Source organism: Streptomyces sp. NPDC006610, assembly GCF_040611575.1.
In the GTDB taxonomy this organism is placed as follows: domain Bacteria; phylum Actinomycetota; class Actinomycetes; order Streptomycetales; family Streptomycetaceae; genus Streptomyces.
In genome coordinates, this window is sequence record NZ_JBEXOP010000018.1 from 3435 (window position 1) to 60453 (window position 57019).

49 protein-coding genes, 8 tRNA genes, 1 other RNA gene and 1 pseudogene (1 of these 59 running past the window's edge) are annotated in these 57019 nt (G+C 71.0%); 20 read left to right on the forward strand and 39 right to left on the reverse strand.

All coding sequences use genetic code 11. The annotated features are described in order from the left end of the window. The 3 genes from ABZY13_RS16650 to ABZY13_RS16660 all read right to left on the reverse strand — a co-directional run. Positions 1 to 1922 (reverse strand): DEAD/DEAH box helicase (locus ABZY13_RS16650; RefSeq protein ID WP_356631237.1); only part of this gene is annotated, 1922 nt, incomplete at its 3' end. 243 nt (positions 1923 to 2165) lie between these two features. Continuing rightward, positions 2166 to 2714: a hypothetical protein gene (locus ABZY13_RS16655; protein ID WP_356631239.1), complete on the reverse strand. Its 549-nt coding sequence runs from the start codon at positions 2712 to 2714 to the stop codon at positions 2166 to 2168. Positions 2715 to 2875: 161 nt separating this feature from the next. After that, entirely contained in the window at positions 2876 to 3226 is a 351-nt protein-coding gene (locus ABZY13_RS16660) for a metallopeptidase family protein (RefSeq protein WP_356631241.1), read from the reverse strand. Between the two features lie 107 nt (positions 3227 to 3333). On the opposite strand from ABZY13_RS16660, the gene ABZY13_RS16665 reads away from it, so the two are divergent. The 4 genes from ABZY13_RS16665 (at position 3334) to ABZY13_RS16680 (ending at position 5299) form a co-directional block, all read left to right on the forward strand. After that, a complete protein-coding gene (locus ABZY13_RS16665) occupies positions 3334 to 4923 on the forward strand; it encodes a metallophosphoesterase (RefSeq protein WP_356631243.1) in 1590 nt (529 codons plus the stop codon). 81 nt (positions 4924 to 5004) lie between these two features. Beyond that, positions 5005 to 5077: transfer RNA gene (locus ABZY13_RS16670), tRNA-Glu, on the forward strand. Positions 5078 to 5127: 50 nt separating this feature from the next. Then, positions 5128 to 5202: transfer RNA gene (locus tag ABZY13_RS16675), tRNA-Asp, on the forward strand. 23 nt (positions 5203 to 5225) lie between these two features. Beyond that, positions 5226 to 5299 (forward strand) — tRNA-Phe (locus ABZY13_RS16680). A 17-nt stretch (positions 5300 to 5316) separates the two neighbouring features. On the opposite strand, the gene ABZY13_RS16685 is transcribed toward ABZY13_RS16680, so the two are convergent. After that, positions 5317 to 6351 (reverse strand): ABC transporter permease, encoded by a 1035-nt coding sequence (locus tag ABZY13_RS16685; protein ID WP_356631245.1) that lies wholly within the window; start codon positions 6349 to 6351, stop codon positions 5317 to 5319. A gap of 76 nt (positions 6352 to 6427) precedes the next feature. On the opposite strand from ABZY13_RS16685, the gene hrpA reads away from it, so the two are divergent. From hrpA to ABZY13_RS16700, 3 genes are all read left to right on the forward strand, one after another. Continuing rightward, positions 6428 to 10372 (forward strand): ATP-dependent RNA helicase HrpA, encoded by a 3945-nt coding sequence (hrpA, locus tag ABZY13_RS16690; RefSeq protein ID WP_356631247.1) that lies wholly within the window; start codon positions 6428 to 6430, stop codon positions 10370 to 10372. A 93-nt stretch (positions 10373 to 10465) separates the two neighbouring features. After that, positions 10466 to 10540 (forward strand) — tRNA-Asp (locus tag ABZY13_RS16695). Between the two features lie 257 nt (positions 10541 to 10797). Continuing rightward, a complete protein-coding gene (locus ABZY13_RS16700; protein WP_356631249.1) occupies positions 10798 to 10983 on the forward strand; it encodes a DUF6274 family protein in 186 nt (61 codons plus the stop codon). A gap of 315 nt (positions 10984 to 11298) precedes the next feature. Here the strand turns inward: ABZY13_RS16700 and bldC are convergent, their stop codons facing one another. Then, complete coding sequence (bldC, locus tag ABZY13_RS16705) at positions 11299 to 11505, reverse strand: developmental transcriptional regulator BldC (protein ID WP_003949541.1); 207 nt, start codon at positions 11503 to 11505, stop codon at positions 11299 to 11301. Between the two features lie 541 nt (positions 11506 to 12046). Then, positions 12047 to 12898, reverse strand: a complete 852-nt coding sequence (locus tag ABZY13_RS16710; protein WP_356631251.1) for a hypothetical protein — start codon at positions 12896 to 12898, stop codon at positions 12047 to 12049. Positions 12899 to 13118: 220 nt separating this feature from the next. Here ABZY13_RS16710 and ABZY13_RS16715 point away from each other — a divergent pair, with 220 nt between their 5' ends. Both ABZY13_RS16715 and ABZY13_RS16720 read left to right on the forward strand, forming a co-directional pair. Continuing rightward, the gene (locus ABZY13_RS16715; RefSeq protein ID WP_356631253.1) at positions 13119 to 14213 is read left to right on the forward strand and encodes a Glu/Leu/Phe/Val dehydrogenase dimerization domain-containing protein; all 1095 of its coding nucleotides are present in this window, start codon (positions 13119 to 13121) and stop codon (positions 14211 to 14213) included. Positions 14214 to 14527: 314 nt separating this feature from the next. Next, a complete protein-coding gene (locus ABZY13_RS16720; RefSeq protein WP_356631255.1) occupies positions 14528 to 14779 on the forward strand; it encodes a DUF3073 domain-containing protein in 252 nt (83 codons plus the stop codon). An 81-nt stretch (positions 14780 to 14860) separates the two neighbouring features. On the opposite strand, the gene purM is transcribed toward ABZY13_RS16720, so the two are convergent. The 8 genes and pseudogenes from purM to purS all read right to left on the reverse strand — a co-directional run bounded on the left by purM (position 14861) and on the right by purS (position 22800). Next, positions 14861 to 15925 (reverse strand): phosphoribosylformylglycinamidine cyclo-ligase, encoded by a 1065-nt coding sequence (purM, locus tag ABZY13_RS16725; protein WP_356631257.1) that lies wholly within the window; start codon positions 15923 to 15925, stop codon positions 14861 to 14863. A 45-nt stretch (positions 15926 to 15970) separates the two neighbouring features. After that, a complete protein-coding gene (gene purF, locus ABZY13_RS16730; protein ID WP_356631259.1) occupies positions 15971 to 17500 on the reverse strand; it encodes an amidophosphoribosyltransferase in 1530 nt (509 codons plus the stop codon). A 72-nt stretch (positions 17501 to 17572) separates the two neighbouring features. Then, positions 17573 to 18391: an META domain-containing protein gene (locus ABZY13_RS16735; protein WP_356631261.1), complete on the reverse strand. Its 819-nt coding sequence runs from the start codon at positions 18389 to 18391 to the stop codon at positions 17573 to 17575. Positions 18392 to 18431: 40 nt separating this feature from the next. Next, on the reverse strand, positions 18432 to 19229 hold the full coding sequence (locus ABZY13_RS16740) for a sterol carrier family protein (RefSeq protein WP_356631263.1): 798 nt from the start codon (positions 19227 to 19229) through the stop codon (positions 18432 to 18434). Positions 19230 to 19346: 117 nt separating this feature from the next. Continuing rightward, a pseudogene (locus tag ABZY13_RS16745) lies at positions 19347 to 19517 on the reverse strand (Uma2 family endonuclease); the annotation flags it as partial. A 63-nt stretch (positions 19518 to 19580) separates the two neighbouring features. Continuing rightward, a complete protein-coding gene (purL, locus tag ABZY13_RS16750) occupies positions 19581 to 21839 on the reverse strand; it encodes a phosphoribosylformylglycinamidine synthase subunit PurL (protein ID WP_356631265.1) in 2259 nt (752 codons plus the stop codon). After that, the gene (purQ, locus tag ABZY13_RS16755; protein ID WP_356631267.1) at positions 21836 to 22540 is read right to left on the reverse strand and encodes a phosphoribosylformylglycinamidine synthase subunit PurQ; all 705 of its coding nucleotides are present in this window, start codon (positions 22538 to 22540) and stop codon (positions 21836 to 21838) included. Before purQ ends, purL begins: the two co-directional genes overlap by 4 nt. Then, a complete protein-coding gene (gene purS, locus ABZY13_RS16760; RefSeq protein WP_020124274.1) occupies positions 22537 to 22800 on the reverse strand; it encodes a phosphoribosylformylglycinamidine synthase subunit PurS in 264 nt (87 codons plus the stop codon). Before purS ends, purQ begins: the two co-directional genes overlap by 4 nt. A 361-nt stretch (positions 22801 to 23161) precedes the next feature. Between purS and ABZY13_RS16765 the strand changes: the two genes are divergently transcribed. The 8 genes from ABZY13_RS16765 (at position 23162) to ABZY13_RS16800 (ending at position 27869) form a co-directional block, all read left to right on the forward strand. Continuing rightward, entirely contained in the window at positions 23162 to 23479 is a 318-nt protein-coding gene (locus ABZY13_RS16765; protein WP_356631269.1) for an Lsr2 family protein, read from the forward strand. A 145-nt stretch (positions 23480 to 23624) separates the two neighbouring features. Continuing rightward, positions 23625 to 23696 (forward strand) — tRNA-Gly (locus tag ABZY13_RS16770). 80 nt (positions 23697 to 23776) lie between these two features. Next, a tRNA-Gly gene (locus tag ABZY13_RS16775) sits at positions 23777 to 23849 on the forward strand. Between the two features lie 145 nt (positions 23850 to 23994). Continuing rightward, positions 23995 to 24960: an ABC transporter ATP-binding protein gene (locus tag ABZY13_RS16780; protein WP_356631271.1), complete on the forward strand. Its 966-nt coding sequence runs from the start codon at positions 23995 to 23997 to the stop codon at positions 24958 to 24960. Further along, positions 24957 to 25766, forward strand: coding sequence for an ABC transporter permease (locus ABZY13_RS16785; protein ID WP_356631273.1), 810 nt, complete (start codon positions 24957 to 24959; stop codon positions 25764 to 25766). Before ABZY13_RS16780 ends, ABZY13_RS16785 begins: the two co-directional genes overlap by 4 nt. Positions 25767 to 25840: 74 nt before the next feature. Beyond that, positions 25841 to 27169: a sensor histidine kinase gene (locus tag ABZY13_RS16790; RefSeq protein ID WP_356631434.1), complete on the forward strand. Its 1329-nt coding sequence runs from the start codon at positions 25841 to 25843 to the stop codon at positions 27167 to 27169. Then, on the forward strand, positions 27166 to 27774 hold the full coding sequence (locus ABZY13_RS16795) for a response regulator transcription factor (RefSeq protein ID WP_356631275.1): 609 nt from the start codon (positions 27166 to 27168) through the stop codon (positions 27772 to 27774). Before ABZY13_RS16790 ends, ABZY13_RS16795 begins: the two co-directional genes overlap by 4 nt. A gap of 22 nt (positions 27775 to 27796) precedes the next feature. After that, positions 27797 to 27869: transfer RNA gene (locus ABZY13_RS16800), tRNA-Gly, on the forward strand. A 57-nt stretch (positions 27870 to 27926) separates the two neighbouring features. On the opposite strand, the gene ABZY13_RS16805 is transcribed toward ABZY13_RS16800, so the two are convergent. From ABZY13_RS16805 to ffs, 6 genes are all read right to left on the reverse strand, one after another. Beyond that, entirely contained in the window at positions 27927 to 28826 is a 900-nt protein-coding gene (locus ABZY13_RS16805) for a phosphoribosylaminoimidazolesuccinocarboxamide synthase (protein WP_356631277.1), read from the reverse strand. 71 nt (positions 28827 to 28897) lie between these two features. Then, positions 28898 to 30412 carry a N,N-dimethylformamidase beta subunit family domain-containing protein gene (locus ABZY13_RS16810; protein ID WP_356631279.1) on the reverse strand — a complete coding sequence of 505 codons (1515 nt, stop codon included), beginning with the start codon at positions 30410 to 30412 and terminating at the stop codon, positions 28898 to 28900. 386 nt (positions 30413 to 30798) lie between these two features. Further along, on the reverse strand, positions 30799 to 32706 hold the full coding sequence (locus ABZY13_RS16815) for a hypothetical protein (protein ID WP_356631436.1): 1908 nt from the start codon (positions 32704 to 32706) through the stop codon (positions 30799 to 30801). A gap of 319 nt (positions 32707 to 33025) precedes the next feature. Then, complete coding sequence (gene purD, locus ABZY13_RS16820; RefSeq protein WP_356631281.1) at positions 33026 to 34279, reverse strand: phosphoribosylamine--glycine ligase; 1254 nt, start codon at positions 34277 to 34279, stop codon at positions 33026 to 33028. 127 nt (positions 34280 to 34406) lie between these two features. Then, complete coding sequence (locus ABZY13_RS16825; RefSeq protein WP_356631283.1) at positions 34407 to 36719, reverse strand: DNA polymerase III subunit gamma and tau; 2313 nt, start codon at positions 36717 to 36719, stop codon at positions 34407 to 34409. Between the two features lie 86 nt (positions 36720 to 36805). Then, an RNA gene (gene ffs / locus ABZY13_RS16830) (signal recognition particle sRNA small type) lies at positions 36806 to 36904 on the reverse strand. Between the two features lie 72 nt (positions 36905 to 36976). Here ffs and ABZY13_RS16835 point away from each other — a divergent pair. Beyond that, a tRNA-Ser gene (locus ABZY13_RS16835) sits at positions 36977 to 37064 on the forward strand. Between the two features lie 62 nt (positions 37065 to 37126). Here the strand turns inward: ABZY13_RS16835 and ABZY13_RS16840 are convergent. From ABZY13_RS16840 to ABZY13_RS16905, 14 genes are all read right to left on the reverse strand, one after another. Continuing rightward, positions 37127 to 38407: a site-specific integrase gene (locus tag ABZY13_RS16840; RefSeq protein WP_356631285.1), complete on the reverse strand. Its 1281-nt coding sequence runs from the start codon at positions 38405 to 38407 to the stop codon at positions 37127 to 37129. A gap of 79 nt (positions 38408 to 38486) precedes the next feature. Next, positions 38487 to 38720: a helix-turn-helix domain-containing protein gene (locus ABZY13_RS16845; RefSeq protein WP_142194463.1), complete on the reverse strand. Its 234-nt coding sequence runs from the start codon at positions 38718 to 38720 to the stop codon at positions 38487 to 38489. A gap of 491 nt (positions 38721 to 39211) precedes the next feature. Further along, a complete protein-coding gene (locus ABZY13_RS16850; RefSeq protein WP_356631287.1) occupies positions 39212 to 40672 on the reverse strand; it encodes an ATP-binding protein in 1461 nt (486 codons plus the stop codon). 2 nt (positions 40673 to 40674) lie between these two features. After that, entirely contained in the window at positions 40675 to 41517 is an 843-nt protein-coding gene (locus ABZY13_RS16855; protein ID WP_356631289.1) for a bifunctional DNA primase/polymerase, read from the reverse strand. Next, the gene (locus ABZY13_RS16860; protein ID WP_356631291.1) at positions 41514 to 42317 is read right to left on the reverse strand and encodes a hypothetical protein; all 804 of its coding nucleotides are present in this window, start codon (positions 42315 to 42317) and stop codon (positions 41514 to 41516) included. Before ABZY13_RS16860 ends, ABZY13_RS16855 begins: the two co-directional genes overlap by 4 nt. A 149-nt stretch (positions 42318 to 42466) precedes the next feature. Further along, positions 42467 to 42778 carry a hypothetical protein gene (locus tag ABZY13_RS16865; protein WP_356631293.1) on the reverse strand — a complete coding sequence of 104 codons (312 nt, stop codon included), beginning with the start codon at positions 42776 to 42778 and terminating at the stop codon, positions 42467 to 42469. Between the two features lie 171 nt (positions 42779 to 42949). Then, positions 42950 to 44995: a plasmid transfer protein TraB gene (gene traB / locus ABZY13_RS16870; RefSeq protein WP_356631295.1), complete on the reverse strand. Its 2046-nt coding sequence runs from the start codon at positions 44993 to 44995 to the stop codon at positions 42950 to 42952. 13 nt (positions 44996 to 45008) lie between these two features. Beyond that, positions 45009 to 45548 (reverse strand): plasmid transfer protein TraA, encoded by a 540-nt coding sequence (traA, locus tag ABZY13_RS16875; RefSeq protein ID WP_356631297.1) that lies wholly within the window; start codon positions 45546 to 45548, stop codon positions 45009 to 45011. Between the two features lie 18 nt (positions 45549 to 45566). Next, a complete protein-coding gene (locus ABZY13_RS16880) occupies positions 45567 to 46067 on the reverse strand; it encodes a hypothetical protein (RefSeq protein WP_356631299.1) in 501 nt (166 codons plus the stop codon). Between the two features lie 27 nt (positions 46068 to 46094). Next, a complete protein-coding gene (locus tag ABZY13_RS16885) occupies positions 46095 to 46433 on the reverse strand; it encodes an RRQRL motif-containing zinc-binding protein (protein WP_356631301.1) in 339 nt (112 codons plus the stop codon). Continuing rightward, a complete protein-coding gene (locus ABZY13_RS16890) occupies positions 46430 to 47044 on the reverse strand; it encodes a GGDEF domain-containing protein (RefSeq protein ID WP_356631303.1) in 615 nt (204 codons plus the stop codon). The genes ABZY13_RS16885 and ABZY13_RS16890 overlap by 4 nt, the downstream gene beginning before the upstream one ends. Further along, on the reverse strand, positions 47041 to 48174 hold the full coding sequence (locus ABZY13_RS16895) for a conjugal transfer protein (protein WP_356631305.1): 1134 nt from the start codon (positions 48172 to 48174) through the stop codon (positions 47041 to 47043). The genes ABZY13_RS16890 and ABZY13_RS16895 overlap by 4 nt, the downstream gene beginning before the upstream one ends. Continuing rightward, positions 48171 to 48617, reverse strand: a complete 447-nt coding sequence (locus tag ABZY13_RS16900; RefSeq protein WP_356631307.1) for a Pycsar system effector family protein — start codon at positions 48615 to 48617, stop codon at positions 48171 to 48173. The genes ABZY13_RS16895 and ABZY13_RS16900 overlap by 4 nt, the downstream gene beginning before the upstream one ends. After that, complete coding sequence (locus ABZY13_RS16905) at positions 48614 to 48883, reverse strand: DUF6284 family protein (protein WP_356631309.1); 270 nt, start codon at positions 48881 to 48883, stop codon at positions 48614 to 48616. The genes ABZY13_RS16900 and ABZY13_RS16905 overlap by 4 nt, the downstream gene beginning before the upstream one ends. Before the next feature lie 600 nt (positions 48884 to 49483). Here ABZY13_RS16905 and ABZY13_RS16910 point away from each other — a divergent pair. Together ABZY13_RS16910 and ABZY13_RS16915 are read left to right on the forward strand one after the other, a co-directional pair. Beyond that, positions 49484 to 50251, forward strand: a complete 768-nt coding sequence (locus ABZY13_RS16910) for a helix-turn-helix transcriptional regulator (protein ID WP_356631311.1) — start codon at positions 49484 to 49486, stop codon at positions 50249 to 50251. Beyond that, the gene (locus tag ABZY13_RS16915; protein ID WP_356631312.1) at positions 50251 to 50724 is read left to right on the forward strand and encodes an NUDIX domain-containing protein; all 474 of its coding nucleotides are present in this window, start codon (positions 50251 to 50253) and stop codon (positions 50722 to 50724) included. Before ABZY13_RS16910 ends, ABZY13_RS16915 begins: the two co-directional genes overlap by 1 nt. On the opposite strand, the gene ABZY13_RS16920 is transcribed toward ABZY13_RS16915, so the two are convergent. The 5 genes from ABZY13_RS16920 to ABZY13_RS16940 form a co-directional block, all read right to left on the reverse strand. Next, entirely contained in the window at positions 50712 to 51281 is a 570-nt protein-coding gene (locus ABZY13_RS16920) for an HD domain-containing protein (protein ID WP_356631314.1), read from the reverse strand. The genes ABZY13_RS16915 and ABZY13_RS16920 overlap by 13 nt on opposite strands. Positions 51282 to 51292: 11 nt before the next feature. Further along, positions 51293 to 51739, reverse strand: coding sequence for a winged helix-turn-helix domain-containing protein (locus ABZY13_RS16925; RefSeq protein WP_356631316.1), 447 nt, complete (start codon positions 51737 to 51739; stop codon positions 51293 to 51295). Positions 51740 to 51983: 244 nt separating this feature from the next. Then, on the reverse strand, positions 51984 to 53777 hold the full coding sequence (locus tag ABZY13_RS16930) for a hypothetical protein (RefSeq protein ID WP_356631318.1): 1794 nt from the start codon (positions 53775 to 53777) through the stop codon (positions 51984 to 51986). Between the two features lie 1207 nt (positions 53778 to 54984). Continuing rightward, positions 54985 to 56442: an FG-GAP-like repeat-containing protein gene (locus ABZY13_RS16935; protein ID WP_356631320.1), complete on the reverse strand. Its 1458-nt coding sequence runs from the start codon at positions 56440 to 56442 to the stop codon at positions 54985 to 54987. Between the two features lie 292 nt (positions 56443 to 56734). Continuing rightward, positions 56735 to 57019, reverse strand: partial view of a DUF5933 domain-containing protein gene (locus ABZY13_RS16940; protein WP_356631438.1) — the end only. It continues 1047 nt past the right edge of the window; 285 of the gene's 1332 nt are visible here — the last part of the coding sequence; its start codon lies beyond the right edge, outside the window; its stop codon occupies positions 56735 to 56737.

A 57019-nucleotide genomic window follows, 5' to 3' on the forward strand; every position in this document is an offset into this window, starting at 1 on the left:
CGACGGAAACCACCACGGTCGCCACCGCGGTCGTCACGACGCTCGAAGGAACGGCCACCACGGTCGCCGTCACGACGGTCGTCACGACGGTCGAAGGAACGGCCGCCACCGCGGTTGTCACGGTCGTCCCGGTTGAACGGACGACGCTCACCGCCACGGTCGTCACGACGGAAACCACCACGGTCGCCACCGCGGTCGTCACGACGCTCGAAGGAACGGCCACCACGGTCGCCGTCACGACGGTCGTCACGACGGTCGAAGCGCTCGGCACGCTCCGGCCGCTCGGCGCGCTCGAAGCGCTCCGTCCGCTCGACGCGCTCCACCCGGTCCACGTCCTGCGCGGCCGGCTGCTCCGGCACCACCACGGCGGCCTCCTCGGCCACCACGGTCGTCTCCGCCGTCACGGCCCCCGCGGCGCCCTCCGCCTCGGTCACCGCGTTCACCGCGGCCTGCGGGTCCTCCCCCCGCTCCCGGGCGAGCCGGGCGACCAGGCGGTCGGCCTCCTCGCGCAGCTCGGCCGCGCGGCGCTGCGCCCGCTCCAGCTGCTTGGCGAGCTGGGCGACCTCGCGCTCGGCCTGCTGGGCGGCGTGGCCCGCCGACTCGGCCTGGACCTCGGTCATCGAACGGGCGCCGGTGATCTCGGCGACCTCGGGGTCGAAGGCGCCGGCGCCCTGGATGATGTGGCGCGTGGCGTCGACGCCCGCGTCCTCCATCAGCCGGAAGATCTGGCGCCGCTGGTGCGGCAGGGCCAGGGAGACGACGGTGCCGGTGCGGCCCGCGCGGGCGGTGCGGCCGGCCCGGTGCAGGTAGTCCTTGTGGTCGCCGGCCGGGTCGACGTTGAGGACCAGGTCGATGCCGTCCACGTGGATGCCGCGTGCGGCGACGTCGGTGGCGACCAGGACGTTGACGTACCCGTCCTTGAAGTCGGCCAGCGTCCGGGTGCGGGCGCCCTGGGTCATGCCGCCGTGCAGCGCCTCGGCCTTGGCGCCGGAGTCGCGCAGCTGCTCGGCGACCCGGTCGGCGCCCAGCTGAGTGCGCACGAAGATGATGGTGCGGCCCTTGCGGGAGGCGATGGCCGCGGTGACCGGCGCCTTGTCCTTGGGCTTCACGATCAGGATGTGGTGGGACATGGTCGTCACCGCGCCCTGCGCCGCGTCGACCTCGTGGGTCGCCGGGTCGGTCAGGTAGCGCTGGACGAGGGTCTGGATCTCGTTCTCCATGGTCGCGGAGAACAGCATCCGCTGGCCGCCCGCCGGGACCTGGTCGAGCAGCTCGGTCACCTCGGGCAGGAAGCCCAGGTCCGACATCTGGTCGGCCTCGTCGAGGACGGTGATCCGCACGTCCTCCAGGGAGCAGGCGCCGCGGTTGATGATGTCGCGCAGGCGGCCCGGCGTCGCGACGAGGACGTCGACGCCGCGCTCCAGGGCGTAGATCTGGTTGCCCATCGAGGTGCCGCCGCAGACGACCTTCATCTTCAGGCCGAGGACGTCGCCGTACGGCTGGAGGGCGTCCGCCACCTGCATGGCGAGTTCGCGCGTCGGGGTCAGGATGACGGCGCGGGGCTTCTTCTTCTCGGTGCGGCCGCCGGCCAGGGTGGCCAGGGTCGGCAGACCGAAGGACAGGGTCTTGCCGGAGCCGGTGCGGCCACGGCCCAGGATGTCCTTCCCGGCCAGCGCGTCCGGGATGGTCGCCGCCTGGATCGGGAAGGGGACCGTCACGCCGTTCTGCGCGAGCTTGCGCACGACGCCCTCGGGGAGCCCCAGCTCCGCGAACGTCGGTTCGGGGGTCTCGGGGGTGGCGTCAGAGGCCTCGACGGCTTCGAGGGTCTCGACGGCTTCCGCGGTGGTGTCGGCGTCGAGGGTGGTGTCGAGGGTGTCGGTGCTCTCGGGCACGACGATCAGATCGGTGCTGGACATGGACATACGTATGCGAAACCTTCCGGAGTCTCGTCGGCACGCGCCCGTCAACTCCGTGTTCGCAATACGACCGCCTCAATGCGGTCAGCCACGGCAAGGGAGAGAACGCGCCACACGGCGCGCTCTGTGGTGGCGCCGGGCAAATGGGATCAAACGATCTACCACCATACGCACCCTCCACCCCGCAAGGCAAACCGGTTCCGGTTGACGTGGGTCACACCCCGTCGGCGCGGGTCCGGCCGCCGCCGGTCAGCCGGGAACGGCCGCCGCCGGCGCGGGAGCCGGTTCCCGGTGCCCGAGCTGCGGTGCGGGATCCGGGTTCGCGGAGGACGAGGGCTCGGCGGCCGTGGGGGCGGGGGAGGCGGGCGGCTCCGGCGACGGGGCGGGCGGCTCGGCCGTCGGGGCGTCGCCGCTCGGCGTCGGCTCTCCCGGCGTGGGGGCGGCGCCTCCCGGTCCGGCGGGGCCGCCGTGTCCGGAGGGCGGCGAGGCGGGGGCGTCGGCGCGCGGGTCCTCGGCCTTGGAGAAGGGCGTGCTGGACTTCCCCGGCTTGGGCTTCTCGCCGTCCTTGCCGCGCTTGTCGCGCGCGTGCTCCGCGTCGCCCACGGCCCCGCCGTGCCCGGCGCCGGCACCGGGGGCGGCCCGGTCCGCGCCGGGGTCCTCGCCGCCCCGCTGTCCGGCGGAGTGGGACGGTTCGGCGCGGCGTCCGTCGTCGCCGACGCTCATGCAACCGGTGGTGGTGGCGGCGACGACGGCGACGACCGTGGCGGCCAGGCGGACGGGAACGGACAAGGGGCGCACGGGCAGCCACCTCCGGTGGAGGGTGAAGGAGTCAACGTGCCCAACTCCCGCCACCCCTGAGAGGACACGCGCCCCGCACGACCGCCCCCGTCACCGCGCCCGGCTCACGCCTGCCCGTGCCCGCGCCGCGTGTGCCCGAGCCGCACCCGACCGTGCCCGGGTCACCCGTACCCGAGCGCGTGCAGCCGCGCGTCGTCGATGCCGAAGTGGTGGGCGATCTCGTGCACCACGGTGATCTCCGTCTCCGCGACGACGTCCTCCCGCGACTCGCACATCCGCAGGGTCGGCCCCCGGTAGATCGTGATCCGGTCGGGCAGCACCCCCGCGTACCACTCGCCCCGGTCGGTCAGCGGGGTCCCCTCGTAGAGCCCGAGCAGCTCGGGATCGTCGGCGGGCGGTTCGTCCTCCACGAACACCGCGACGTTGTCCATCAGTCGGGTCAGCTCCGGCGGGATCCGGTCCAGGGCCTCGGCGACCAGTTCCTCGAACTCCTCGCGCGTCATCTCCAGCACACGGCCCATTGTCGGGTACGACACCCCCGAGGGAGACCCGCGCGCACGCATCCGCCACCCGGCGGGACACCCGCATATCCAGCCACGGACATGGGCATACGGCACCAATGGCACGCGTCCCGGCCGCCTTCACGCACCTGTTCGCCCGTAGGAACCCGTCCCCGACCGACCCCGCGAAGAAGCCCCGCCGTCCCGGCCCGCGACCCGGCGCCGATCCCGCGCCACGGCCCTGGGTGCGCGCCCTCGGGCTCATGGCCGTCGTCCTGCTGGGCGCCTGGCTTGGCCTGCTGATCGTCGGCAACGTCCGGGTCCCGGTCGGCCCGATGGACACGACGATGACGCTGCGCCCCTCACTCACCGGCGGCACGAAGATCAACGTCTCCCCGCTGGGCGCCCTCGGCCTGGACAGCCACGTCGCGCCGGTCCGCCTGGACGTCAACGTCGACCAGCTCGACCCGGACCGCGCCCAGGCCCTGGTGGACCACCCCGAGCGCCTGTCCGGCCTCCAGGACGAGGTCGCCCGGGACGTCGGGCACGGCGCGCGCGACCTGGCCCTGCGCTCGTGCGTCGCCGTCGTCTCGGGCGCCACCGCGCTCGGCCTCGCCGTCTACCGGCGGCCCCGCCGGGCGCTGGCGGCGGGCGGTCTGGCGCTGGCCCTGCTGGCGGCCTCCGGGACGACGGCGTACGCCACCTGGAACCCCAAGTCGGTCCTGGAGCCGAGGTTCTCCGGGCTGCTCTCCTCGGCCCCCTCCCTGGTCGGCGACGCCCGCAGCATCGTCACCGAGTTCGACGTCTACCAGCGCGAACTGGCCCGCCTGGTGACCAACGTGACCAAGCTGTACGACGCCACCTCCACGCTCCCCACCTACGCCCCCGACCCCACCACCATCCGCGTCCTGCACGTCTCCGACATCCACCTCAACCCGGCGAGCTGGAAGATCATCGCCTCGCTGGTCGAGCAGTACCGGGTGGACGTGATCGTCGACTCGGGCGACACGATGGACCACGGCACGGCGGCGGAGAACGGCTTCCTGGACCCGATCGAGGACCTGGGCGCCCCGTACGTCTGGGTGCGCGGGAACCACGACTCGACGCTCACCCAGCGCTATCTGGAGGGACTCAGGAACGTGCACGTCCTGGACGACGGCCGGGCCAAGACCGTCGCGGGCCTGCGGTTCGCGGGCATCGGCGATCCCCAGTTCACCCCCGACCGCTCGGCCGAGCCCGGCGCGGAGGCCTCCCAGGAGCTGGCCGGCGCCCGCCTGGCGTCGGCCCTGCGCGACCAGCGGGCCGCAGGCAGGCCGGTGGACGTGGCGATCGCCCACGAGCCGGCCGCCGCCCGGCAGACGGACGGCGCGGTCCCGCTGGTGCTGGCCGGCCATCTGCACCACCAGGAGATGGAGGTGCTGCCCTACGGCACCCGGCTGCGCATCGAGGGCTCCACCGGCGGCAGCGGCCTGCGCGCGATCGAGGACGACGAGCCGGACCCGATCGAGGCGTCGATCCTGTACTTCGACCGCGACAGCCGCCGCCTCCAGGCCTGGGACGCCATCCGGCTCGGCGGGCTCGGGCTGACGACGGCCGAGGTCAGCCGCCATCTGGTGGAGGAGAACCAGCCCGGGGCGACCCCGTCCCCGACGGCCCCGGCGAGCGGCTCGCCCGCCGTCTCCTCCCCCGCCCCGCCTTCCGGGCCGTGAAACCGTTTTGGCGATACCTCTCGCCATCCCATATGCTTCTCACGTCCCCGACGCGCTGAGAAGCGCCCAGGCGGGCCGATAGCCCTCATCGTCTAGCGGCCTAGGACGCCGCCCTTTCAAGGCGGTAGCACGGGTTCGAATCCCGTTGGGGGCACGCAGTACGGTGTGCGACACTTACGTTCGTCGGTTCGCACACGACAGCTTGGTCCTGTGGAGCAGTTTGGAGTGCTCGCCACCCTGTCAAGGTGGAGGCCGCGGGTTCAAATCCCGTCAGGACCGCTGAGGTTTCGTCGAAACCTCGTGGCTGGGTAGCTCAGTTGGTACGAGCGATCGCCTGAAAAGCGATAGGTCGCCGGTTCGACCCCGGCCCCAGCCACACCCCGGAAGCCCCGCTCAGTGAGCGGGGCTTTCGTCGTGCCGGACGGACTCGACGGGTTCCGCCTCCCGGCCGCCCGGGTGGCGGTGGCGCCAGGTCCAGAAGACCGCGCAGGAGACCAGGGCCCAGCCGGCCAGCACCAGGAACGGGAAGGCGTGCTGGTGGCCGGGGAAGTACACGGCCGTGTGCTGGGCGTTGACCGAGGCGCCGGGCGGCAGCCACTGGCCGATCAGGCCGAACGGGGACGGCAGCAGCGGCCAGGAGACGGCGCCGCCCGAGGACGGGTTGCCGATCAGGACCATCAGGCCCCAGGTCGGCAGCATGGCCCAGCGCCCGAACAGGGTGTTGAACATCGTGAAGACCATGCCGGACGCGAACATGGTCAGCGACAGGATCATCCAGGACTGCACGAACGGCAGATCGAGGGCGTCCAGCAGCCAGTCGACCGCCGCGGCGATCGCGAGCCCGCCGAGCAGGGCGTATCCGGCGGTGAAGGCGATCCGTTCGAGTGGATTGAGCCCACGGGCGTGGACGCTCAGCTGGATCGCGCCGACGAAGCCGATGATCACGGCCGCGAGGGAGATGTAGAAGATCGCCAGGCCCCGCGGATCGCCCTCCTGGAGGGGTGTGAGGTCCTTCACGGTCACCGTGATCCCGGTCTGCTCGCCCACCTCCGCCGCCGCCTTCTCCAGGACCTCGGCGACCGACGCCCCCGAGGCCCCGGAGACGTCCAGCGTGACGGCGTCCCGGCCGGCCGGGACGTCCAGCACCGCGAACACCTCCTGGTCGTCCACCGCCTCCACCGCCGCGTCCCGGCTGCCGTAGGGATGCAGCTTCACGGAGGCGTCCAGCGCCTGCTCCAACCCGGCGATGAAACGCCGGCCCGGCTCCTGCTCGTAGGCGCCGACCACCGCCGCCGGGACGGTGCGCGGGGTCGGGTCGGCCATGGCGTACGTGTAGGAACCGGCGAAGAGACCGGCAGCGGCGGCGATGATCAGCGTCAGCACGGCCGCCGGCAGGAACGGGGACCCACTCTGCGCGGAATCGGACATAAGGCCCAAGCTAGATCATCGGCACCGGCAAATCCGGTCGCCACCGATTTCCCCGAGGTGAGATCCTGGAAGCCGTATGTCTACGCACCCCGCCCCCGCCCTCGGCACCCTCGCCTCCCGCCTGACCGAGCTGTCGCTGCGCGACGCCCACCGCCTCGGCCGGAGGCTCGAAGGCGCGCGCCGGATCCGCAAGCCGGAGGCCCGCGCCGCCGTCCTCGCCGAGATCGAGGCCGAGGCGACCAGGGCGGAGGCGCGGATGAGCGAGCGCCGGGCCAAGGTCCCCGAGGTCACGTATCCCGAGCAGCTGCCCGTCAGCCAGAAGAAGGACGAGATCGCGGCCGCCATCCGCGATCACCAGGTCGTCATCGTCGCCGGTGAGACCGGGTCCGGGAAGACCACGCAGATCCCCAAGATCTGCCTGGAGCTGGGCCGGGGCGTGCGCGGCATGATCGGGCACACCCAGCCCCGCCGGATCGCCGCCCGCACGGTCGCCGAGCGCGTCGCCGACGAGCTGCGCACCCCGCTCGGCGAGGCCGTCGGCTGGAAGGTGCGGTTCACCGACCAGGTCAACCCGGACGCCACCTTCGTCAAGCTGATGACGGACGGCATCCTGCTCGCCGAGATCCAGACCGACCGCGAGCTGCGCGCCTACGACACGATCATCATCGACGAGGCGCACGAGCGGTCGCTGAACATCGACTTCCTGCTGGGCTACCTCGCCCAGCTGCTGCCCAAGCGGCCCGACCTCAAGGTCGTCATCACCTCGGCGACCATCGACCCGGAGCGCTTCTCCCGGCACTTCGGCGACGCCCCGATCGTCGAGGTCAGCGGCCGGACCTACCCGGTCGAGGTGCGCTACCGGCCGCTGCTCGAGGACGACGCCGAGGACGCCGACCGCGACCAGATCACCGCGATCACCGACGCCGTCGAGGAGCTGATGGCGGAGGGGCAGGGCGACATCCTCGTCTTCCTCTCCGGCGAGCGCGAGATCCGGGACACCGCGGACGCGCTCAACAAGAAGCAGTACCGCTTCACCGAGGTGCTGCCCCTGTACGCACGGCTGTCGCACGCCGAGCAGCACCGCGTCTTCCAGCCGCACACCGGCCGCCGGATCGTGCTGGCGACCAACGTCGCCGAGACCTCGCTGACCGTCCCCGGCATCAAGTACGTCATCGACCCCGGCTTCGCCCGGATCAGCCGCTACAGCCACCGCACCAAGGTGCAGCGGCTGCCCATCGAGCCGATCTCCCAGGCCAGCGCCAACCAGCGCAAGGGCCGCTGCGGCCGCACCTCCGACGGCATCTGCATCCGCCTCTACAGCGAGGAGGACTTCGCCGCCCGCCCGGAGTTCACCGACGCGGAGATCCTGCGGACCAACCTCGCCTCCGTCATCCTCCAGATGACCGCGGCCGGCCTCGGCGACATCGAGAAGTTCCCCTTCATCGACCCGCCGGACCACCGCAACATCCGCGACGGCGTCCAGCTCCTCCAGGAGCTCGGCGCGCTCGACCCGGCGCAGAAGGACCCGCGCAAGCGCCTCACCGACATGGGCCGCAAGCTGGCCCAGCTGCCCGTCGACCCGCGCCTGGCCCGGATGGTGCTGGAGGCCGACAGGAACGGCTGCGCCCGCGAGGTCATGGTGATAGCCGCCGCGCTGTCCATCCAGGACCCGCGCGAGCGCCCCGCCGACAAGCAGACCCAGGCCGACCAGCAGCACGCCCGCTTCAAGGACGAGACCAGCGACTTCCTCGCCTACCTCAACCTGTGGCGTTACATCCGCGAGCAGCAGAAGGAGCGCGGTTCCTCCTCCTTCCGGCGGATGTGCAAGCAGGAGTACCTCAACTTCCTGCGCATCCGCGAATGGCAGGACATCTACAGCCAGCTGCGCACGGTCGCCAAGCAGATGGGCATCCACCTCAACGAGGACGACGCCCCCGCCGACCGCGTCCACGTCTCCCTCCTCGCGGGCCTGCTGTCCCACATCGGGATGAAGGACGTGAAGGACGGCAACAAGAACGAGTACCTGGGCGCCCGCAACGCCAAGTTCGCGATCTTCCCCGGCTCGGCGCTGTTCAAGAAGCAGCCCCGGTTCCTGATGTCCGCAGAGCTGGTGGAGACGAGCCGGCTGTGGGCGCGGGTCAACGCGAAGATCGAGCCCGAGTGGGTCGAGCCGCTCGCCGGGCACCTGCTCAAGCGCACGTACTCCGAGCCGCACTGGGAGAAGGACCAGGCCGCGGTGATGGCGTACGAGAAGGTGACGCTGTACGGCGTCCCGATCGTCGCTCAGCGGAAGGTGAACTACGGCCGGATCGACCCCGAGGTCAGCCGGGAGCTGTTCATCCGCAACGCCCTCGTGGAGGGCGACTGGCGCACGCACCACAAGTTCTTCGCCGACAACCGCCGGCTGCTGAGCGAGGTCGAGGAGCTGGAGCACCGGGCGCGGCGCCGGGACATCGTCGTCGACGACGAGACGCTGTTCGACTTCTACGACCAGCGGGTCCCCGAACACGTCGTGTCCGGGGCGCACTTCGACTCCTGGTGGAAGCGCAAGCGGCACGAGCAGCCCGACTTCCTCGACTTCGAGCGGGAGATGCTCATCCGGGAGTCGGCGGAGGCGGTCACCAAGGCCGACTACCCGGACACCTGGCGGCAGGGGCCGCTGAAGTTCCGCGTCACCTACCAGTTCGAGCCGGGTGCGGACGCCGACGGCGTCACCGTGCACATCCCGCTCCAGGTCCTCAACCAGGTCACCGACGAGGGCTTCGACTGGCAGATCCCGGGCCTGCGCGAGGAACTGGTCACCGAGTTGATCCGCTCCCTGCCCAAGCCGATCCGCCGCAACTACGTCCCGGCGCCGAACTTCGCCAAGCGCTTCCTGGACGCGGCCGTGCCCCTCCAGGAGCCGCTGACCACGACCATGGCCCGCGAGCTGAAGCGGATGGTCGGCGTGCCGTTCACCGCGGACGACTTCGACTGGGCGAAGGTGCCGGACCACCTGCGGATCACCTTCCGGATCGTCGACGAGCGGCGGCGCAAGCTGGCCGAGGACAAGGACCTGGAGGAGCTGAAGCTGCGGCTGCGGCCGAAGGCCCGCCAGGCCCTCTCCCAGGCCGCCGCGGCCACGGCCGAGCGGCAGGGCGGCGAGTCGCTGGAGCGCTCCGGGCTCACCGACTGGACGATCGGCTCGCTCACCCGCGTCTTCGAGACCCGCCGCGCCGGCCAGCCCGTCAAGGCGTACCCGGCGCTCGTGGACGACGGCGACACGGTCTGCGTACGCCTCTTCGACACCGAGGCGGAGCAGGCGGAGGCGATGTGGAAGGGCACCCGCCGGCTGATCCTGCGCAACATTCCGGTCAACCCCGCGAAGTTCGCATCCGAAAAGCTGACGAACGCTCAGAAGCTGGCGCTGTCGGCCAATCCGCACGGTTCCGTCCAGGCCCTGTTCGAGGACTGCGCGACGGCCGCGGCGGACCGGCTGATCGCCGACTTCGGAGGACCGGCCTGGGACGAGGAGTCGTACCGCAAGCTCTACGACAAGGTGCGCGCGGAGATCGTGGACACGACCGTGCGGACGGTGGACCGGGTCCAGCAGGTGCTGGCCGCCTGGCAGGCCTGTGAGCGCCGCCTGAAGGCCGTACGCAGCCCCGCGCTGCTGCCGAACCTCCAGGACGTCCGGGAGCAGCTGGACGCCCTGGTGAGGCCCGGCTTCGTCACGGCGACGGGGCTGCGGCGACTGCCGGACCTGATGCGGTATCTGGTCGCGGCGGACCGGCGCCTGCAGCAGATGCCGACCAACGTCCAGCGGGACACCACCCGGATGGAGAAGGTCCGGGAGATGCAGGACGAGTACGCGTGGCTGCTGGAGCAGATGCCGCAGGGGCGGCCCGTGCCGGCGTCGGTCCTGGACATCCGCTGGATGATCGAGGAGCTGCGGGTCAGCTACTTCGCCCACGCCCTCGGCACGGCGTACCCCGTCTCGGACAAGCGCATCGTGAAGGCCATCGACGCCGCCGTCCCGTAACGGGCCCCGCACACTGGGTGAGTTCGACCCGGGGCTCACCCTCCTGTAGAGTCTCTTCTCGCAGCGCAACGCGGAATTCGCGCCGCGAAACCTGGTCCTGTGGAGCAGTTTGGAGTGCTCGCCACCCTGTCAAGGTGGAGGCCGCGGGTTCAAATCCCGTCAGGACCGCAGCGAAGTGAGGCCCGTCTCCCAAGGGGAGGCGGGCCTCGGTCGTTCCCGGGCCGCCAACTCGCCCCCGGCGCGGCCCCGGAGGCCCTTCCGGCGGCTTCCGGGCGGCTTGTCGGCGGCCTGCGGTCGCGGCACGGCCCCGGACGCCGCCGGTCGGCCGCTCGTGGCTCAAGCGCTCCCCTGCGGCTTGACGACGTCACATTCCGTCGGTACCCAGAAACCAGGCAGTGTTCCGGTACGGCCCCCGGGGGTGGCGTATGGCGGCATCGGCCAGGCACGCGACGCGGGCGCTGCTGCGCGCGCATCTGTCGGCCGCGTCGTCCTACGGACACCGGGCCCGGCACTGCCCGATCTGCCACCGCCTGCTGCGCCTGGCGATGGACTCCGCGCCCCGGCAGCCGCAGGGCGGCCCGGACGAGCGCGTCGACGAGCGGATCGACTAGTTCCATTAGCCCGAGCCCGTCTGTCGTGACAAGCGGAACGGCATGTGACGGGTGTCACTGCATGAGTTTTTGAAGCGGCGGTATCGACCCGTTGCCCGGAACGGGTCAATTTAATATGTGCAATTGCACCGCCCTCACAGACGCTCAACAGTCCCCACCAACCGGGCACAAAAAAGATCGCGCTGGACCCGGCGGAGTCCAGCGCGATCGACGACGAAAAGTTCTGTTGGGGCAGTCCCTCACGTCGGTTGGAGCTGTGGTGACGGGCGCACCGGCCGGTGGGGGACCAGCCGCCTTGCCCGGCTATTCAGTTGTTCAGGCCTCGCTGCGCTGCTGCGGGATGCCCGCGAGCAGTGCGCGGACCTCGGCCTCGCGGTAGCGCCGATGCCCGCCCAGCGTGCGGATCGACGTGAGCTTGCCGGCCTTCGCCCACCGCGTGACCGTCTTCGGGTCGACGCGGAACATCGTGGCGACTTCAGCCGGGGTCAGCAGCGGCTCGGCATCAGGGGTGCGAGCGGTCATGAGCGGCCTCCTCGGGAGAACCGAACCATCTCGGTTCTTTCCTCTAAATTCTGCACCTTGACCCGCGTTGCCCGAAATGGCGGACGCGAGTCGAGTCGGTTATAGGACGAACGGCTTGTCCTCGGCACTACAACTACACCATCTGTCCAGCCGCGTCGGCCAAACCGATGGAATTGCCCTCCCAGGTGTTCATCAGCGACGGAAGCCGATGGACCATGCCATAGCGGACAGTCACGCCACTGTGACGATCAGTCACAGGACGATCAGGAGTCACCAGACCCCCCAAAGCGTGCAATGCTGAGATCCCGCCCACAGTTGAGCACATGGGACGGAAGGAGCCCTCCCCGGACTCCTTGTCCTATTTTGGCATGAGGAGGGGCAAGCGGCGCAAGGGCCGGGTAAGTGCGCTCCATCACGCTTGTCGCCTGGGTCACATGCTTGACAGAATCGCCCGGATCGCTGTCGAAGTCCGTTGTTGACGCCCCGTAAGCCCGTTCCCCGGCACCTCCCGCGACGGCACCGTACGGCACGGCGGAGGACGTCAGTTCGCCGAACGCAGGTCCCGCACCGACCGCCACCGCTCCACCAGCCGCGCGTACGCCTCGCCCGCCGCCGGGCCGTCCCCGGTGCGCAGCGCCTCGATCCCCTCGGCCACGTCGGCCGCCGAGTGGTCGCCCGCCAGATCGGCCGCCGGCAGGGCGTGCACCAGCCCGCCGTAGTCCAGCTCGACCAGCGAGCGCGGGTGGAACTCCTCCAGCCAGCGCCCCACGTCCAGCAGGCCGTCGATCAGCGGCCCCTCGTCCATCGCCGCGCGCAGCGTCCGCAGCCCCCGGGCCACCCGCCGGCGGGCCTGCACCATGGGCGTGCGGTAGCGCAGCACGGGCGCGGCCCGCCCGGGCTCCCCGGTCCCCTCGGCGTACTCCCGCTCGTCGTCGGAGACCAGCACGAACCAGCTCAGCGGCACCTGCCAGGTCGCCGTGCGGATCCACGGGCGGGCGTCGGGGTTGGCGGCCAGCCAGCGCTCGTAGTCCTGGGTGGCCTGGTGGCGCACCAGCGGCGGCAGGACGACGTCCAGCAGCGGCGGCGGCAGCTCCTCGGCGAGGTCCCCCAGGGCCTGCCAGCCGCGCAGCCGAGTGCGCCACGGGCAGACGTGCACCACGCCGTCGGACTCCAGCACGAAGGCGTCGCCGCTCTCGTGCACCGGCACCGGGACGGGCGGGGTGGGCAGCAAGTCGGCCAGGGAGCGGCGCAGTTCGTCCTGGCAGGACGGGAGGTCGGGGCGGCGGGCGTAGCGCGCCCAGTGGCCGCGCTCCGGCTCCGGGAAGGCGGCCAGCGGCTCGTACACGCGCAGGTACGCCGCGTACGGCACGATCACCGAGGACACCTTGGGCACGCCTGCTCCCTCCCCCGGCCGGCGCCGGGGAAAACCGGTGGTCCCGACGGCGGCGCCGCGGGAAATCCCTGCAAATCGTCGCACGCCCGTACCTCTTCCGTAGGTGATCCCCGCCACTGCCCTTCCGGGCGGCCCGGAAGGGCTTAATCTCGTGCTCACAGGCCCCCGCCACCATCACGGGAGCCGCCACCACCGCCGCTTCACATCAGGAGTCACCACAGTGACCGAGGTAACCGACGGCGTCCTGCACACCCTCTTCCACTCGGAGCAGGGGGGCCACGAGCAAGTCGTGCTCTGTCAGGACCGCGCCAGCGGCCTCAAGGCCGTCATCGCCATCCACTCCACCGCCCTGGGCCCCGCGCTGGGCGGCACCCGCTTCTACCCGTACGCGACCGAGGCGGAGGCCGTCGCCGACGCGCTCAACCTCGCCCGCGGGATGTCGTACAAGAACGCCATGGCCGGGCTGGACCACGGCGGCGGCAAGGCCGTGATCATCGGGGACCCCGAGAGGATCAAGACCGAGGAACTGCTGCTGGCCTACGGCCGGTTCGTCGCCTCGCTCGGCGGCCGCTACGTCACCGCCTGCGACGTCGGCACCTACGTGGCCGACATGGACGTCGTGGCCCGCGAGTGCCGCTGGACCACCGGCCGCTCCCCGGAGAACGGCGGCGCCGGCGACTCCTCCGTCCTCACCGCCTTCGGCGTCTACCAGGGCATGCGCGCCTCCGCGCAGCACCTGTGGGGCGATCCCTCGCTGCGCGGACGCCGCGTCGGCATCGCCGGCGTCGGCAAGGTCGGCCACCACCTGGTGGAGCACCTGCGCGCCGAGGGCGCCGAGGTCGTGATCACGGACGTGCGCGAGGACGCCGTACGGCGGATCCTCGACCGGCACCCGCAGGGCGTGTCGGCCGTCGCCGACACCGAGGCGCTGATCCGCGTGGAGGGCCTGGACGTCTACGCCCCCTGCGCGCTCGGCGGGGCCCTGAACGACGACACCGTGCCGGTGCTCACGGCGCGCGTGGTGTGCGGCGCGGCCAACAACCAGCTCGCCCACCCCGGCGTGGAGAAGGACCTCGCGGACCGCGGGATCCTCTACGCGCCCGACTACGTGGTGAACGCCGGCGGGGTGATCCAGGTCGCCGACGAGCTGCACGGCTTCGACTTCGAGCGGTGCAGGGCGAAGGCCGCGAAGATCTACGACACCACGCTGGCGATATTCGCACGTGCGAAGGAAGACGGTATTCCGCCGGCCGCCGCGGCCGACCGGATCGCCGAACAGCGGATGCACGAGGCCGCCGCGGCGCGCGGAAGGTGACATTCCGGCCGGCCGCGCGAGCGGCCTGACCGGGGTTTGCGCGGTACCTGCCGGGGGGCGGTTGGAGAGAACTCTCACTTCTCCCGGCGGGTCGCCCGTGGATAAGTGGTTAAAATCGCCACTGACCAGCGAGGACGGGGCGCCTCAAAGGTTCTGGGCACACGCGCGTGCTGCGGGCGACGTACCGTATGGGCGTGGGCTCAGGTACCGTGGAAGCCCTACGGACCGGTCTCTCCGCGGAGAGTCCGTTCCGGATCATGAACGCGTGTCAAGACTCTGGGGCCGTCGAGCCCCGTCGTTGAGGGGGTCGAGCCATGGGGCGCGGCCGGGCCAAGGCCAAGCAGACGAAGGTCGCCCGCCAGCTGAAGTACAACAGCGGTGGGACTGACCTCTCACGCCTGGCTGAGGAGCTGGGCGCATCGACGTCGAATCCGTCGCCAAACGGCGACCGTTTCGAGGACGATGAGCACGACGACGACCTGTACGCAAAGTACGCCGACCTCTATGAGGACGACGACGAGGAAGAGGACGGCCAGTCCTCCTCGCAACACCGTCGCGGCGCCTGACGCCTACAGCGGCTCTGCCGTGTCTTCACCCGGTCCGGGGCGACCAGCGCCGGACCGGGTTTCGTGCTGCCGACGCGCGTCCTACGCGTAGTCGCCCACCAGCTCGGCTCCCGTCGTGCGCTCCTCGCGGTCGGTGATCTCGCCGGCCACCCAGGCGTCCACTCCGCGGTCGGCGAGCGTGGCCAGCGCCACGTCGGTGGACTCCTCGGGCACGATCGCCATCATGCCGACGCCCATGTTCAGCGTCTTCTCCAGCTCCAGCCGCTCCACGTCGCCCGTCCGTCCGACGACGTCGAAGACCGGGGCCGGCGTCCAGGTGGAACGGTCCACGATCGCGTGCAGTCCGTCCGGGATCACCCGGGCCAGGTTGGCGGCGAGCCCGCCGCCGGTGATGTGGCTGAAGGCGTGCACCTCGGCGGTGCGGGTCAGCGCCAGGCAGTCCAGCGAGTAGATCTTGGTGGGCTCCAGCAGTTCCTCGCCGAGGGTGCGGCCGAAGTCCTCCACGCGGGCGTCCAGGGCCATTCCGGCCCGGTCCAGCAGGACGTGACGGACCAGCGAGTACCCGTTCGAGTGAAGCCCGGAGGAGGCCATCGCGATGACCGTGTCCCCCTTGCGGATGCGGTCCGCGCCGAGCAGCCGGTCGGCCTCCACCACGCCCGTGCCGGCGCCGGCGACGTCGAAGTCGTCCTCGCCCAGCAGACCGGGGTGCTCGGCCGTCTCGCCGCCCACCAGGGCGCAGCCGGCCAGCACACAGCCCTCCGCGATGCCCTTGACGATCGCGGCGACCCGCTCGGGGTGGACCTTGCCGACGCAGATGTAGTCGGTCATGAACAGCGGCTCTGCGCCGCAGACGACGATGTCGTCCATGACCATGGCGACCAGGTCGTGGCCGATCGTGTCGTACACGCCCATTCGACGGGCGATGTCGACCTTGGTGCCGACGCCGTCGGTGGCGGAGGCGAGCAGCGGACGCTCGTAGCGCTTGAGGGCGGAGGCGTCGAAGAGGCCGGCGAAGCCGCCGAGGCCGCCGAGGACCTCGGGGCGCTGCGTCTTCTTCACCCACTCCTTCATCAGCTCGACGGCGCGGTCGCCCGCTTCGATGTCGACGCCCGCTGCTGCGTAGCTGGCACCAGTTGTCTCAGACATGGCGATGAGAACCTTCGTGTCGTACGGCAGGGTGTGGCGGGCGCCCTACGGGCGGCGGATGGCGTCGGCCGCGGCCGTGGCGGCGGGCCCGGCGGCCAGCTCGGTCTCCAGCAGCTGCTTGCCGAGCAGCTCGGGGTCCGGCAGCTCCATCGGGTACTCGCCGTCGAAGCAGGCGCGGCACAGGTTCGGCTTGGCGATGGTGGTCGCCTCGATCATGCCGTCGATGGAGATGTACGCCAGGGAGTCGGCGCCGAGCGAGGTGCCGATCTCGTCGATGGTCATGCCGTTGGCGATCAGCTCGGCGCGGGTGGCGAAGTCGATGCCGAAGAAGCAGGGCCACTTCACTGGCGGCGAGGAGATCCGGATGTGGACCTCGGCGGCGCCCGCCTCGCGCAGCATCCGCACCAGGGCCCGCTGGGTGTTGCCGCGGACGATGGAGTCGTCCACGACGACCAGCCGCTTGCCCTTGATGACTTCCTTCAGCGGGTTCAGCTTGAGCCGGATGCCGAGCTGCCGGATGGTCTGCGAGGGCTGGATGAACGTACGCCCGACGTAGGCGTTCTTCACCAGGCCGGCGCCGAAGGGGATGCCGGAGGCCTCCGCGTAGCCGATCGCGGCCGGGGTGCCCGACTCCGGCGTGGGTATGACCAGATCGGCCTCGACCGGGGCTTCGGCGGCGAGCCTGCGGCCCATCTCCACACGGGACAGGTAGACGTTCCGGCCGGCGATGTCGGTGTCCGGGCGGGCCAGGTACACGTACTCGAAGACACAGCCCTTGGGCTTCGCTTCCGCGAATCGGGAGCTGCGCAGACCGTTCTCGTCGATGGCGAGGAACTCGCCCGGCTCCACCTCGCGCACATAGCTCGCGCCGCAGATGTCGAGTGCGGCGGACTCGGAGGCGACGACCCAGCCGCGCTCCAGGCGGCCGAGGACCAGCGGGCGGATGCCCTGCGGGTCACGGGCGGCGTACAGGGTGTGCTCGTCCATGAAGACGAGGGAGAAGGCGCCGCGCACCTGGGGGAGGACCTGGTGGGCCCCCGCCTCGATGGTCAGCGGCTTGCCGTCCTCGTCGGTCTGCGCCGCGAGGAGCGCGGTCAGCAGGTCGGTGTCGTTCGTGGCGGCCACACGGGTGCTGCGGCCCCCCTCCTGCTTGGGCAGGCCGGCGACCATCTCCGCGAGCTGCGCGGTGTTGACCAGGTTGCCGTTGTGGCCGAGCGCGATCGAGCCGTGCGCGGTGGCGCGGAACGTCGGCTGGGCGTTCTCCCAGACGGAGGCGCCGGTGGTCGAGTAGCGGGCGTGACCGACCGCGATGTGGCCCTGGAGCGAACCGAGGGACGTCTCGTCGAAGACCTGGGAGACCAGGCCCATGTCCTTGAAGACGAGGATCTGGGAGCCGTTGCTGACCGCGATCCCCGCGGATTCCTGACCTCGATGCTGGAGGGCGTAGAGCCCGAAGTACGTGAGCTTTGCGACCTCTTCGCCCGGAGCCCAGACACCGAAGACGCCACACGCGTCCTGGGGGCCCTTCTCGCCGGGAAGCAGATCGTGATTGAGTCGACCGTCACCACGTGGCACGCCACCGAGTGTAGGCGAGATCGACCACTGGTCCGAATTGGGGAATCTGCGCCCGGCCCGCGGCGCGCCGGGTCACTCGCTCGCCACCGCGGTCAGGGTCTCACCGTTTTCCCTGGTCAGCGTGAGGGTTCGGTGATCGATCCGATAACTGACGGTCTGGTCGAAGAACGCCAGCAGACGCTTTTCCGTCTCCATGAGTGAGGCGTCGCACATCATCCGGGTCGTCGAGGCGGTGCCCAGGGTGATGCGGCCGTCGCTCACGGTGGCCTCGGCGTTGACCCGGTTGCAGGCCAGCCTGCCGCCGACGGCGCCGGTCCGCTCGTCGAACACCAGGTGGGCCCTGCCCTCGGCGCCCTGCGGCAGGGACTGCACGACGCCGTCGGCGCCGGTGCCCGTGACCGTCCACTTGGTGCCGTGCAGGGGGGCGCTCTTCTCTTCGCTCAGTCGCACGGTGTCTCCCGCGTCGGTCGTGAGGGTGAGCCGGCCCTTGCCGACGTCGGTCTTCAGGGCGCCGTCGGCGAGGATGCGGGCGAAGGTCTCCTCGAAGGTCATCGCCGGTTCCTCACAGGCCATCTCGGTCGCCGAAGCCTCGCCGAGGGTGACGCGGTCGCCGGCGAAGGAGGCGCGGGCGCTGAACTGGTTGCAGCCGTAGCTGCCCTGCGCCCTGCCCTTGTCGTCGATGGTGACGTGGGCCGACGCGGGCGCCTTGCGGGTCCTGCCGTCGGCGGTGACGCTGTCGACGGACCAGTGGACGCCGGTGACCCCGGCCGGCTTCCCGGCGCCGGCGGTTCCCCTGCCGCCGTCGGCCTTCTCCGTGCCGCAGGCCGCGGCGAGCGGGAGCAGGACGAGGGCGGCGGCCGTGCGGGCGATGAGCTGCTTCTGCCTGTACATGCCGGTTCGACGGCGCAGGTCCGCGGGCGGTTCCACCGGCTCACGCCAGCAGCGGCAGATACGCGCTCAGATCCGCCCGCTCACCGCTGGCGCTCACCCGCGCCCCGTCGAGCGCCTCCTGCCAGCACGTCCGTCCGGTGGCGAGCCGCACCCAGGTCAGCGGGTCGGTCTCGACCACGTTGGGCGGGGTGCCCCGGGTGTGCCGGGGCCCCTCGGCGCACTGCACCACGGCGTACGGCGGAATCCGCACCTCCGTCGCGCCGCCGGGCGCCTTCGCGGCGAGCGCGTCGGCGAGCAGCCGCGTGCAGGCGGCCAGGGCCTGCCGGTCGTACGGCACCTCCAGGCCCGGCACCGCGGCGTTCAGGTCGTCGGTGTGGACGACCAGCTCGACGGTGCGGGTGACGACGTAGTCGGCGAGCGGAAGGGCGCCCGCGCTGGTGGGCAGCAGCCGCGAACCGGGGTGCGCGTCGAGGGCGTCGGTGAAGCGCTGCTCGACCTCGCCGAGGTAGGCGTCCAGGTCGGAGTGGCGTCCGGCCAGCTCACGGGCGGTGTCGGCGATCCGCCCGGCGTCGGCGCCGATGGCGGACGGCCAGTCCAGCAGCGCCGCGTCCTGTCGGGCCGGTTCCGGCTCGGCCACGAGCAGCCCGACGGCCCGCAGCGCCATCCCGACGTGCGCCGCGAGGTCCCGTACCGTCCACTCCCCCAGCCGGGTGGGCAGCGCCAGCTGCTCGGGGGTGAGCGTCCGGACGGCCGCCCGGACGTGGCCGAACTGCGCGAGGACGGCGGCGCGGGTCCTGGCGGGATCGTAGGCGCGGGGGCGCTTCCTGGCCGGTGGCATGCGATCGAGTCTAGGGAGGGCGCCACTCGTACGTGCGTACGTCCGGGAAAGAGGCCTGGGTGGGGCGGCGGCCGACGACACTGGACGGTGCCGGGAAGGGGGGCAGCATGGCGGTCAGCCGCCGACCTCCCGATCCGGGAAGCTGTGCACGATGACCGTGCAGGCGTCCCGGTCGGTCAAGAGGTACGGCGGGATGCCGCACTCGCCGTGAATGGCGGGCTTCTCGTGCCGGTCCCGCCGGTCCGTGTCCGAGTCGTACGAGGTGACCTCGACGACCATGAGAGCTCCTGCGCCGAGGCACGACGAGGTCCCGCCCGGAGTCGGGCGGGACCTCGTTCCCGTGCGCACCGCTCAGGCGAGCAGCGCCGGAATCGTCGCCTCGTGCGCCTCGCGCAGTTCCGCCAGGGAGAGCGTGAACTCGCCCTGGACCTCCACCGTGTCGCCGTCCACGACGCCGATGCGGGTGACCGGGAGGCCCCGGGCGCCGCACATGTCGTTGAAGCGGAGTTCCTCGGAGCGCGGGACCGAGACGATCGCGCGGCCGGCGGACTCGGAGAACAGGAAGGTGAAGGCGTCCAGACCGTCGGGGACGATCAGGCGGGCGCCCTTGCCGCCGAGCAGCGCCGACTCCACGACCGCCTGGATCAGGCCGCCGTCGGACAGGTCGTGCGCGGCGTCGATCATGCCGTCGCGGGAGGCGGAGATCAGGATCTCGGCGAGCAGGCGCTCGCGCTCCAGGTCGACCTCGGGCGGCAGCCCGCCGAGGTGGTCGTGGATCACCTGGGACCAGGCCGAGCCGCCGAACTCCTCGCGGGTGTCGCCGAGGAGGTAGATCAGCTGGCCCTCCTCCCGGAACGCGACCGGCGTGCGGCGCGCCACGTCGTCGATCACGCCGAGGACGGCGACGACCGGCGTCGGGTGGATGGCCGCCTCGCCCGTCTGGTTGTAGAGCGAGACGTTGCCGCCGGTCACCGGGGTGCCGAGCTGCCGGCAGGCGTCCGCGAGACCGCGTACGGCCTCCGCGAACTGCCACATGACGGCCGGGTCCTCGGGCGAGCCGAAGTTCAGGCAGTCGGAGACGGCGAGCGGCTTGGCGCCGGTCGTCGCGACGTTGCGGTACGCCTCGGCGAGGGCCAGCTGCGCGCCCTTGTACGGGTCGAGCTTGGCGTACCGGCCGTTGCCGTCCGTGGCGATGGCGACGCCGAGGCCGGTCTCCTCGTCGATCCGGATCATGCCGGAGTCCTCGGGCTGTGCGAGGACCGTGTTGCCCTGCACGAAGTGGTCGTACTGGGAGGTGATCCAGGACTTGGACGCCTGGTTCGGGGACGCCACCAGCCTGAGGACCTGGTCCCTCAGCTCCTCGGACGTCGCCGGGCGGGGCAGCTCGTTCGCGTCGTCGGCCTGGAGGGCGTCCTGCCAGGACGGGCGGGCGTAGGGGCGCTCGTAGACCGGGCCGTCGTGGGCGACGGTGCGCGGGTCGACGTCCACGATCTTCTCGCCGTGCCAGAAGATCTCCAGCCGGTCGCCGTCGGTGACCTCGCCGATGACGGTGGCGATGACGTCCCACTTGTCGCAGATGGCGAGGAAGCGGTCGACCTTGTCGGGCTCCACGACCGCGCACATGCGCTCCTGCGACTCGCTCATGAGGATCTCCTCGGGCGAGAGCGTGGAGTCGCGCAGCGGTACGTCGTCCAGGGTGACCCGCATGCCGCCGGAGCCGTTCGACGCCAGCTCGGACGTGGCGCAGGACAGGCCCGCCGCGCCGAGGTCCTGGATGCCGACGACCAGCTTCTCGGCGAACGCCTCCAGGGTGCACTCGATGAGGAGCTTCTCCTGGAAGGGGTCGCCGACCTGGACGGCGGGACGCTTGGAGGGCTTCGCGTCGTCGAAGGTCTCGGAGGCCAGGATCGAGGCGCCGCCGATGCCGTCGCCGCCGGTCCGGGCGCCGTACAGGATGACCTTGTTGCCCGCGCCGGACGCCTTCGCGAGGTGGATGTCCTCGTGCCGCATCACGCCGATGGCGCCGGCGTTGACCAGCGGGTTGCCCTGGTAGCAGGCGTCGAAGACGACCTCGCCGCCGATGTTGGGCAGGCCCAGGCAGTTGCCGTAGCCGCCGATGCCGGCGACGACGCCGGGCAGCACGCGCTTGGTGTCGGGGTGGTCGGCGGCGCCGAAGCGCAGCGGGTCGACCACGGCGACCGGGCGCGCGCCCATCGCGATGATGTCGCGCACGATGCCTCCCACGCCGGTGGCCGCGCCCTGGTAGGGCTCCACGTACGACGGGTGGTTGTGCGACTCGACCTTGAAGGTGACCGCGTAGCCCTGGCCGACGTCGACCACGCCGGCGTTCTCGCCGATGCCCACGAGGAGGGCGTCGGACTGCGGGGCCTTCTCGCCGAACTGGCGCAGGTGGACCTTGCTGCTCTTGTACGAGCAGTGCTCGGACCACATGACGGAGTACATGGCGAGTTCGGCGCCGGTGGGACGGCGGCCGAGGATCTCCACGACCCTCTCGTACTCGTCCTTCTTCAGGCCCAGTTCGGCCCAGGGCAGCTCGACGTCGGGGGTCGCGGCCGCGTGCTCGACCGTGTCCAGAGGCGTCCGGCTCATGCGTTGACCAGCTTCTTGAGGATCGAGGTGAAGAACGGCAGGCCGTCGGTGCGGCCCGACCCGATGAGGGGCTCCACGGCGTGCTCGGGGTGCGGCATCAGGCCGACGATGTTGCCGGCGGCGTTGGTGATGCCGGCGATGTCGCGCAGCGAGCCGTTGGGGTTGTAGTGCTCATCAGCGACTCCGTCGCGGGCCACGTAGCGGAACGCGACCCGGCCCTCGGCCTCCAGCTCGTCCAGCGTGTACGCGTCGGCGACGTAGCGGCCGTCCATGTTCTTCAGCGGGATGTGGATCTCCTGGCCCGCCGTGTAGTCGGTCGTCCAGGCCGTGTCCGCGTTCTCCACCCGCAGCTTCTGGTCGCGGCAGATGAAGTGCAGGTGGTCGTTGCCGAGCATCGCGCCGGGCAGCAGGTGGGCCTCGGTGAGGATCTGGAAGCCGTTGCAGATGCCGAGGACCGGCAGCCCGGCCTTCGCCTGCTCGATGAGCGGCTCCATCACCGGCGAGAACCGCGCGATGGCCCCGGCGCGCAGGTAGTCGCCGTAGGAGAAGCCTCCGCACAGCACCACGGCGTCGACCTGCTTGAGGTCCTTGTCCTTGTGCCAGAGGGCGACGGGCTCGGCGCCGGCGAGGCGGATGGCGCGCTGGGTGTCCCGGTCGTCGAGGCTGCCCGGGAAAGTGACGACGCCGATACGAGCGGTCACTTGGCCGCCTCCGCCACTTCCTCGACCTTCACGGTGAAGTCCTCGATCACGGTGTTGGCGAGGAAGGATTCGGCAAGATCGTGGATGCGGGCGAGCACGGCCTCGTCGACCGGTCCGTCAACTTCCAGTTCGAATCGCTTTCCCTGACGTACGTCCGAGATCCCTTCGAAACCCAGACGCGGCAGCGCACGCTGGACCGCCTGGCCCTGGGGGTCGAGGATCTCCGGCTTGAGCATGACGTCGACTACGACGCGTGCCACGGGCACTCCCGGTGGTGTGGTGCTGAGCAGGTTCCTGCAGTGACTTCAGCGTACCCGCACAAAATTTCTACGCGAGTAGAGTTGTAGGAAGCCACAGAACCATGGTCACGGTCCGGCATCGGAGGGGCCTGTTCACGAAAAGTTCCGGGAAAGATCCGCGATCCGCACGCGATACCTATTGCGCCGGAGACACGCGGGGAGATTTAGTCGGGCTTCACATTGCTTTGCCGGGCACTGTACAAATGAATTGGCAATAGCCGATACTTTCCTCGATAACTGGCGGACAGCCGACATCTCCGCGGCATCTTCGCGACGTCCTGGCACGTCATCGCAGAGAGGTCGCACGAAGGGACCGATATTCGTGGCGCAGCGTGTCGTGGTCACTCTCTTTGACGACATCGACGGCTCGGAAGCGGCGGAAACGATCGCCTTCGGACTCGACGGCAAGTCGTACGAGATCGACCTGAACGAAGCAAACGCCGAGAAGCTCCGCAGGGCTCTCGAGCCCTACGTGGAGGCCGGCCGCAAGCGGTCGCGGTCGGGCCGCGCCTACCGGCAGACCGAGGTGGCCCCCGACCCGGCGGCGGTCCGGGCCTGGGCGCAGGCCAACAAGATGGACGTGCCGGCCCGCGGCCGCATCCCCAAGAAGGTCTACGAGGCGTTCGCCGAGGCGCAGTGACGCCGGGCGAGTCGGCCGTCCCGGGGCCCGCGGGCCGCTCCCGCCGGGCCCCTCGGGACAACCGACTTGCGCAACCCCCCCGCTGATCAGCTAATGTCTGGAGCACGCCGAGGGCGGGGCCGGAAAAGCCCAGCTCACGGAACACGCGGGTGTAGTTCAGTAGTAGAACATCCCCCTTCCAGGGGGAAGGCGCAGTGTGCGATTCCTGTCACCCGCTCTGCATCGCCGTCCGGACCACTGCTGTGGATCAGGTAGGCTGGTGCTCGCGCCGATCGGTGAAAGCCGGTCGGAGGCAATGCGGACGTAGCTCAGTTGGTAGAGCGCAACCTTGCCAAGGTTGAGGTCGCGAGTTCGAGCCTCGTCGTCCGCTCGGGAATGAGACCCCGGTCCTTCTGGACCGGGGTCTTTTCGTGCGTCCTCATCCGGCCGCCGGCCCCGTGGCGCCTGACATTTGTCATGCCGGGCGGTGACAGCGCGCACTGCCGGAAGGGGCCCGTGGCGGAGACGCTGGTGTCATGAACACCAACGAACACGAGCACGTGATCGAGGTCACCGACCTGCGGCGTGTGTACGGGGGCGGGTTCGAGGCCGTGCGCGGAATCTCCTTCCACGTCGGCCGCGGGGAGGTCTTCGCGCTGCTCGGCACCAACGGGGCGGGCAAGACGTCCACGGTCGAGCTGCTGGAAGGGCTCGCGGAACCGGCCGGGGGCCGGGTGCGGGTCCTGGGCCACGATCCCTGCGCCGAGCGGGCCGCCGTACGCCCGCGGACCGGGGTGATGCTCCAGGAGGGCGGGTTCCCGTCCGAGCTGACCGTCGCGGAGACCGTGCGGATGTGGGCCGGCTGCACGAGCGGCGCCCGGCCGACGGACGAGGCGCTGGAACTGGTCGGGCTGGCGGCGCGGGCCGGCGTACGGGTGAAGCAGCTGTCCGGGGGCGAGCGGCGGCGGCTGGACCTGGCGCTGGCGCTGCTCGGCGACCCCGAGGTGCTCTTCCTCGACGAGCCGACCACGGGTCTGGACGCCGAAGGGCGGCACGACACCTGGGAACTGATCCGGCGGCTGCGCGACGGCGGCACGACCGTGCTGCTGACCACGCACTACCTGGAGGAGGCCGAGGGCCTCGCGGACCGGCTGGCGATCCTGCACGAGGGCCGCATCGCCGCCACCGGCACCCCGGCCGAGGTGACCGCCTCCCAGCCGGCCCGGATCTCCTTCGAACTGCCCGACGGCTACTTCCTCGGCGACCTGCCCGCCCTCGGCGAGCTGGGCGTCGTCGGCCACTCCACCGAGGGGCGGCTCGTGCGGCTGCGGACGTACGAACTCCAGCGCGCGGCGACCGGGCTGCTGCTGTGGGCGCGCGACGCCGGGGTGGAACTGGGCCGGCTGGACGTGCGGTCGGCCTCGCTGGAGGAGGCGTTCCTCGGGATCGCCGGACGGGCCGCGGCGGACGCCGGGGCGCACAGGGAAGGGGCTTCCGCATGACCACGACCTCGACGGACCGGACCGCGGCGGCCGACCGCACCACGACGACCACCGCGGGACGGATGGGCGCGCTGGCGCGGGCCGAGCTGACGCTGCTCGTACGCAGCCGGGCCACCCTGGTGACGGCAGTGCTGGTGCCGCTGATGCTCCCGCTGACCGTGCGCTCCGCCTTCGCCGAGGACGACCTGGCCGACGCCGGCCTGTCCGTCGGCCTGGTGATGCTGCCCGCCGCGATCGGCTTCTCCCTGCTGTTCGCCGTGTACGCCGCCCTGACCAGCTCCTACGTCGTCCGCCGCGAGGAACTGGTGCTCAAGCGGCTGCGCACCGGGGAACTGCGCGACCGGGAGATCCTCGTCGGCGCCGCGCTGCCGGCCTCGGGGATCGGGCTGGCGCAGTGCGTGCTGCTGACGGTGGGCTGCACCGTCTTCCTCGACCTGGGGGCGCCCACCGAGCCGCACCTCGCGGTGCTCGGCGTGCTGCTCGGCCTGGTGCTGTGCGTGGCGCTGGCGGCGGTGACGTCCGCGGTCACCAGAACCGCGGAGAGCGCGCAGGTGACGAGCCTGCCGATGCTGTTCGCGTCCATGCTCGGCTCGGGCGTCGCCGTCCCGCTGGAGATGCTGCCCGACCGGGCCGCCTCCGTCTGCGAACTGCTGCCCTTCACCCCGGTGATCACCCTGGTGCGCGGCGCGTGGACCGGCGACCTGTCGGCCTACGAGGCGCTCGGAGCGCTCGCCACCGGGCTGGCCTGGACCGCGGTCGCCGTGTTTGCTGTAGGGCGGTGGTTCCGGTGGGAGCCCCGACGCTGACGGACCGGAGAGGGGGCGGGATGCGGGTGGGCAGGCCCGAGCGGGAGCGGGAGCAGGTGCACAGGCCGGGGCGGGTGCGCAGACCGGAGCGGTGGTGGCGGGGGAAGAGCACCCCCGCGAAGGTCGAGACGTACACCCGGTGGTCCTTCCACTTCTTCGCGGTCGTGGAGTTCCTGACCGCGGGGCTCCCGGCCGTGGGGCAGGCGGGGAGCCGGGCCGGCGGGCCGTTGACGGCGATGGTGGCCCTGCACGCCGTCATCTGCGCCGTCACCGCCTCGCGCGCGCTGGACTGGGACCGCGGCACCCGTCCCCAGCCCGTCGCCCTGGTGTGGACGCTGTCCGTGGCCACCGCCGTGATCGCGGTCGCCGCGCTCATGATCGCCGAGCACGGACCGGACGCCGAGCGCGTCGACTCCACCGCCGGCGCCGTCTTCGCCGTCGTGCTGATCTTCGGCGCCGGGAACATCGCCCTCGGCGTCCGCGACCGGCGCCGCGTGCTCGCCCTCATCGGCGGATTCGCCGCCGGCGCCGGGCTGGTGACCTTCCCGCTCGGCGCGTCCGGCGTCGAGGCCCTGGCCACCGCCGCCGCGGTGCTGCTCGGCTCCGGGTTCGTCGCGTTCACCTGCATCTTCTCCGGCTGGCTGCTGGGCGCCGTCTACGAACTCGACGCCGCCCGCGAGACCCGGGCCCGCCTCGCCGTCGCCGAGGAACGACTGCGGTTCGGGCGCGACCTGCACGACGTGATGGGCCGCAACCTCGCCGTCATCGCGCTCAAGAGCGAACTGGCCGTGCAACTGGCCCGGCGGGGGCGGCCCGAGGCGGTGGAGCAGATGATCGAGGTGCAGCGGATCGCACGGGAGTCCCAGCGCGAGGTCCGGGACGTCGTCCGCGGCTACCGCGAGGCCGACCTGGGGGCGGAACTGGCCGGAGCACAGGGCGTGTTGACGGCAGCGGGCATCGGTTGCGAGACGTCCGGCGAGACGGCGGCGGCCGGGCTGCCGGGTGAGGTGCAGTCGGCGCTCGGGTGGGTGGTGCGCGAGGCCACGACCAACGTGCTGCGCCACGGGGACGCGCGGCGGTGCGAGGTGGCGCTGCGGGTGAGCGGGGGGCGCGTGGTGCTGACGGTGGAGAACGACGGCGTGGGCGAAGGGCCCGGTGACTGCGTGGGGCTCGGGTCCGGGCTCGCCGGGCTGCGGGAACGGCTGGCGGCGGTCGGGGGGACGTTGGCGGCGGGGGTCGTGGGAGGTGGAGGGGTGTTCCGGGTCATTGCCGAGGTGCCTGTGTCGGAGGGGATTCCCATGACTCGCGGTGTTCCGGAGGGCGGCGGAGTGGCCGAGGCCGATGGGGCGTCCGAGGGCTCCGGGGCCCCGGTGGGCGCGGGTGTGCCCGAGGTCGCCTCGTGACCGTGCGGCTGCTGCTCGCCGACGACGAGCATCTGATCCGGGGCGCACTCGCCGCGCTGCTGTCGCTGGAGGATGATCTGATGGTCGTCGCCGAGGCCGCCACCGGCCCGGAGGCGCTGGCGATGGCCCGGGCGCACCGGCCCGATGTCGCCGTCCTCGATCTGCAGATGCCCGGCGCGGACGGTGTGAAGGTGGCCACATCCCTGCGCGCCGAACTCCCCGGCTGCCAGGTCCTGATCGTCACCAGCCACGGCCGGCCCGGACATCTGAAGCGGGCACTGTCGGCAGGTGTGCGGGGTTTCGTCCCGAAAACGGTGAGCGCTCAGCGGCTCGCCGAGATCATCCGCACGGTGCACGCCGGAAACCGTTACGTCGACCCGGAGTTGGCGGCCGACGCGATCTCCGCCGGGGACTCGCCGCTGACCGCGCGGGAGGCCGAGGTGCTGGAGCTGGCCGCCGACGGGGCGCCGGTCGCGGAGATCGCCGAGCGGGCCGCGCTGTCGCCGGGGACGGTGCGGAACTACCTGTCCTCGGCCGTGTCCAAGCTCGGGGTGGAGAACCGTCATACCGCGGTGCGTCTCGCACGCGAGCGAGGTTGGGTATAGTGGCTGTCGCGCCACGGCGCATGCGGACGTAGCTCAGTTGGTAGAGCGCAACCTTGCCAAGGTTGAGGTCGCGAGTTCGAGCCTCGTCGTCCGCTCGCTGCAGAAGGCCCCCGGCTCTCACCGGGGGCCTTCTGCTCTTTCCTACGCCGCCGCTACGACCAGCGCGCTCCGGTCAGGCGCTCGTACGCCTCCACGTACTTGGCCCGGGTCGCCTCGACGACCGGCTCCGGCAGCGCGGGCGGCGGCTGCTCGCTCCTGCGGTCCCAGCCCGACTCGGCCGAGGTCAGCCAGTCACGGACGTACTGCTTGTCGTACGACGGCTGCGCGCGGCCCGGCTGCCACTGGTCGGCCGGCCAGAAGCGGGAGGAGTCCGGGGTGAGGACCTCGTCGGCGAGGACCAGGTCGTCGCCGTCGAAGCCGAACTCGAACTTGGTGTCCGCGAGGATGATCCCCCGGTCCCGGGCGATGTCACGGGCGCGCGAGTACACGGCCAGCGTCGCCTGGCGCAGCTCGGCCGCGGTGTCGGCGCCGACCTGGCGGGCCACCTCCTCGTAGGAGACGTTCTCGTCGTGCTCGCCGACCTCGGCCTTGGTGGCCGGGGTGAAGATCGGGCCGGGCAGCTCGGAGCCGTCGACCAGGCCCTCGGGGAGGCCGAGGCCGCAGACGGTACGGGACTCCTGGTATTCCGCGAGCCCCGAGCCGGTGAGGTAGCCGCGGGCCACGCACTCCACCGGGACCATCCGCAGGGACTTGCACACCAGGGTGCGGCCGGCCCAGTCGGCGGGGGCGCCCGCGGGCAGCTCGGTGCTCAGGACGTGGCTGGGCACCAGGTCGGCGAGCTGGTCGAACCACCACAGGGAGAGCTGGGTGAGGACCCGCCCCTTGTCGGGGATCTCGGTCGGCAGCACCCAGTCGTAGGCGGAGATGCGGTCGCTGGCGACCATCACGAGGTCGCCCGCCTCGTTCCGGTACAGCTCGCGCACCTTGCCGGTGTGCAGATGCACCAGGCCCGGAACCTCAAGCGGCTCGGGCTTTTCGACGAATCCGGACACGGTTCCTCCCCGTGGTTCTGTCCAAGTGACTCGATTCTCCCGTATGCGGGGGAACGGCCGGGGACGGGGGGTCAGTCGCGTTTGCAGATGCGGTCGAGCAGGTTGGCGGTGGCGCGCTGGATACGGGGGTCCACGTGGCCGGGACGGTCCAGGGCCGGCGACCAGGCGAAGGTGCCGGAGGCGAAGACCCATGCCCCGGAGGGCGCGCGGTACAGGGACGTCTCCTGGTGGCGCAGGACGCCGTCGCCGTCGGTGTACGGGGAGTGGGCGAGCAGGATGCGTTCGTCGTGGTCGGGCAGGCGGGTGCGCGGGAAGTAACGGTCCGCCTCGCCGGCGACCAGCCCTTCGATCTCGTCGCCCTCGTGCGCGCCGGTCGCCTCCCACAGCCAGTGGCCGGCGTTGCGGACGATCATCGGGTGCGGCTCGGGGACCCGGCCGGCGTACTGAATGCCGATCAGCTCCTGCTCGGGCAGGTCCACTTCGCGCCAGAGCACGGGCCGCCCCGGACCCTTGCGTTTGCGGCAGGTCAACAGCCGGTCCGGGGCGCCGGACGGGGACGGCCCCAACTCCACGCGCCAATACATGGAGTTGGAGGAGAGGAAGACCAGGGACGTGCCGTGCTCGCGGGCGCGTTCCGCGGAGCGGCGCATGTTCGCGGACCAGTACTCGTCGTGGCCCGGGAAGATCAGGCCCCGGTAGCGGGTGGGGTCCACCCGGCCGGCGTGCAGATCGCGGGCGTCGGCGTAGGCGAGGTCGTAGCCGTAGCGCTCGGCCCAGCGGATCACGTCGTAGGCGTGGCCGACGTGCAGCGGCAGGCCCGCGCCCGCGTACGGGCGGTCGAAGGAGACGGTCGTCGCGGCGTCGGCCTCGCCGAGGAGCCGGCCCTCCTCGTCCCAGGCGTGGTAGAGGCTCGCGCCGGTGCGGCCGTCCTCCGGGTAGAGGTTGTACGCCTGCCAGGTGACGTCCGGCAGCAGCAGGAGCAGGTCGGCCGGCTGGTCGTCGCGGACCGTGAAGGGGACGTGCGAACGGTAGCCGTCGGCCGTGGTGAGGACGGCGACATAGGCGCCGGTGCTCCAGTACGACGGGATCTGGAGCCGCCAGGACAGCCACCAGTGGTGGCAGGAGACCGTGCGGTCGGCGGTGAGCGGCGAGGGCTGGACGATGCCGGACAGGCGAGGGCTGCTGGTGACCTTCGCCGCGCCGTCGCCGCCGTAGTGGCCGATGCGGTAGACGTCGACGCCGAACTCCTGGGGCGGGTCGACGGTCACGTGGAAGTCGACGGCCTCACCCGGCGCCACCGCTCCGGTGGACGTGAACCCCTTGATCTGGAGGCGCACGTCGTCGGCGGTGCGGGGGCCGACGGGGCGGGGCGGGCGGGCCGCCGGGCGGGTGGCGTGGCGCGGGGACGGGAAGTGCGGGTACTCGGCGCCGGGCGCGGGGTCGGCGTACCAGGGGACGACCTGGCCGGTGTCGTCGAAGTACGTCTCGCTGCCGCGCAGCCACGGGAGAGGGCCCTGGCCGAAAGGATCCGTCACGGCATGCGCCAGTGCTCCCGACTCCCAGCGCCGGATCCGCTCCGATCCCATGGCCGCTCCCCTCCCCTGGTGTTCTTTTTTCCTTGCGCTTGCGCTGCTTGCTGTGCGCTTGGGGTTGTTTGTCGCGCTTGTGGCGCTTGTCGTACTTGTGGCGCTCGTCGTGCCGTTGCGCTTGTCGTGCTGTCGCGCTCGTACTGGTTGTACCGGTCGTGCTGGTGGTGGCCGTTCTGGTGGTTGGCTCGTTGTGGTTGATCGGCCGCACGACTGTCCTATGTCGACTGCGCTTGCCACGAGCTCGTTCAGTCCCAGCACATCACATACTGCGCCGAGTCCGTCACTGTTCGTTCTGAATTGACCAGAAGCGGAACGACTGGATCCGGGTGCCGTTGTCCGGCCGTCGGACCGGGCGGCCGTCGGTCAGAGCGTCAGCCAGACCGTCAGACCAGGCGTACGGGCTTCTCGGGGCGTATCCCCATCCGGGCCAGCCAGGCCCGCAGGGGTTCCGCGTCGCCGTCCTCTATGAGGCTGAGGACCTTCGGGGCCAGGTCGGTCGCGCGTTCGCCGTTGACCAGGAGGGACGGGCCGTCGAGCCAGTCCAGCCCCGGGGTCGCCCCGGCCGTGTCCATCGCGGCGCAGCAGACCATCGCGGTGACGTGGTCGGCGAGCAGTTCGCGGGGGGTGCGGGGCGGCTGGAGGGGGAACAGCGGGAGCGTCCCGTCGTCCCAGAGGGCGGGGTCGTCGGCGGCGGGGCCGGAGGCCGGGACGGTGCGGGGCGCCGGGCCGGCGGCTTCCTCACGGGCGAGTTCCGCGCTGAGGCCGGTGGCGAGGGCGGCGCAGCGGGAGCCGGAGGCGGCGCTCGGGGGGTCGTCGGCGGCGGCGCGGTGGGGGTCGGGGGGTGGCGGGTCGTCCGTCGTCCCGGCCGTCGCGGCTGTTTCGGCCGGTTCCTCGCGGGGGCCGCCCCGTACGGGCGGCTGGGCGGCGGCCGACGGGGCCGACGGGGCGGGGCCCGGCGGGGTGGCCGGGGCCGTGAGGTGGTCGAGGACTCGGGACAGGGTGGGGCCGCCGCCGTCTCCGTCGCCGTGGTGGCCGGTGGCGGTGCGACGGACGCCGAGGGTGTCCAGGACGCGGTGGAGGCGGGCCGCGTCGGTGCGCCACTTGCGGTCGACGACCTCCTCCGGGTACTCCTGCCAGTCCACCGGCGACCAGTCCGGGTTGGGCCCGGCGGGGCCGCCGTGGAAGAGGCGGGCGGCGAGCAGCGAGGCGGCCTCGTCCACCGCGCCGGGCTCTTCGAGCAGGTCGCAGGCGGGCCGCTCGCCGAGACGGGTGGCGAAGCCCTCGGCCAGCCGGTCGCGGCGGGACAGCTCGGTGAGGGCCGCGACGACGCCCGCGTCCAGCCGGGAGGGCCAGCGGCCCATCCGCCACGCGGGCAGCGCGACCCGCGTGAGCAGCCGGTCCCAGCCGGCGTACGCCAGCCCCACCTGTTCCTGCGCGACGATCCGCAGCCCGTAATCCACAGCCTGTGCACGCTCGGCGGCGGCCGCCGCGACCCCGCGCTCCATCTGCGCCGCGTGCTCCCGGCAGCCGCGCAGCAGCAGGCGGGTCAGCCAGCCGAGGCCGGCGCACACCGTGCGCACGACGGGCGGACGGCCCGGTCGGGAGACGGCGGCGACCGCGGCGTCCAGGCCCCGGACGAAGCGCCGGGCCGCGGCTATGTCGGGGTGCGCGGAAGGACCCGTGCCGGCGACGACCGGGGCGAGCACGGCACGCAGCTCACCGACGCGCATCCACCACAGGAACGGCGAGCCGATGACGAGGACGGGGGCGGCCGTCGTACGGCGATGCCCCGGTCGGCCGCCGGATATGCCCGAGCCGGGAGCGCCGCCCGGGTCGCCTCCGTGCGCCTGACCGCCCCGGCGGGCCGAGGCGGTCCGTGGAGGGGCGTGTGCAGGGTGGGTGCGGTCCTCCAGCCAGCTGTCGCAGTCCGGGGTCACGGCTATCGCGGAGGGGGCGGGGACGCCGAGGCGGTCGGCGAGGTCGCGCACCAGCCGGTACAGATCCGGGGCGGCGTCCTCGGCGATCGGGACCGTGGGGCTCATGGCGGGGCGGGCACGGGCGACCAGCAGCGCGAAGCCGCCGGCGAGCAGCAGTACGAGCAGCGCGAAGGCGCCCACCGCCCAGCGGGCGGCGTCCCAGCCGCCGCCCACGAGGTGGCCGGTGGAGCCGCCGGCGAGCAGGACCACCGCGGCGGCGCCCGGCAGCACGGCGGCGGCCAGCGCCCGGCTGCGGATGCGCAGCACGGCCAGCGCCCGGGATCGCGCGGCCTGCGCGCCCACTTCCACGTCCATACCGGTCACGATCCGTCCTCACCCCCTGCCGTCCTCACCGGTCCCGACGGTCCTGCCGTCCTGGCGTTGCTCACTCCCCCCACTGTGGCACCCGCCACCGACATCGCAATGCCGGTGGGCCAAGTGGCCACGCGGGTGGGCCAGGTGCCGGACCGCTTGCGCCGCACCCTAGTTGGGGGTGCGCCCCCAGTCAGCCGGATGGGACATCGGTCACTCGATGGAATGGCTTTGGGGAGAGGTGATCGACAGAGGGCAAGGATCAGGCCCCGGGTTCGGGTGAACTCCGGGGCCTGATGAGTGCCTGCCTGGTCAGCGCCCGTTACGCGCCCGACGCCGCCTTGGCCGCGATGTCCGTGCGGTGCTGGGAGCCGTCGAGGCGGATGCGCCCGACGGCGCGGTAGGCCCGTTCGCGCGCTTCGGCGAGGTCCGCGCCGGTCGCGGTGACGGACAGGACGCGTCCGCCCGCGCTGACCACCGAGTCGCCCTCGCGCCGGGTGCCTGCGTGCAGGACGTAGGCGTGCGGGGCGTCCTGGGCGGCCACCTCGTCGAGGCCGGTGATCGGGTCGCCGGTGCGGGGGGTGCCGGGGTAGTTGTGGGAGGCGACGACCACGGTGACGGCGGCCTCCTCGCTCCAGCGCAGGGGCGGCAGGTCGGCGAGGTTGCCGGTGGCGGCGGCCATGAGGACGCCGGCCAGCGGGGTCCTCAGCCGGGCCAGGACGACCTGGGTCTCGGGGTCGCCGAAGCGTGCGTTGAACTCGATGACGCGGACGCCGCGCGAGGTGATCGCGAGCCCGGCGTAGAGCAGGCCGGAGAACGGGGTGCCGCGCCGCCGCATCTCGTCGACGGTCGGCTGCAGCACCGTCTCCATGACCTCGTCGACCAGCTTCGGGTCGGCCCAGGGCAGCGGGGAGTACGCGCCCATGCCGCCGGTGTTCGGGCCCTCGTCGCCGTCGAGGGCGCGCTTGAAGTCCTGGGCGGGGCGCAGCGGGACGACCGTCTCGCCGTCGGTGACGGCGAAGAGGGAGACCTCGGGGCCGTCGAGGTACTCCTCGACGACGACCCGCTCGCAGCCGGCGGCGTGCGCCTTGGCCTGCTCCAGGTCGTCGGTGACGACGACGCCCTTGCCCGCGGCGAGACCGTCGTCCTTGACGACGTACGGCGCTCCGAAGGCGTCGAGCGCCTCCTCGACCTCGGCCGCGGTGGTGCACACGTAGGACCGCGCCGTGGGCACGGCAGCCGCGGCCATCACGTCCTTGGCGAAGGCCTTGGAGCCCTCGAGCTGCGCGGCCTCCTTGGAGGGGCCGAACACCGGGATGCCGGCCTCGCGCACGGCGTCGGCGACGCCCGCGACGAGCGGGGCCTCCGGGCCGACGACCACCAGTTCGGCGCCGAGCCGCCGCGCCAGCGCGGACACGGCGGCGCCGTCGAGGGCGTCGACCGGGTGCAGCTCGGCGACCTCGGCGATGCCGGCGTTGCCGGGCGCGCAGTGGAGCGCGGTCACGGCGGGGTCGAGGGACAGGGAGCGGCACAGGGCGTGTTCGCGGGCGCCGCTGCCGATGACGAGGACCTTCACGGGGTCAGCCTAACCGCAGGGGGCGGGCGGCATTTGTGGGGGATGCCGAGGGGGTGGGGGTGGAGGGGTTGTGGGTTCCTCCGAATGAGCATCGCGAGTAGCGGTCGCGTGGCCGCTTGCCGTCCGCCTACTCGTTCGTGAACTCCTCGACCACCGTCGCGCCCAGCTCCCGCACGATCAGCTCCTGCCCGGAGAGGGCCGACTCGTCGAGGTCGGGGTCGTCGTCCTCGGGGACGTCGTCCTCGGGGGAGACGGGCGGCGGCTCCGGGGCCGGTGCGGATGCGGGCGTGGGATGTGCGGCGGGGGCGGACGCCGTCGGGGCCGGGTGCGGGGGCGACGCGGCGGACGTCTGCTGCCGGGCCGGGGGCGCGGGGCGCTGCTGGACGGCCGTCGCGGTGCCGCCGTAGCCACCGGCGGTGGCGGGACCGTCGCCGTAACCGCCCGCGGGACCGCCGCCGCCGCTGAACCCGCCGGCCGGAGCCGGCGGGGGCGCGGAGCCGCCGCCCGAGGGGTCGACGACCGCCTCGATCTTCCAGTGGACGTTGAACTGCTCGGCCAGCGCCTGGCGCAGCACGTCCTCACTGCCGCTGCTCATGAAGTTGTCGCGGGCGCCGGCGTTGACGAAGCCGAGTTGCAGGGTCGTGCCGTCGAAGCCGACGACCTGGGCGTTCTGGCTGAGCAGGATCCAGGTGAACCGGCGGCGGTTCTTCACGACCTCGAGGATGTTCGGCCAGAGGGCACGGGGGTCGAGGCCGCCGGCGGACGGGGGCGGGGACGAAGGGGTGGCCGGGGCGACAGGGGCGGCGGGGCCGGGGGTGGGGGCAGCGGTGCGGGCGGGGGCGGGGCCTCCGCCGGGGGGTGCCGCGGTGGGCCAGCCGCCGGGGCGGCGGCCGGGGGCGGTGCCCGCTCCGGTGCCGGTGCCGGCTCCGGTGCCGGCGGATGCGGCGGTGGGCCAGGCACCGGGGGTGGGGGCCGGTGCGGCGGGCGGGGGCGCGGAAGGCGTGGCGGGGGCGGAGGGGGCGGCTTGGGCTGCCACGGGGGTGGCGGGAGTGGCGGGGGCGGGAGCACCGCCGGTCGGCACGCCCGGCGAGGGAACATGGCCCGCGCCCGTACCTGCCCCGGAACCACCGCTCTCGGGCCCGGGCCCGAGAGCGGCGGCCCGCGCCGCAGCGACCCCACCCGCGGGGCCGGCGACGGCCGCAGGCCCCTGCCCCGCTCCCCCGTGCGCCTCGGGACCGGGAACGTACGCCATCGTCGGCGCACCGCTCCCCGAGGAGAAGTTCACACCGCGCTCGATCCGGTCGAGGCGGGCCATCAGGGACCGTTCGTCGCCGTAGGCGGCCGGGAGCAGGACGCGGGCGCAGATCAGTTCGAGCTGGAGGCGCGGCGAGGTGGCGCCGCGCATCTCGGTGAGCCCTTCGTTGACGATGTCGGCGGCCCGGCTCAGCTCGGCGGGGCCGAACGTGCTCGCCTGGGCCTGCATCCGCTCCAGCACGTCGGCCGGGGCGTCGATGAGGCCCTTGTCGGCGGCGTCCGGCACGGCGGCGAGGATGACCAGGTCGCGCAGGCGCTCCAGCAGGTCGGCGACGAAGCGGCGGGGGTCGTTGCCGCGCTCGATGACACGGTCCACGACCTCGAAGGCGGCGGCGCCGTCGCCGGTGGCGAAGGCCTCCACGACGGAGTCGAGGAGGGAGCCGTCGGTGTAGCCGAGGAGTGAGGTGGCCATGGCGTACGTCACGCCGTCCGCGGCGGCGCCGGCGAGCAGCTGGTCCATGACGGACATGGAGTCACGCACGGATCCGGCGCCCGCGCGCACGACGAGCGGCAGGACGCCCTCCTCGACGGGGATGCCCTCCTTCTGGCAGACCTCCGCGAGGTACTCGCGCAGCGTGCCGGGCGGGACCAGCCGGAACGGGTAGTGATGCGTCCGGGACCGGATCGTCCCGATGACCTTCTCGGGCTCGGTGGTGGCGAAGATGAACTTCAGATGCTCCGGCGGCTCCTCGACGACCTTGAGCAGCGCGTTGAAGCCGGCCGACGTGACCATGTGGGCCTCGTCGATGATGTAGATCTTGTAACGGCTGCGGGCGGGGCCGAAGAAGGCCTTTTCCCGCAGGTCACGGGCGTCGTCCACGCCACCGTGGGAAGCGGCGTCGATCTCGATGACGTCGATCGAGCCGGGGCCGTTGCGGGCGAGGTCCTGACAGGACTGGCACTCGCCGCAGGGGGTGGGCGTGGGTCCCTCCTCGCAGTTCAGGCACCGGGCCAGAATCCGCGCGCTGGTCGTCTTGCCACACCCGCGCGGCCCGCTGAACAGGTACGCGTGATTGACCCGGTTGTTCCGCAGCGCCTGCTGCAGCGGGTCGGTGACATGCTCCTGCCCGATGACCTCGGCGAAGGACTCCGGGCGGTAGCGGCGGTACAACGCGAGAGACGACACGCTTACGAGGTTATAGGCGCGCACTGACAACGGGCCCCGGCCCGTCAGTGGCGAGCGCCACCGGCGACCGGCCGACCTCGCCCGGGAACGCAAGCGCCCCCCACGCACCCGCCAGAGCCAACCTACCCTTGCTGCCTTCCGGCCCTGGGGGAGTTCAGTCAGATAGCGCCGCGTGAGGGGCTCCGCACAGAGTACCCGATGCCGACCGGCACGAACGAGTTCGCGAGCACTCCTCCGGGTCATGTAATGTTTCCGACGGAGGATTCGCCTAGAGGCCTAGGGCGCACGCTTGGAAAGCGTGTTGGGGGCAACCCCTCACGAGTTCGAATCTCGTATCCTCCGCCAGTGCCTCACCGGGCACGATGTCGAAGGGCCCCCTGGAAACAGGGGGCCCTTCGACGTTGTCCTCACACCTCGTTGTCCTGGTCTTTGTCCACAGCGAAGTTGTCCGGCGCTCCCCAGATGGCGCGCTCGATCTTCCGGGCCGCTTCCTTGAGCATGGGATCGGTCACGTGCAGGTACCGCGCCCGCATCCGGGCGGCGCCGCCCGGCTCCCAACCCATGATCTGGTCAATGACGCGGTCCGGGACCCCGAGCAACATCAGCACGGTGCCCGCAGTGTGCCGCGCATCGTGTAGGCGACCGTCCCGGACGCCGGCGTCTTCCAGCAGCCGCTTCCAGTCGTGGTAGTCCGTGTTCGGGCTGAGCGGTCCGCCCAACGGCTTGGTGAACACGTACTCGGACTCGGTCCACAGATTCCCGGCCGCCTCGCGTTCCCGGGCCTGCGCCTCCCTGTGAGAGCGGAGCATCACGACCAGCGGGCCCGGAAGGGGCACGGCGCGGCGCCCGGCGCGTGACTTGGTGTTCTTCGTCTCGCGCCGCACCTGTACCCGGACCGGGCAGTAGCCAGCCTTCCGGCCGCACGGCGCCGCCTCACCACACCCGTGCTCGTACTTCGGCCGCAACCGGTTCCGGCGAAGCTTCAGGTACTCGTTGTCCAGGTCCACGTCGGACCACCGCAGTCCGAGCGTCTCTCCCTGCCGCAGCCCGAGGGCCAGTGCCAGCATCCAGCGGGCACTGTTGCGGCGCTTGTTCACCTCAAGCAAGAGGCTCTGTACCTCGTCAACCGAGTACGGCTCTACCTCCTTCTCGTCCTCTTCCAGCCTCGGAGCCTTCGCCAGCGCGGCGGCGTTCTTCGCCGCGTGGCCGCGCCGCACCGCTTCCCCCAGAGCCGTACGGGCCGTCCGGTGAACCTGATGCGCGGTGCCTGCCTTGCTGCCGGCGTTCTGCATCCGGCGGTACAAACTCTCCAGGTGTTCGGGCTCCAGGCGGTCGATGCGGTGCCGACCGATACCCGGCACCAGGTGAACCCGGACTGCCACCTCGTAGCCGGCGTACGTGTTCTCGCTCACGACAGGTCGGGCGATGTTCTCGACCCAGTGCTCAAGCCACTTCGCCACCGTCCACGGCTTGCCGGGCTGGCGCGCGGAACCTTCGTCCCGCTGCTTCTCCAGACGCCGGACTTCGTCCACCAGCTCTTTGCGCGTGGGGCGCGTCAGGTGGCGGCGGTAGGGCGTTCCGTCGTCCTTGTAGCCCATGGGTACACGGGCGTGCCAGCGTCCGTCCTGGCCCAGGTAGATGGCCGATTCGCCGTTGGCTCGGCGAGTGCGCTTTTTCTCCTCTGCCATTGGCAGTTCCTCCGGTTGGTGCGAGGTAGACAGACCGGGGCGCCGCCCGGATGTCGGGCGGCGCCCCGGAAGGGTGAGGTCAGGCGGCGCGCTGCTCGGCGCGGCGGCGGGCGAGGTAGGCGGCCGGCGCGTCGGCGGGGACGCGTCGGAGCCCGCCGATGGTCAGGGACTCCAGCTCTCCGGTGCGGATGAGGGCATAGCAGGTCGTGCGGCCGATACGGAGGCAGCGGGCGGCTTCTTCGACGGTCAACAGAACGGGGGCCAGGTCGCCAGCCTCAGCGAGTGGTGCGATGTCCACGGTGGCGATGCTCATGGAACGGTCTCCTCTGGGACTGTCCGTCCACGGTCGTGGCGGTGTCTGGACGGGGAGTAGACGTTTGTCCGAGGTGCGGATTTCTGCGTCACCTGCGTCATCTGCGTCATTCGCCGCTCTGACCTGCGGCTTCTCGGTGACGCAGAAGCCGGGGGCCGTGTCACCGGTGACGCGGGCCTGCGTCATCGGGTGACGCGGGTGACGTGGGGTGACGCAGGGATCGGCCGTCTGCGTCACCGCTGTTTCAGCAGGTCACACGCCGTTTACGGGGCGTGGGTGACGCAGGTGACGCAGCGTCTTCCTCCTTCGGACAAGAAGGGGGTGGTGTCTGTTGTGGTGCGCGGCTCAGAGCGTGAAGAAGGAGCCGCTTCGCGGCGCGACCATCGCAGGGCGGCGCCGCCGCCGAACAGCAAGAGGAGCACGCGGCGACGGGTGCTCCTCTTGCGTGTCCGGTCGGGCCGGTCCCGGGGCGGTTAAAAGGCCGCTTCCTGCTAGGGCGGGACTGGTGCGGTGGAGGGCCGCGCGATCTCGATGTAGCGGGCCGTGTTAGTGCGGCCCCAGTCGACGAGGACGCCCCGGGCCGCGAGGGTGGGCTGAAGCCGCTTGAGACGGTCTGAGAGCACCTTGCCCGTGGTCGGCCACCCCTTCGGCAGGGGACGGAAGTCCTCGCCCATGTAGAGGCCGGTGAGGCAGTGCAGCCATTCGGCGGACGTCATCCGCTGCTCGGTGCCCGGCTCGATGCCGGCGGCATGCTTGAGCACGGTCTGCGCCAGCAGGTCGCCCTCGATGACGTCGTCGTTGAGGTCGTCCAGGCTGGCCCGGTAGGCCGCGAGCGCTCCCAGTCCGGTCGCCTTGTCGAGCTGCGCGCACAGGTGGGCGAAGTCGGCCATGCGCAGGTCGGTCGGGGTCTCCGCCTCCGCCGCGCGTACCTTCACCGTGAGGTCCAGGAGCGAGCCGAGGATGACGGGCAGTGCCTCCGCGTACTCCGCCCACAGTTCGTCTTCGGTGCGCCGGACCTTTGGCCGCTCCAGCCGCAGGGGCAGGAGCCGTTCGGCGAGGTCGGGGCGGATGACGCCGACGTCGATGCCGGTCAGGAGCAGGGGGCGGCGGTAGCCGACGCGGAAGACGTCCCCGTCGGTGAACAGGGCGCGTTTGACGTTCTCGGCGCCGGTGACGATGCAGCACATCGCGTCGGAGAGGTCCGGGGTCATGTGGGACAGGTTGTCCAGCGCCGTGACCCATCCGGCCGCCACCGCTGCGATCAGGTTTTCCTCGTCCTTCGGTGCGCGGCGCAGGTCGCCGGTCATGCCCTCGATGATCCGCACGAGCATCCGGCCGCCGGTGGACTTGCCGGCACCCTGCGGGCCGGTGAGGAACGGGGCTGGGACGGGAACCGACGGGCCGAGGCAGCCGATGAGCCAGGCGATGGCCAGGCACTCGGTCTCGGCGGTGGCGAAGTTGCACAGACGCATCAGCAGGTCGATGCCCTTGCCGTTGGTGTCCTTGGCGGGCAGGGGCAGTTCCCCGGTGAGCTGGGTGCGCCGCCAGCACACCTCACGGGGGTCGGGGGTGCGGATGTCCCAGCCGGTGGGGTGGATGCGCACGGACTGCCCGTCGCTGCGCCCGAGGTCCAGCCACGTGGCCCCGTCGTATCCGGGGGCGACGCGGATGTGCACGGGCTGAACGTCCTCGGTCAGCGCCAGCGCTTCGATCAAGTCGAGTGCTTCCTTCATGGCGGTGCCGTTGAACACGCCGATGCCGTCGCGGAACAGTCCGACCATGAGTTCCTGCCGGTGGCTGCCGGTCGTGCCCTGCGAGCGGATCGGGCGGGCCACGGGGTGGCCGTTGCGCTGCGCGTACACGGTCCCGTCAGCGGTGCGGAAGTACCGGAAATGGGATTGCGCGTAGTCGGTGATGATCTGGCGGGCGGGGTTCTTTTCGTCGTCGGACATGCTCACAGTCCCAACGTGGTGCGGGCGTTGGCCCACGCGTCCGTGCAGTGCCGCAGCGTCTCGCCCTTGGCCTGCGCGGCGGTGAACAGGCGGCCGACGTGCGCGTCGGTGAGGCAGCCGCACCGGCCGTGCGTGGACAGCACCGCGAGGAACGTCCGGTACACGGTGGCGTGGATCGCGCTGCTGGCTTCGGTGATGCGCTGCTCGGCCATGGCGATACCGCGTTCCAGATAGGCGGGCGTGCGGTGCCGGCACTCCCCGCCACCGGCGGGCGCGCTGACGGCGTGCGGCGCCAACCGGGCCGGGGACGGCGCCTTGACGGCCAGGGCTCGGACCGTGTCCGGCAGGTCGGCCAGGCGGCCGGTGCCGGGACCGAGGTAGCGGGCGTAGGCCATGGTCGATTTGATGTCGACACCGGGACGCACCCCGTTGGACGACGCCATGATGCCCCGGTAGATCCAGTGCTCACCGCGAGTCGTCGCCACGGTCCGTGTCGCGGGCAGCGTGGCACGGGCCCAGGCGATGGCTTGCGCGTCGTCCAGGTCCAACACGGTGAGCCCGGCACCGCCGGGGTGGTAGGCGACGGCGACGGCCCGCCTCCATGCGGTCGTCCAGGCCGGGGAGGTGAGGACGGCCGTGTCGGTGGTGGCGGCGGCCCATCCGTGGCACGGGGCGAGGCACTGGCAGGAACCCGGCACCTTCATGTTGGGCCGGCCGCCGCACGCGTTGTCCGTGCACGCGTGGCAGTTGCCGAACGGCACCTTGCCCCGCCGCAGGGGCAGCACCGGCACCCCAGACGCCGCCAGGCTCAACGCGGTGCGGAGGGGGTAGGGCGTCTCGCTCATGCCGCGCTCCCTTCGGTCAACAGCGTCTGGCGGTGGGTGGGGATGGCAGCCACGACGCGCTCACGCCACTTCAGGGCGTAGTCGATGCAGTTGGCGCAGTTCTTGTGGGTGTGGCCGGGCAGGGCCGGACGCCATCGGGCGTGGGAGCTCCAGGCGGCGGAGTCGGCGGAGGCGAGCAGATGCCCAACCCGTTCGAGCCCCAGGATCTTGAAGCCGAAGCCGTGCAGCCGGTAGCCGCGGGCGGCCATCGCGGTGACGATCGCAGCCCCCTGCTTGGTGGACTGCAACCGGCACACCGAGCCCAGCCCGACGGTGGGCTCGCGGCGCAGGTCCACGCCGTAGCTCTCGTACAGGTCCGCACATGCGTGGTACTCGGCCACGGTGCGGCCCTGAAGGGTGGGAATGATCCGCAGGGTCGGGGCAAGGGAGCGCAGATCCAGGAAGTTGTGCACGGTGCGCCGCTGGTGCTCAGGCACACTCAGGTGGGTGCCGACGAACGTGAGCGGGCCGGCCTTGCCGCCGTGGATGATGAGGTCCTCGCACATCCAGTCCTGGCCAGCGGCCCAGTCGTAGGGGCCGACGTGCTCCCAGATGCGCCGCAGGTCGTCCACGTACTGGCGTGGGCTGCGGGTCCAGCGGCCGTGACGCTGGAGTTCCGAGAAACCGCCGGAGTCGACCGCGTACCGGCCGCGTGCCGGGTGCAGCTTGGCCGCGGCGGCGAAGTGCTCGGACTTCAGGAACAGCGGCACGTCGGTGAGCTTGACCCAGTGCCGTTTGTGGGTGGTCAGGTAGAACCGCATCCCGTCCGCGGCGGAAGCTCCCGATGGTAAGGCTCGCGTGTGGGTCGTGAGTTGCGTCATGCTGGAGACCTCCAACAGGTCTGTTGAGGACGGTTGGGCAAGGGCGGCCCCGCGGCTTTGGCGAGATGCGGGGGCCGCCCTTGGCGTAGCTAGGTGTGCTTGCTGCGGGCGAGCCGCAGGCCGATGCCGCCGATGCCGATGGGGCCGGCAGCGGCGCCGATGGCGGCGGCGGTGTGGGCGGCGAAGTCGAGCAGTGCGAGGAACGCGGCCACGAGTCCGAAGATGCCGATGATTCCCGCGCCGGCGACGGCGATAAGGAACAGGTAGTGCCGCAGGGGGCGGCCCGTGGGGTCGGTGTGGTGGACGACGATGACGACGGGGGCGCCGGTGGTTTCGGCGCGGCGGTAGGTGTCGGCGGGGATGTGCGGGGCGATGATCCCCGGCGGGTCGCGGTGGGTCATCAGTGCCTCCCTTGGGTGTGCTGCGGGCCCGCGCCGTTGCGTGGCGCGGGCCCGTGTGGGTGGGTGTGATGGGCGGGTGTGACGCGGGTGTGACGGGCCGCTGTGATGGCGCGTCACACCCGCGTCTGCCTAGGGGTTTGGGTGTGACGAGCCCGTCACGTGTGACGGGTGTCAGGCGGCCGCGAGGACGGGGACGATGCGCCACCGGCCGGTGATGTTCGTCGCCTGCAGACGGCCTTCCTGCGCTGCTTCCTTGAGCCGCTTGGAGACCCAGGACCGGCCCAGGTTGTGGCGGTCGCACCAGTCGGTGAAGTCCTTCGGGCCGACGATCATCTGCCCGTTCTGCTCGAACTCCTCCAGCGCGGCCGCGAACAGTTCCCGGGCTTCCTCCGGGGTGGGCTTGCGGCCGGTCTCCTGTCCGAAGATCGGGGCGTCGTCCCCGTCTTCGGCCCCGGGCAGGTCCGCTTCCGGGTCGATACCGGCGTCCTCGGGGTCGACCAGCAGCCCGCCGTGGTTCATGTCGTCCTCCTCGGTGACGGCCCGGAGCGCTGCCGGTTGCTGTGTGTCGGTGGTGCGGCCGGTATAGGCGGTGCCGGCCACGCCCACCGCCGCGCCGGCGGTGATCGGGTCGGCGGTGGCGCCGTTGCGCTGGACCCAGGTGGCCAGCAGCTCCATCACCGGCACGGCCCGGTGGGTGAAGCGGCGGGTGCGGCCCGGCGAGGGGTAGCGGTCCTCCGGGACGCCCGGGGAAACGACGAAGCAGTAGCCCGGCCGCCGGTTCCCCCACGCGCCAGGGTGGGCGCCCGCGGCCAGCACCTCATCCGGCAGGCAGAACCCCTCATCGCGCGGGTCGCAGCCGAGTGCGATCACGGAGGGCAGGGAGGCCCGGGTGGAGGTGGACATCTGGTCGTAGGACGGGCGCTGAAGCGACACGATCAGCGAGATACCGGCGGACCGTGCTTCCTGCGCGATGCCGGTGAACGCGTCGTCTCCCAGCGCCCGCAGGGTGTTGGCGGCTTCCTCGAACCAGGTGACCAGGAACGGCATGCCCGGGCAGTCGCACGCCCGGCCGTCGGCCCGGCAAGTGTGCTCCGGGCTGTTCTGCGGCTGCGCGGCGGCGGGGACCCACTGCCGGTAGCCGTGCGCACCGAGCCAGCGGGTGCGGGCGGGGATGGCCTCCTGGACGGCGGCCACCATGACCTCCGTGTCCGCGCCGCCCTCCGCACCCCAGTCCAGGCCCGGCCGCAGCGGGGCGAAGTCCTGGAACGCCTTGGGGTCGGAGAACCACACGATCACATCCCGCCGGGACAGGATCTCGGTCAGAAGGTTCAGGGCGGTGTCGCCCTTGCCCGAGCCGGTGCCGCCCGCGATGAGCACGTGCGTGGAGTTGCGGCCCGCGTCCGGGTCACCGGGCAGCCACATGACCAGCGGCGCGCCATCGTCGTAGCGGCCGATGACCAGCGGCTCGGCGATCGACCCTCCCAGGTTCGAGGGGCCCTCCCACTCCACCGTCTCGGCCAGCATGTCCTCGGGAACGATGACCAGGTCCCCGCGCCGGTTGGAGTCGGGATCGGGCGTGTAGCGCACGGCGGAGGTCGGCAGGTCCAGGGCGGAGGCGATGTTGCCCAGCGCCTTGGCCATGTCGTCGTTGGTCTGCTCCCCCGCCGCGAGCGCGACCGGGACGGTGACCCGGTTCGGCTCCACCTTCGCCGCCCCGATCTGCGCCCGCGCCAGACCCACCTTCTCCAGCAGGCCCTTGTCGGAGCTCTCGCCGGGGGAGTCGTTGTGGCGCAGGACCATCCGCACGTTCCACGACAGCGCCAGCGCCGGCCCACCCATCAGATACAGGTCGTCCAGCGGGCCGGCGGTGGGGCCGGCCAGGCACGCAGCGGTCACCCACGCCGATCCGGCGGCCACGGTGATGGCCGAGTGCAGGCGCCGCTGGGAGCTGGTCGACTTCCCAGCCCACCAGGTGACGCCGGTCAACGCGACCGACGCGAGCGTGAGCCCGACACCGGCCGCGGAACTGTCGGACCACCGCCAGTGCCCCAGCGCACCCGCCAGACCCACACCGCCGGCGGCGAGCCACGGCGGCAGGTGCGGCTTGGCCCGGTTCAGCAGGTACGCCCGGACGGAACCACCCGTGCCGGCATTCGTGTCGGTGGTCAGGGCGAGCGGGTACGCCCGCCCTTCCTGATCGGTCCACTTGCGTGCCATGGTCGTACCTCCTCTACTGCTGGGCCCAGTTCATGACCGGCTGCTGCGGCTTGCGGGCACGGTGGCGCACCCGGTTGATCTCCTCCTCGTACTCCTGCTGGAACACCGCGTAGCAGGCGGCGGCGTTCTTCGCCGCATCCCGCAACGCGTCCGCGGACCGCTGCATCTTGCGCGCCACCTTCGCCGCCCTCACCCGCGACCCGAACGCCCGCCCCTCCGGGTCCGGCACGGCCGCGAGGACGCCCTTGAGGATCTCGGCGCCCATCGCCACATCGATCGAGAGCGTCACGGCGGCGGCCCGCAGGGTGTTGCAGTAGTTGCGCACCTGCGCCGGCGAGGTGAACTCCGGTGCCGGCAGCAGGGACTCGGCGTGCGAACGGCCACCGCCCCCACGGGCGGCGCCCCGGTTGTTGTTCACGGTCACGTTGACCGGAGGGACGAACGTGCCGCCCAGGGCGCCGACGAAACCGCCCGCGGCGGCGCCGGCATTGGCGAACTTGTTGCCCTTGTTGGCAGCGCCGTTCGGGCCGCCGTTACGCGTCGGGGTTGCCATCGTGATGTCTCCCTCGGGTCAGTGGGTGCGGCGGACGAAGAGCCAGGCGGACTGTGCGGTGACCAGGGTGAGCAGCCACCACAGCTCCAGCGCTCCGGCGAGTGGCCCAAATCCGGCCGCGGTGGCGAGCCAGGCGAGAGCGGACGACGTGAGCGCGGCCAGGCCGATACGCCAGACCAGGACGGAGCCGGTGGCGGGGCGGCGTCGCTGCGTGATCAGCAGCCACACCAGCGGGCCGGCCGCGGCCGGGGCGAGCAGCAGACCGGACCACCACGCGATGACGTGCAGCAGCCCGGCCACGACCAGCGCCAGCACCGCGAGCCCGGTCGGGGCGAGAGCGCGGCGCGAGCGCCACAGCCACCCACCGACCACGGCCAAAGCCTCGCGGGCCAGGGAGGGCCGCTCGGGCACGACCACGACGAACGGCTCAGCGCCACGGCGGCCACGCTGGCGGGGGATACGGACGGTGTGGACCCCGGCGGCCGACGTGGCGCCGCGGGCACGGGTACGACTGGACACAGCGAAACTCCCAGGAAGTCGAAGGGTTCAGGCGGCGCACTGTTCGTCGGGAAAGGCACACGGGGTGCACATGCCGAGCGAGGACGGGATGACGTATCCGGCATCCCGCCCGCACTCCGGGCACGGGCGGCGGGCGGCATTGGCCTTGGCCAGCGCCGCCCGCCGCGCCGGCGTCATCGGCCGCACCGGCAGCGCGAGGTCGACGCGGTACAGGTAGGCGACCAGCGGGCCCCGCCGACGGCGGGGCCGTTCGAGTTGCGCGGCCACGTCCTGGCCACCCGGCCGCAGCCCGGCAGCGCGCAGCTGGCGGCGGGTGGCCAGTCCGTCCGGGGCGAGGCGCCACCGGTAGACGGGCAGGGTGCTCATGCCGTGCGACGGCGGCCTGGCCGGCGGCCGGTGACGGAGGCGAGCAGACGGTCCAGGGCGGCCCGGTGGACCGGGACGGGCGCCCGTTTGGCCGCGTACATGGCCTCGTCCGCGCGCCGCAGCAGCGCCGACAGATCCTCATCCGGATGGTCGGCCCGTCGCACCCACCCCAAGGAGACGCTGGTGTGGACCTCGGGCGCGTTGTCGACCGGGCGGGCCAGGATGCGGCCCAGGACGGCGAGTTGGTCGGCGGCGGTGCCGTCTCGGTCGACCAGGACGGCGGCGAACTCGTCCCCGCCCAGCCGGCCCACCACACCGGAGCGGCCCACCGCGTGAGCGAGCCGGGCGGCCGTGAAGGCAAGGAGCGCGTCCCCGGCGGCGTGGCCGTGGGTGTCGTTGACCTGCTTGAAGCGGTCCACGTCCGCCAAGAGCACGACCGCGTGCCGGTTGCGCAGCAGACGGCGGGCCTGGCGAGTGAAGGCGTCCCGCGTCCACAGACCGGTGAGCGGGTCACGGCGGGCGGCGCGTAAGCGGCGGACCATCCATCCCGCGTGCACACCCCAGGCTGTGGCGGGCAGCGCGGCGGCGGCCGTGAGTGCCAGAAGGCTCATGCGCGCACCTCCGTCCGGTCGGCCCGCTCAGCGAGCAGGGCGTCACGCAGCATGCGGGCGTTCGCCGGAGAGGTGCGGATGGCGCGGCGGATCCCCTCGGCCGTCACCTTCGCGTCCGGCAGACCGGCCATGGCCGTGCGCGCCTCGCTCAGTAACTGCTCGGGAGTACGCCGGGGTCGGGTCGACTTCGCCGCGTCGGGGACACGACCGGTTGCCCGACGGGGCGGGGTCGATTCCGCCGGCACGGCCCGCAGCCCGGACGTACCGGCGGGGGACGTGGTCGGGGTGGCGAGGGCGGGCAGCGGCTTGAGCGGCGGGACCGACTTACCCAGGTCGACCGCGACCGGATCGGGCACCGTGATCCGGGTCAACGTGACCACCGGCTCCGGAGTCGATTCCGGCAGGTCAGCCGTAGACCGTTTCCTCACGGTCTCGGTAGATTCCTCCGCATTCGCGGCCAGTGTGGGATCGAGGGCGGGGGCGGGGGCGGCGGGGGTGCCGCCGAACATCGACGCCAAGGCGGCTTCCGCTCCGGCGGTGACACGGTCGCGCTGGACGTCCAGCAGCCTCGATCCCAATGCCACGTCCCCGACCCCGACCTTGCGGGCCAGCCGCCACGACTTGCGCTCGGACCACTTCTTGACCCGGTCGCTGGGGTGCTGGGTGGCGCGGGCACGGTGGTAGGCCAGAGCCTGCACCAGATCGGCAGTGCGCCGCTCGTTCTCCGCGTCACGGCCATCGGTGTGGACGACGATCCGCCGGGCGAGGAACGCCATGCCCTCAGCCGAGACGGACATACCCATCGGGGTCAGGGCGTAGATGACAGTGCGGCCCGGATCGGGGGCGGCCATGGCGCCCATGACGGCAGCGGCGGCCGGCAGCACCCACAACCCCGCCCGCACGATCCGGGGCGAGGACTGGCCCAGCATCGTCAGACCGAGCAGGACCAGGGCGAGCACGGCGGTGGCACCCTCACCGGCGGCGAGAGCTCCCAGCGCGGTGCCCTTGCCGTAGGCGTGACCGATGTTGCTGTACGTGCCGATCCCGCCGAGCACCCCGGTGGCGAGCATCGGCACGAACGCGGCCGACAACACACCGACCTGCACCTTCGTGAGTTTGGTGTGGTTCACAGCGCACCTCCCGCGGTGAGCAGTGCGGCGAGGATGAGCAGGGCCCCGCCGGCGCGGATGAGGTCGACCGCGCGGCGCAGGCAGGTGAACTTGGTGACGGCCAGCCGGGACAGGCCGGCGATGTCGGCGGCCAGGTCGGAAGAGACAGCGGCGCTGATCTCCTCCGCCGTGAGCGTGGCCCACAGCGGGAAGCCGTGCCGGCCGCTGACGTTCGGGCGGACCGACCGCAGCAGCGCACCGACCGCCGCGACCAGCAGCACCAGACCGGCCCCGCCCACGACGACGACGGGCCAGTTCAGCGGCAGGTCACGGGCGACCGTCCACGCCCCAGCCAGCACCGCGCCGACGAACGCCAGCAGCAGCGCCGTCTTGCCGTCCGTGCGCGCGATCTCCGCCTTCACCTCGGCGTGCGCGGCGATCAGGTTCCGTTCGGTGGCGCTCACGCGGCGCCCCCGGGCAGGCTCGCGGCCGTGGTGCGGTTGAGCAGCGCGACGCGGGCGGCCAGCGCCCGGCGGCGGGCCCGGCGGATCCGGCGGACGTCCAGCTCGGTCGGCGTGCGGTCCAGCGTGACGATGTACGCGTCGAGCACGTCGACGTCCGCCAGGATGACGGGCATCTCCAGCTCGATTGCGTCCAGCTCCGCATCCGTCGGCTCCATGAAGTCGGCGAACGCGGTAACAGCGTCCTGAACAGTGACGATGTGACTCATTGGGTCGTGTTCCTCTCACAGGCGGAACGGCCCGAACAGCACCCCCGGAGTTGCCCCTCCGGGGGTGCGCGCCGTTGAAGTCGGAAGGCCCGGCTCCCCTCTGCGCTGCTCGTGCGAGACGAGCAGCGGAGGCAACCGGCCGCCGTGACCAGCACGGCGGAAGGGCTGAGTTTGAAGCGCGGCAGGTGCCGCGAAAGTTCTGCGGATGTCAGATCACGCAATGCCAGTCACCGCCCCGAAGGGCGGAACCGGGCAGGTCACCCGGCCCGACATGGGCGGTCGGGGTGGTGACCCGCACCCATCGACCGCACGTGTTCATGCGGCTGGGTCGGCACTCTGTTGAGTTCTTCGCAGTGCGGAATCCGGGCCAAGCCATCCGGGCACTGCATGAGGAACATGTAGTACGTGTTCCTCATCATGCAGAGAGGGGTTCGCCCCGTCAAGCCCTTCGACTTTGTGGAGTTCGGCGGCCCCCTCACCGCGACGTACCTACAGACTCGCGCCAGCGACGACGACGCTCGACTCCGCACCTGTACGACCTGGGTCGTTCTTGGCTAGCGTGAAGTCGTACCAAGTCGTCCCTGGGAAGCGGAGGTTGACGTGGCGAACGAGCGGCTGCGAGGTGCGATCGTTGACCTGGGGCTAACGCTTGACGAGGTCGCTGAAAGGCTTGGGGTCGCTGCAAAGACGGTCGAACGTTGGATCAATGACCCCGAGCGGAAGCCATACCGTCGTTTCCAGTACGCGACTGCCTCACTGCTCAAGTGCGAGGTGTCGTACCTGTGGCCCGACGAACGCACCTCGGCTGAGGTCACGGCGTCCGGCAACGCGGAGTTGGTGCAGCTGTATCCACATCGGTCAGTCATGGCACCATCGCTGTGGACCAGCCTCTACGCCAAGGCGACACGTCAGTTCGATGTGCTGGTGTACTCCGGGTTTTGGCTCACGGAAGACGCGGCGTTCCATCGCATCGTGAAGGAGAAGTCTGCCGACGGCGTCCCCATCCGTTTCATGCTGGGAGAGCCCACTTCAGCAGCTGTAGCCGTCCGCGGAGAAGACGAGGGGATCGGCACCGCGATGGCGGGCAAGATCCGCAACGCCCTCATCAACTACGGCCCGCTCTTCGGCCTGCCCGGCGTTGAGTTCCGGCTGCACGGGACCACCCTGTACAACTCCCTCTACCGAGCCGATGACGAGTTGCTGGCGAACGGCCACCTCTACGGTGTAGGCGCCTACATGGCTCCAGTGCTGCACTTGCGGCGAGTGCCTGGTGGCGAACTCTTCGACGCCTACGCTGAAAGCGTTGAGAGGGTCTGGGAATCTGCCCGCCCGATCTCCTCACCCGCCGACTGGGAAGGCCCGCAGTAATGACCCGTATCGACTACTTCCGCGACCCGAACGCGCCAGCGGCCAACTCGGTGGTGCCCTCGGTCACAGCGGTTGTCCGGGACGACGCGGGACGACTCCTGCTCATCCACAAAACCGACAACAACCTGTGGGCGCTGCCCGGCGGAGGCCACGACCTCGGCGAGCGCATCGGTGACACCGTCGTTCGGGAGGTCTTGGAAGAGACGGGGATTCAGGTGGAGGTTGACAGCATTGTCGGGCTCTACACCGACCCCGAGCACGTGTTGGCGTACGACGACGGAGAGGTCCGGCAGCAGTTCTCCATCTGCTTCCGCGCCCACCCCGTCGGCGGCGCGCTGCGTACGAGCAGCGAATCGAAAGAGGTTCGTTGGGTCGACCCAGCGGACCTCGACCGATTGGACATCCATCCGTCGATGATGCTGCGGATTCAGCACGGCCTGGATGAAGCTCGGCGAGAGCCCTACATCGGCTGACTGCCGGCGGAGACCTGCGCCACACGCTCCTCTACGCGCCTTGCGGCTGCGTGAATCTCGGGGGCGGCACGCTGGATGAATCGGCCCACGATCGTTTCCGGGCCGTATCGCTTCACGATCTCGTCCAGTCGTTCGCCTGGCGTGGTCCGTGTCCCGTCCGGCGTCGTCGTCATGTCGCAGTAGATCAGTGCGTCGACGAGGTCCGGACGCTCAAGCTGGAACTCGGTCTCCAGTTCCTCCCTCAGCCCGCGCTCCTCGGCCTCCAAAAGGGCGCAGGAGTGATGAGCGACCAGACGTATGACACGTTCGTCAGCCCCCATCTGGTTTCGGAGGAACCTCGCGCCGTCCAGTGGATGGAAGCCGGTGGCAGCAATGGCCGGCGAGTACCCGACGTCGTGCAGCACCGCAGCGGCCTCCAGGAGCTCCGCGTCGTCGCCCAGAATGGGGCGCAGGGAGCGAGCGCACTTGGCCACCCCGAGCGAGTGTGCCCAGCGGCGCGGCAACGGTTCGGACAACATCGCTTCGGACAGCGAGTACGCCCACTCTGTCAGTCCCATGGCGCCCAAGCCTACGGCCGCGTGGTCGGAGTCGGGAGGGCGCGCACCGTGCGCCCCTTGCCGTGAACCGTGGTGAGCAAGCCGTTCCCCTCCATCTGCGCAAGAACGCGCCGTACAGCGGTCCGTGACGCACCGAACCGCTCACACAGCTTGGCCTCTGACGGGTACGCGTCGCCTACGGACAGGGAGTCTTCCGCGATCACATCAGTCATGCGTTCGGCGAGGGACCGCCGGTCGCCGCCCCGTGCAGGGCGCCACCCGATCCCGGGCACGGACTCGACAATGCCGTCAGCTTCGAGAACCTTGAGGGCGCGGCGGATCGTGTTGCGGCCGACCCCGTGCGAGCGCATCATGGCGGCTTCCGACGGCAGGGCGCCGGTACCCTCCCGCTCTTGTATCTCAGCTCGCAGAGCCTCTGCGATGACCAGGTAGGTTCCGCGCGGACTGGCCTGCGGCACGTGGCCTCCCCTTCACCATCGGCGGCGTCCCGGTGGGCGCCTGGCAGATTCAAGTTTTCCACGTCCCGCGCAACCGCTCGATGGCCTCGCCTCCGCCTTCTAGCTCGGCACCGCTCATTGTCCTGCGACGGCCGCTCAACCGCTGTCACCCCCCTGGCTTCTTCTCTGCGCATGCACCGCGGGTGAAACCATCCCCGCGCCACTCCTGTGGTTGAGAGGCGCTCATCCTCGAAGGTGAACAGCATCAGGCACCTTGAGTGTCGTCTCGACGCACTACTCTCACCGTGCCGAGAGGCCATGAGATACCAGGTTCCCTGCGGCGACTCCGAGGGCGTGGCCGGCCGCGCCTTAGCGTGAGACCAAGCAAGCAAGCAAGTACTGAGGCCAAGAAAACGAGGTACCCGACCCACGTTCCTTTATCCCCACGAGCGGCGAGAAAGTGGAATGGCTTCAGAGGGATACCTAGAATTCCATCATCCTTGACCTTATTGGCGATGCCGAGTGTTTCATCGATCGCAGGCAGGCCGAGAAAGATAGCGACGATGAGAGCGACCCCTGCCAGCATATTAGCCCGCGTAGCAGATCTCTTCGATTCGGCCGCGACTACTAGCTGCTGAAGTTGATCAATGCTTTCAAGTACGTGACCATAGAGCCTATCGGCTCGCCACTCGACAAGCAGCCGATCAACCAGATCCCTGGCATCACCGAAAGAAATTGACGAGTCACGATATTCGCGCAATCCAAAGATCGCTTCTCGCTGAATCTCGCGCACGTGCCGAACGCTGTCATTCGCCACTCCGACTCGACGATCTAGCAATCGAATCTGCCAATACTGCAATAGGGCGCTTTCTAGGATCACGACCCTCTGCAAGTGCTGGGCAAACTGTCCATCTGGCGATCCGGGCCAGTTGATCTCTAGCGATGAGGACATGTTGCAATACCAGGAACTACTTTTAGTGAGACTGCAGTCTTCAGGAATCAGGCTAGATACGGCACCTTCTCGAACACTTGAGACGTCAATGGATCGTATGATCGCGTTCTTCAATTCGCGCTCATGATTTCTCCTGAATGACTCCTCAGAGTTACAACATACCACCTTATCGATAAATGCCGCCGGGTAGCAGAACCAATCCCCCGAACATGCGCTCTTAATGGTGAGGGCGATAGCTTGCTGATAAAGGGTAGAAAGTTCAGATATCGCCGCTGGGGATTCGTGCTTGATTATCCTCCACCTCACCCCTCCCTCTTGCTCCGCCTCCCACTCACCTTCTAGGTGGCGTTCTGCCCGCTTCCCGAAGGCGGCGCGAAGAATTGGCTCTGACACACGCGCAGCCGTCACGAATTCGGATGACCCGAATGACATTTCGAGATACTGGTCAACCGTAATGTGGTCGGGAAGCGACAATACGACCGTCAATTGCATCACGCCCGAACGATGGAGCAAGAGCAATATTTCCGCCCGAGTTCCCTCCTCCATACTCCCGGAAGGACGCGGTTCGCCGCCATTCATACGCGCAAGCCACTGTCCGGCACTCCTAAGCCGAAGGCGCAAGTATGGTTCACTGGCAAGGTAATCAGCTCGCAACAGGTCTTGTTCAATATGGTGCTGAACGGCATTGACAAACTGATACTCGGCAACGGACTGCTCAATAAGCGATAGGTTTTCCCTTAGGGAATCGGGAATCGGTGAGGGCGACTCGTTGGTTGAGGACCTCGAACGTCTAAGCGTAGGTCTCGCAAGGATTCGCGCAGCCCAAAACGGGTGGCGAATCATCCATCTGATTAGCCGATCTTCTTCAAGTGCATCATTCATGCCATAAAGAGCGTTGGTCTTACGCATGAGCCGTACTAGGCTCTGATACCTGTGAGCAACGCGCACTTGGCCGTCTCGGGGAGACACGAGAGTTTCAGCAATCCCGGATTTCAGGAGCTGATTCGCGGCCTTTCGGATATCAAGAGGGCGCCCCGCATCGAACGAGTAAATAAAATAGATCGTCCCCTCTTCAATAACCGCCTCATGGCTCGACTGCGTAATCACTAGAAATCCCCCAGGTCTGATGGGTCTTATCCATCGCGGTACCGTTGACTGCTCGCAGATCGGCTAGGACCTCGCGTCAGTCTAGATCTGGGCCGGCGTCGGACGCTCTTGGGATGAGATGGGACGATGTCTCAGCGCATCGAGTCGTTACCGGCAAGGCGATCACGCAGCCGGCACGCACCCGCCTACAGATCAGGTGAAAGCCCTGCACGCTGGGCTCCCATCGGCTGTCATGGATGGAACCGACCTGCCTGGAGGGAAACGTGCCTCAGAGTCACGAAGGGATCCTCGTGCCCGTGCCGCGCGAGGGCGGAGCGTGGAGCATGCAATGGCAAGTCAAGTGCCCCGCGTGCGGCATCGAAGAGGTGGAGCAGGGAGAAGGGCCCGACCATGAGGCGGTTACAGTGCATCCGGACCGGGACAGCCCCGGTAGTCCCCTCGGAACCAGGGGCGGCTTCGTCAGTGTGGAACTGACCTGCGCTGCAGGTCACGGTTTCGACTTCATCATCAGCAACCACAAGGGAGCTGAGTTCGTCGGTGTTGTCCCACGGACCTGATCTCGTTGTCCTGCTCGTTGTCCAGTTTGCCGACGGACGCCAGTGTCCGTCGACGTTCGCTCACACTCTCTGACCTGCTGCGCGAACGTCCATGAACAGTCCGGTACAGCTATACGCACAGTTGGAAAGCGTGTTGGGGGCAACCCCTCACGAGTTCGAATCTCGTATCCTCCGCCAGTGCCTCACCGGGCACGATGTCGAAGGGCCCCCTGGAAACAGGGGGCCCTTCGACGTGCCTGGTCTCAGCCGGTGTGATCGGATCGGCGCGGGACCTGGGAGGGACTGTCCGACATCTGCCGCCAGGCCGACGACCCGCAGGTCGTGCTCCGGTGGTGCTGGACCTCATCCCCAAGCCCATGGCGGAGATCGTCGGCCGCCCCGAACTGCTCGGCCGTCCGCCGGCCCGCGTCGGACGCGGTGTCGTTCACGACCCCAACGCCCGTACCGGTCACGAGGTCGACGTGGCGGTCGTCGGAATGGGGCAGGCGTCGGCCGCTCCGAGGAGGCCACGCCTTCGGTCGCCCCGCTCCCCGATGCGTCGGCTTCTGCGTACAGGGCCGGCGCGTCCGGCGTCCGCCCGGCGGTGTGCGGGGAAGGGGCGGACCCGGGATTCTGTGGGTGCCGCCCCTTTCGGCCGTCCGTCCGTGTGCTCAGGAGCCCGACATGACGCGCCCGAAGACGGGGTCGTGGCCCGGCTTTCCGATGCCCACGGACGACGCGCCGAAGTTCACCGCACCGGTGGTCGTGACGCCCTTGGCGGAGCCGCGCAGGACCCAGACGGCGCCGTCGTCGCTGTTCTCGCCGGCCGCGCCCACCGACAGATCGGCGCGGCCGTCCCTGTTGTGGTCGGCGAGGTGGACGGCGCCGCCGAACAGGTCCGAGGACTCGTTGGCGCCCGGGACCCCCGAGGTGCCCTGGTTGAAGGACTGGGCGCCGGTGGCCGTCAGGCCGGAGGCGCCGCCGCGCAGCACCCAGACGTTGCCCGCGTGGCTCGCGGAGCCGATGGTCTCGAAGTTCGCGCCGACGGCGAGGTCCGGGTGGCCGTCGCCGTTGACGTCGCCAGCCGCGAGTGAGCCGCCGAACGAGTCGTCGGACTCGTCCGCTCCCGGTACACCCGCGGTGTCCTGGCTGAAGGCGGCGCTGCGGGTGGTGTCGACGCCCGCGGTACCGCCGTAGAACACCGTGACGTAGCCGCCCTCGGCCGTCTGGTCGAAGATGTCGAGGAAGTCGGTGCCGACGACCAGGTCGTCGTGCCCGTCGCGGTCGAAGTCGGCCGCGGTGAGCGCGCCCGCGTACCCGGGGCCCGCCTCGGTCTGGAAGACGGGCCCGGTCGGGGTGCCCCGGTGGACGAAGTTGCCCGTGGAGGATCCCACCACCACGTCGTCCACCCGGTCGTCGTCGAAGTCGCCGGCAGCCAGCTCGACGGCGCCCCTGGGATACGCGCCGGACTCGATCTTCGCGTCGAAGCGCAGCTTGCCGGCCGCGCCGCCGGACTTGGTGAAGCCGCCCTTGAAGATCCACACGTCCTTGCCGGTGGAACCGACGGCCAGGTCGGTCCTCCCGTCACCGGTGAAGTCGCCGACCGCGAGGGACTGGCCGAACCGGTCGTGGCCCGACGCGTTCGGGTCGCCGATCACCGTGCCGCCCGACAGGCCGGACGAGCCTCCCCACAGGATGGTGACCGAACCGCCGTCGGTGTCGCCGCCGACGTCCTCCAGCGGTGTGCCCACGACGAGATCGCCGTAGCCGTCCTTGTTGAGGTCACCGTGCGCGAGTTCGGTGCCGAAGCGGTCGGAGGTCTCCGAGGAGCCCGGCACGCCGGCGGATTCCTGCGAGGTGGTCTTGTGGCGCGCGGGGCTGATGCCGCCGGCCGAGCCGTAGGTGACGACCACGGCACCCGCCTTCGCCTTCCCGCCCGCGACGGCGCCGGGGGCGCCGATCGCCAGATCGCGGTAGCCGTCGCCGTTGAAGTCGTCGGCGAGGCCCGACGGGGCGGCACTCGCCCCGCCGGGCAGGGCGACGAGCAGGCCGCCGGCGAGGGCGACCGCGACGGCGGTGGCGCCGAGGACGGCGCGACGACGGGAGCGTTCGTGGTGGGACCGGGGCATGAGTTCCTCTCCAGGCATACGTACGAGCCAGGATTTGACCTCTGGGGAGCCCGAAAGGTTGTACGGGAAAGGAGAGTTCGCCGATACGGAGGTCGTACGGCGTCCGGCGGGCTCGGGCGGCACACGGCCGCAGGCGCCCAGCGGGCTCCCGCCCGGCCCGCTGTTCCGGGGCGACGGTGGACACCGCCCCGCACGCCGGGGACCGGGGCGGAGGCGGCGGACGGCCGGGCCTCGGGGAAGGCGTGTTGCGCAGGCCGGTGTCGAGGTGCGTTCCGTCGTCGCCGGTCTCCGCTCAGGCCGGCTCCGGCGCCGGTTCCGGCTCCCGTTCCGGTGCGCGCGCCGGCGCCCGGTCCCGGGACCAGGTCGCCGTCGTCCGTGCGTACGCGTAGATCACCGAGGCCATCGCCAACAGGAGCAGCGGGCCGGACAGCCACGGGTGTTCGGCCATCTGGACCGGCAGCCAGCGGTACGACGTCAGGAGGGCGGTGAACACCGTCGTGCCGTGGGCGACCAGCCGGATGCCCGCGCGGTCCCAACCCTGGTCGTGGGCGCGCAGGGCCGCCTCGATGGTGAGGGT

Bases quoted from the DNA above. Each gene is read 5' to 3' on its own strand.
- ABZY13_RS16665 (WP_356631243.1), top strand. From the start codon at position 3,334: ATGGCACGCGTCCCGGCCGCCTTCACGCACCTGTTCGCCCGTAGGAAC.
- ABZY13_RS16685 (WP_356631245.1), bottom strand. From the start codon at position 6,351: ATGTCCGATTCCGCGCAGAGTGGGTCCCCGTTCCTGCCGGCGGCCGTG.
- hrpA (WP_356631247.1), top strand. From the start codon at position 6,428: ATGTCTACGCACCCCGCCCCCGCCCTCGGCACCCTCGCCTCCCGCCTG.
- ABZY13_RS16700 (WP_356631249.1), top strand. From the start codon at position 10,798: ATGGCGGCATCGGCCAGGCACGCGACGCGGGCGCTGCTGCGCGCGCAT.
- bldC (WP_003949541.1), bottom strand. From the start codon at position 11,505: ATGACCGCTCGCACCCCTGATGCCGAGCCGCTGCTGACCCCGGCTGAA.
- ABZY13_RS16720 (WP_356631255.1), top strand. From the start codon at position 14,528: ATGGGGCGCGGCCGGGCCAAGGCCAAGCAGACGAAGGTCGCCCGCCAG.
- purM (WP_356631257.1), bottom strand. From the start codon at position 15,925: ATGTCTGAGACAACTGGTGCCAGCTACGCAGCAGCGGGCGTCGACATC.
- ABZY13_RS16735 (WP_356631261.1), bottom strand. From the start codon at position 18,391: ATGTACAGGCAGAAGCAGCTCATCGCCCGCACGGCCGCCGCCCTCGTC.
- ABZY13_RS16740 (WP_356631263.1), bottom strand. From the start codon at position 19,229: ATGCCACCGGCCAGGAAGCGCCCCCGCGCCTACGATCCCGCCAGGACC.
- purL (WP_356631265.1), bottom strand. From the start codon at position 21,839: ATGAGCCGGACGCCTCTGGACACGGTCGAGCACGCGGCCGCGACCCCC.
- ABZY13_RS16780 (WP_356631271.1), top strand. From the start codon at position 23,995: ATGAACACCAACGAACACGAGCACGTGATCGAGGTCACCGACCTGCGG.
- ABZY13_RS16785 (WP_356631273.1), top strand. From the start codon at position 24,957: ATGACCACGACCTCGACGGACCGGACCGCGGCGGCCGACCGCACCACG.
- ABZY13_RS16810 (WP_356631279.1), bottom strand. From the start codon at position 30,412: ATGGGATCGGAGCGGATCCGGCGCTGGGAGTCGGGAGCACTGGCGCAT.
- ABZY13_RS16815 (WP_356631436.1), bottom strand. From the start codon at position 32,706: ATGGACGTGGAAGTGGGCGCGCAGGCCGCGCGATCCCGGGCGCTGGCC.
- ABZY13_RS16840 (WP_356631285.1), bottom strand. From the start codon at position 38,407: ATGGCAGAGGAGAAAAAGCGCACTCGCCGAGCCAACGGCGAATCGGCC.
- ABZY13_RS16845 (WP_142194463.1), bottom strand. From the start codon at position 38,720: ATGAGCATCGCCACCGTGGACATCGCACCACTCGCTGAGGCTGGCGAC.
- ABZY13_RS16850 (WP_356631287.1), bottom strand. From the start codon at position 40,672: ATGTCCGACGACGAAAAGAACCCCGCCCGCCAGATCATCACCGACTAC.
- ABZY13_RS16855 (WP_356631289.1), bottom strand. From the start codon at position 41,517: ATGAGCGAGACGCCCTACCCCCTCCGCACCGCGTTGAGCCTGGCGGCG.
- ABZY13_RS16860 (WP_356631291.1), bottom strand. From the start codon at position 42,317: ATGCGGTTCTACCTGACCACCCACAAACGGCACTGGGTCAAGCTCACC.
- ABZY13_RS16865 (WP_356631293.1), bottom strand. From the start codon at position 42,778: ATGACCCACCGCGACCCGCCGGGGATCATCGCCCCGCACATCCCCGCC.
- traB (WP_356631295.1), bottom strand. From the start codon at position 44,995: ATGGCACGCAAGTGGACCGATCAGGAAGGGCGGGCGTACCCGCTCGCC.
- traA (WP_356631297.1), bottom strand. From the start codon at position 45,548: ATGGCAACCCCGACGCGTAACGGCGGCCCGAACGGCGCTGCCAACAAG.
- ABZY13_RS16885 (WP_356631301.1), bottom strand. From the start codon at position 46,433: ATGAGCACCCTGCCCGTCTACCGGTGGCGCCTCGCCCCGGACGGACTG.
- ABZY13_RS16890 (WP_356631303.1), bottom strand. From the start codon at position 47,044: ATGAGCCTTCTGGCACTCACGGCCGCCGCCGCGCTGCCCGCCACAGCC.
- ABZY13_RS16905 (WP_356631309.1), bottom strand. From the start codon at position 48,883: ATGAGTCACATCGTCACTGTTCAGGACGCTGTTACCGCGTTCGCCGAC.
- ABZY13_RS16915 (WP_356631312.1), top strand. From the start codon at position 50,251: ATGACCCGTATCGACTACTTCCGCGACCCGAACGCGCCAGCGGCCAAC.
- ABZY13_RS16920 (WP_356631314.1), bottom strand. From the start codon at position 51,281: ATGGGACTGACAGAGTGGGCGTACTCGCTGTCCGAAGCGATGTTGTCC.
- ABZY13_RS16935 (WP_356631320.1), bottom strand. From the start codon at position 56,442: ATGCCCCGGTCCCACCACGAACGCTCCCGTCGTCGCGCCGTCCTCGGC.